This is a genomic window from Myxococcus sp. AB025B, from assembly GCF_006518215.1.
Taxonomy (GTDB): Bacteria; Myxococcota; Myxococcia; order Myxococcales; family Myxococcaceae; genus Myxococcus; species Myxococcus fulvus.
Window position 1 is genome coordinate 1 of sequence record NZ_SRLW01000036.1, and the last position, 46,288, is coordinate 46,288.

Annotated in this window: 39 protein-coding genes; 24 read left to right on the plus strand and 15 right to left on the minus strand. The window is 70.6% G+C overall.

The genetic code is table 11. From position 1 onward, the window contains the following. The first annotated feature begins 183 nt into the window (after positions 1–183). Entirely contained in the window at positions 184–1,443 is a 1,260-nt protein-coding gene (locus FL311_RS08350; RefSeq protein WP_141324407.1) for a threonine/serine exporter family protein, read from the plus strand. Positions 1,444–1,454: 11 nt separating this feature from the next. Here FL311_RS08350 and FL311_RS08355 read toward each other — a convergent pair whose 3' ends face one another. Next, on the minus strand, positions 1,455–1,871 hold the full coding sequence (locus tag FL311_RS08355) for a DoxX family protein (RefSeq protein ID WP_141324408.1): 417 nt from the start codon (positions 1,869–1,871) through the stop codon (positions 1,455–1,457). Between the two features lie 120 nt (positions 1,872–1,991). On the opposite strand from FL311_RS08355, the gene FL311_RS08360 reads away from it, so the two are divergent. Further along, complete coding sequence (locus tag FL311_RS08360; RefSeq protein WP_141324409.1) at positions 1,992–3,155, plus strand: AI-2E family transporter; 1,164 nt, start codon at positions 1,992–1,994, stop codon at positions 3,153–3,155. Positions 3,156–3,262: 107 nt separating this feature from the next. Beyond that, complete coding sequence (locus tag FL311_RS08365) at positions 3,263–5,497, plus strand: discoidin domain-containing protein (protein WP_141324410.1); 2,235 nt, start codon at positions 3,263–3,265, stop codon at positions 5,495–5,497. 42 nt (positions 5,498–5,539) lie between these two features. Here FL311_RS08365 and FL311_RS08370 read toward each other — a convergent pair whose 3' ends face one another. Then, entirely contained in the window at positions 5,540–7,201 is a 1,662-nt protein-coding gene (locus FL311_RS08370; protein ID WP_141324443.1) for a lamin tail domain-containing protein, read from the minus strand. Between the two features lie 219 nt (positions 7,202–7,420). Next, positions 7,421–7,891, minus strand: a complete 471-nt coding sequence (locus FL311_RS08375; protein ID WP_141324411.1) for a YqaA family protein — start codon at positions 7,889–7,891, stop codon at positions 7,421–7,423. Between the two features lie 251 nt (positions 7,892–8,142). Here FL311_RS08375 and FL311_RS08380 point away from each other — a divergent pair, with 251 nt between their 5' ends. After that, positions 8,143–9,294: a hypothetical protein gene (locus FL311_RS08380; RefSeq protein ID WP_141324412.1), complete on the plus strand. Its 1,152-nt coding sequence runs from the start codon at positions 8,143–8,145 to the stop codon at positions 9,292–9,294. Between the two features lie 37 nt (positions 9,295–9,331). After that, on the plus strand, positions 9,332–10,414 hold the full coding sequence (locus FL311_RS08385; RefSeq protein WP_141324413.1) for a serine/threonine-protein kinase: 1,083 nt from the start codon (positions 9,332–9,334) through the stop codon (positions 10,412–10,414). 3 nt (positions 10,415–10,417) lie between these two features. Here FL311_RS08385 and FL311_RS08390 read toward each other — a convergent pair whose 3' ends face one another. Continuing rightward, positions 10,418–11,782, minus strand: a complete 1,365-nt coding sequence (locus FL311_RS08390) for an MFS transporter (RefSeq protein WP_141324414.1) — start codon at positions 11,780–11,782, stop codon at positions 10,418–10,420. A 70-nt stretch (positions 11,783–11,852) separates the two neighbouring features. On the opposite strand from FL311_RS08390, the gene FL311_RS08395 reads away from it, so the two are divergent. From FL311_RS08395 to FL311_RS08415, 5 genes are all read left to right on the plus strand, one after another. Continuing rightward, positions 11,853–12,797 (plus strand): LysR family transcriptional regulator, encoded by a 945-nt coding sequence (locus FL311_RS08395; RefSeq protein WP_141324415.1) that lies wholly within the window; start codon positions 11,853–11,855, stop codon positions 12,795–12,797. Between the two features lie 44 nt (positions 12,798–12,841). Continuing rightward, a complete protein-coding gene (locus tag FL311_RS08400) occupies positions 12,842–13,630 on the plus strand; it encodes an endonuclease/exonuclease/phosphatase family protein (RefSeq protein ID WP_141324416.1) in 789 nt (262 codons plus the stop codon). A 40-nt stretch (positions 13,631–13,670) separates the two neighbouring features. Continuing rightward, positions 13,671–14,411: a TIGR02269 family lipoprotein gene (locus FL311_RS08405; protein ID WP_194869118.1), complete on the plus strand. Its 741-nt coding sequence runs from the start codon at positions 13,671–13,673 to the stop codon at positions 14,409–14,411. Between the two features lie 41 nt (positions 14,412–14,452). After that, entirely contained in the window at positions 14,453–15,157 is a 705-nt protein-coding gene (locus tag FL311_RS08410) for a double-CXXCG motif protein (RefSeq protein WP_228556755.1), read from the plus strand. Between the two features lie 76 nt (positions 15,158–15,233). Beyond that, positions 15,234–15,758 (plus strand): TfoX/Sxy family protein, encoded by a 525-nt coding sequence (locus FL311_RS08415; RefSeq protein WP_141324419.1) that lies wholly within the window; start codon positions 15,234–15,236, stop codon positions 15,756–15,758. Positions 15,759–15,771: 13 nt separating this feature from the next. Here the strand turns inward: FL311_RS08415 and FL311_RS08420 are convergent, their stop codons facing one another. Continuing rightward, positions 15,772–17,418 (minus strand): AMP-binding protein, encoded by a 1,647-nt coding sequence (locus FL311_RS08420; protein ID WP_141324420.1) that lies wholly within the window; start codon positions 17,416–17,418, stop codon positions 15,772–15,774. A 91-nt stretch (positions 17,419–17,509) separates the two neighbouring features. Continuing rightward, positions 17,510–18,418 carry an Fpg/Nei family DNA glycosylase gene (locus FL311_RS08425; RefSeq protein WP_141324421.1) on the minus strand — a complete coding sequence of 303 codons (909 nt, stop codon included), beginning with the start codon at positions 18,416–18,418 and terminating at the stop codon, positions 17,510–17,512. Between the two features lie 163 nt (positions 18,419–18,581). Here FL311_RS08425 and FL311_RS08430 point away from each other — a divergent pair, with 163 nt between their 5' ends. Continuing rightward, positions 18,582–19,427: a serine O-acetyltransferase gene (locus FL311_RS08430; RefSeq protein ID WP_141324422.1), complete on the plus strand. Its 846-nt coding sequence runs from the start codon at positions 18,582–18,584 to the stop codon at positions 19,425–19,427. A gap of 44 nt (positions 19,428–19,471) precedes the next feature. Continuing rightward, positions 19,472–20,395 carry a cysteine synthase A gene (gene cysK / locus FL311_RS08435; protein WP_141324423.1) on the plus strand — a complete coding sequence of 308 codons (924 nt, stop codon included), beginning with the start codon at positions 19,472–19,474 and terminating at the stop codon, positions 20,393–20,395. A 9-nt stretch (positions 20,396–20,404) separates the two neighbouring features. Here the strand turns inward: cysK and FL311_RS08440 are convergent, their stop codons facing one another. Further along, positions 20,405–21,541 (minus strand): aminotransferase class V-fold PLP-dependent enzyme, encoded by a 1,137-nt coding sequence (locus FL311_RS08440; RefSeq protein WP_141324424.1) that lies wholly within the window; start codon positions 21,539–21,541, stop codon positions 20,405–20,407. Between the two features lie 153 nt (positions 21,542–21,694). Here FL311_RS08440 and FL311_RS08445 point away from each other — a divergent pair, with 153 nt between their 5' ends. The 4 genes from FL311_RS08445 to FL311_RS08460 all read left to right on the plus strand — a co-directional run bounded on the left by FL311_RS08445 (position 21,695) and on the right by FL311_RS08460 (position 26,357). Beyond that, on the plus strand, positions 21,695–23,455 hold the full coding sequence (locus FL311_RS08445; protein ID WP_141324425.1) for a c-type cytochrome: 1,761 nt from the start codon (positions 21,695–21,697) through the stop codon (positions 23,453–23,455). Between the two features lie 265 nt (positions 23,456–23,720). Next, positions 23,721–25,007 (plus strand): LamB/YcsF family protein, encoded by a 1,287-nt coding sequence (locus FL311_RS08450; RefSeq protein WP_141324426.1) that lies wholly within the window; start codon positions 23,721–23,723, stop codon positions 25,005–25,007. After that, complete coding sequence (locus tag FL311_RS08455; RefSeq protein ID WP_141324427.1) at positions 25,007–25,879, plus strand: biotin-dependent carboxyltransferase family protein; 873 nt, start codon at positions 25,007–25,009, stop codon at positions 25,877–25,879. The genes FL311_RS08450 and FL311_RS08455 overlap by 1 nt, the downstream gene beginning before the upstream one ends. 1 nt (position 25,880) lies before the next feature. Further along, a complete protein-coding gene (locus tag FL311_RS08460) occupies positions 25,881–26,357 on the plus strand; it encodes a GNAT family N-acetyltransferase (RefSeq protein ID WP_141324428.1) in 477 nt (158 codons plus the stop codon). On the opposite strand, the gene FL311_RS08465 is transcribed toward FL311_RS08460, so the two are convergent. Then, on the minus strand, positions 26,336–27,589 hold the full coding sequence (locus FL311_RS08465; protein ID WP_141324429.1) for a GAF domain-containing sensor histidine kinase: 1,254 nt from the start codon (positions 27,587–27,589) through the stop codon (positions 26,336–26,338). The two genes, FL311_RS08460 and FL311_RS08465, sit on opposite strands and share 22 nt — an antisense overlap. A 498-nt stretch (positions 27,590–28,087) precedes the next feature. Between FL311_RS08465 and FL311_RS08470 the strand changes: the two genes are divergently transcribed. From FL311_RS08470 to FL311_RS08485, 4 genes are read left to right on the plus strand one after another with little or no spacing between them, the layout of a single operon-like run. After that, positions 28,088–28,648, plus strand: a complete 561-nt coding sequence (locus tag FL311_RS08470; protein WP_223748026.1) for an RNA polymerase sigma factor — start codon at positions 28,088–28,090, stop codon at positions 28,646–28,648. Further along, on the plus strand, positions 28,645–29,382 hold the full coding sequence (locus FL311_RS08475) for a hypothetical protein (protein ID WP_228556754.1): 738 nt from the start codon (positions 28,645–28,647) through the stop codon (positions 29,380–29,382). The genes FL311_RS08470 and FL311_RS08475 overlap by 4 nt, the downstream gene beginning before the upstream one ends. Before the next feature lie 34 nt (positions 29,383–29,416). Further along, complete coding sequence (locus FL311_RS08480; protein ID WP_141324431.1) at positions 29,417–29,959, plus strand: hypothetical protein; 543 nt, start codon at positions 29,417–29,419, stop codon at positions 29,957–29,959. Between the two features lie 7 nt (positions 29,960–29,966). Continuing rightward, positions 29,967–32,861: a CHAT domain-containing protein gene (locus FL311_RS08485; RefSeq protein ID WP_141324432.1), complete on the plus strand. Its 2,895-nt coding sequence runs from the start codon at positions 29,967–29,969 to the stop codon at positions 32,859–32,861. Here the strand turns inward: FL311_RS08485 and FL311_RS08490 are convergent. Both FL311_RS08490 and FL311_RS08495 read right to left on the minus strand, forming a co-directional pair. Beyond that, positions 32,852–33,586 (minus strand): amino acid ABC transporter ATP-binding protein, encoded by a 735-nt coding sequence (locus FL311_RS08490; RefSeq protein ID WP_141324433.1) that lies wholly within the window; start codon positions 33,584–33,586, stop codon positions 32,852–32,854. The two genes, FL311_RS08485 and FL311_RS08490, sit on opposite strands and share 10 nt — an antisense overlap. A gap of 8 nt (positions 33,587–33,594) precedes the next feature. After that, positions 33,595–34,992, minus strand: a complete 1,398-nt coding sequence (locus tag FL311_RS08495; RefSeq protein ID WP_194869119.1) for an ABC transporter permease subunit — start codon at positions 34,990–34,992, stop codon at positions 33,595–33,597. 197 nt (positions 34,993–35,189) lie between these two features. Between FL311_RS08495 and FL311_RS08500 the strand changes: the two genes are divergently transcribed. Continuing rightward, on the plus strand, positions 35,190–36,545 hold the full coding sequence (locus FL311_RS08500; protein ID WP_141324435.1) for a hypothetical protein: 1,356 nt from the start codon (positions 35,190–35,192) through the stop codon (positions 36,543–36,545). 4 nt (positions 36,546–36,549) lie between these two features. Here FL311_RS08500 and FL311_RS08505 read toward each other — a convergent pair whose 3' ends face one another. Next, positions 36,550–38,157: a sigma 54-interacting transcriptional regulator gene (locus tag FL311_RS08505; protein WP_141324436.1), complete on the minus strand. Its 1,608-nt coding sequence runs from the start codon at positions 38,155–38,157 to the stop codon at positions 36,550–36,552. A 215-nt stretch (positions 38,158–38,372) separates the two neighbouring features. On the opposite strand from FL311_RS08505, the gene FL311_RS08510 reads away from it, so the two are divergent. The 3 genes from FL311_RS08510 (at position 38,373) to FL311_RS08520 (ending at position 43,006) form a co-directional block, all read left to right on the plus strand. Next, on the plus strand, positions 38,373–40,412 hold the full coding sequence (locus FL311_RS08510; protein WP_141324437.1) for a serine hydrolase: 2,040 nt from the start codon (positions 38,373–38,375) through the stop codon (positions 40,410–40,412). Positions 40,413–40,541: 129 nt separating this feature from the next. Next, positions 40,542–42,299 carry a DUF4157 domain-containing protein gene (locus FL311_RS43985; protein WP_194869120.1) on the plus strand — a complete coding sequence of 586 codons (1,758 nt, stop codon included), beginning with the start codon at positions 40,542–40,544 and terminating at the stop codon, positions 42,297–42,299. Then, on the plus strand, positions 42,296–43,006 hold the full coding sequence (locus tag FL311_RS08520; protein WP_141324438.1) for a HEAT repeat domain-containing protein: 711 nt from the start codon (positions 42,296–42,298) through the stop codon (positions 43,004–43,006). The genes FL311_RS43985 and FL311_RS08520 overlap by 4 nt, the downstream gene beginning before the upstream one ends. A gap of 6 nt (positions 43,007–43,012) precedes the next feature. Here the strand turns inward: FL311_RS08520 and FL311_RS08525 are convergent, their stop codons facing one another. From FL311_RS08525 to FL311_RS08540, 4 genes are read right to left on the minus strand one after another with little or no spacing between them, the layout of a single operon-like run. Then, positions 43,013–43,561 (minus strand): hypothetical protein, encoded by a 549-nt coding sequence (locus FL311_RS08525; RefSeq protein ID WP_141324439.1) that lies wholly within the window; start codon positions 43,559–43,561, stop codon positions 43,013–43,015. After that, positions 43,558–44,538 carry a FecR domain-containing protein gene (locus FL311_RS08530; protein WP_141324440.1) on the minus strand — a complete coding sequence of 327 codons (981 nt, stop codon included), beginning with the start codon at positions 44,536–44,538 and terminating at the stop codon, positions 43,558–43,560. The genes FL311_RS08525 and FL311_RS08530 overlap by 4 nt, the downstream gene beginning before the upstream one ends. Positions 44,539–44,587: 49 nt before the next feature. Next, positions 44,588–45,139 (minus strand): RNA polymerase sigma factor, encoded by a 552-nt coding sequence (locus tag FL311_RS08535; RefSeq protein ID WP_141324441.1) that lies wholly within the window; start codon positions 45,137–45,139, stop codon positions 44,588–44,590. A gap of 50 nt (positions 45,140–45,189) precedes the next feature. Further along, entirely contained in the window at positions 45,190–46,104 is a 915-nt protein-coding gene (locus tag FL311_RS08540) for a hypothetical protein (protein ID WP_141324442.1), read from the minus strand. Positions 46,105–46,288 lie beyond the last annotated feature (184 nt).

Below are 46,288 nucleotides of genomic sequence, written 5' to 3' on the forward strand. Positions count from 1 at the left end.
TCCGCGCCGCCTCCAGCCACCTGGGAGTCCTGCTTTTGCGCGCCATGCTCTCGTCTCCTTCCTGCACCACCCCGACATCCCTTGTCTTCTTTGGAGACCCCATCAGCCGTGCTTCCCGAGCGCGCATGGCGGACAGGCGGACGTCACCGTGCCGCCATTTGACTCCACCCGGGCGGCTCTGCCATTGCGCCGCGTGTGGCCGTCCCTCCTGAAATCGCCGCCTCGCTCCAACACCACCCGGCACCGCCAGGGCCGTCCGTCGCCTTTACCCTGAGACTGGCCGAGGCGCTGCACCGCTACGGCACTCCCTCCCACCGGCTGGAGGGGCTGATGAAGCGCGTGTCCGAGCGCCTGGGCCTGGAGGGCCGCTTCTTCTCCACCCCCACGTCCCTGTTCGCGTCCTTCGGCCCGCCCGAGGCGCTGCGCACCAGCCTCATCCGCGTGGAGCCCGGGGACATGGACCTGGAGCGCCTCACGCAGCTCGACGTCCTGGCCGACGACGTCATCCACTCGCGCCTCACGCCCGCCGAGGGCGCGCTGCGCGTGGAGGACATCCTCGCCCGCCCCCCGCGCTTCGGGCCCGTGCTCCAGATTCTCTGCTGGGCGCTCGCCGGAGGAGCGGGCGCCCGTCTGTTCGGTGGGGGACTGAAGGAGATGGCGGTGGCCACGGTGAGCAGCCTGCTCATCGGAATCCTCGGTGAGGTGACCCAGCGCCAGCCCACCACCGCCCGCGTGCTCGAGCCCGTGGGCGCCATCCTCTCCTCCGCGCTCGCCGTGCTGGCCGCGAGCGTCATCGGCCCGCTGTCCATCCAGGTCGCCACCCTGGCGGGTCTCATCGTCCTGCTGCCCGGCCTGACGCTGACGGTGGCCCTCAACGAGCTGGCCACGCGCCACCTCATCTCCGGCACCTCGCGCCTCACGGGCGCCGCGGTGGTGTTCCTCCAGCTGGGCTTCGGCGTCGCGCTGGGCAGCAAGCTGTCCGTGCTGCTGCCGCCGCCCGTCGCCCCGCCGCCGCCGTCGCTGCCCTCGTGGACCCAGGCCGTGGCGCTGCTGGTGGCGGGCGTCGCCATCGGCGTGCTGTTCCGCGCGCGGCCTCGGGACTGGGGCTGGATTGCGGCCGCGGGCACGTTCGCGTTCTTCGGGGCCCGCCTGGGCTCGGAGTTGCTCGGACCGCAGCTGGGCGCCTTCGTGGGGGCGCTCGCGCTGGGCATCGTGGGCAACGTGCTGGCGCGGCTTCGCAACAAGCCCTCCGTCACCGTCGTCGTGCCCGGGCTGATGCTGCTGGTGCCCGGCAGCGTGGGCTTCCGCAGCCTGTCCTCGCTGCTCGAGCGCGACGTGGTGGCGGGCGTCGACACCGCCTTCAACATGCTGATGGTGGCGGTGGCCCTGGTGGCCGGACTGTTGTCCGCCAACGCGCTGGTGCCCACGCGCAAGGTGATGTGACGCGGGGCCTTTTAGCGCATGCGCGTGACGTAGATGGCCGCGAGCGACAGCAGGAAGTACGGCACCAGCCCGCCCGCGCCCGCGTAGTCCTTGGCCATGCGCTGGCCGAAGAACAGGCACACCAGCGACACGGCGGACAGCAGCGCGCCGAAGAAGGCCAGCGCCGGGCTGCCCGTGGCGATGAGCGAGACCACCCCCGCGCCGCTGAGCGCGCCGGCCGCCAGCTCCAGCAGCGTGATGACGCCGAGCATCAACGGCACCATGCCCTTCAGGGGGCTCTTGGCGAAGTGCCCGGTGAGCCAGCCCAGGTTGCCCTTCCAGTCGATGACCTTGTCCAGTCCGGACTGGAGGAAGAGGATGGCGAGGAAGGCGGCGCACAGCGCCTGGAGCAGCCACGGGGTGAACTGACTCGATTCGAATGCCGGCATGGCGGGGCACTCTAGCCGCCCGGGGCCCGGGCCCAAGTCTTCTTGCTCGTGGAGCAGGCAGCCGGCCTGGGGGGCCGCCTCCCCCTTCCCTCCCGCGCAACCCGCCCTAGCTTCACGGGTATGGCTTCCGAGCAGACCGCCCGGCGTGTGTTCACCGGCCTCATCCTGCTGTCGCTGTTCCTGCTGGCCCTGGTCATCAAGCCCTTCGCCAAGGGCATCTTCCTGGCGGCGGTGCTCGCGGGCGCATTCTACGGGCTGCACGTCCGGCTGACGCGCAAGCTCAGGGGGCGCAAGAACATCTCGGCGGGCCTCATCTGCACGGCCGTCATCCTCGCGCTGCTGTTGCCCCTGGGCGGGCTCACCGCGTTCGTGGTGGCGGAGGTGTCCTCCGGCGCGCAGTTCGTCACCAAGACGGTGCAGCAGGAGGGCGTGGAGGGGCTGGTGCAGAAGCTGCCGGGGCCGGTGCGCAAGGGCGCCGAGAGCCTGATGCAGCGGATGCCCCTGGAGGAGCAGCAGCTGGACCAGACCATCCAGGAGCAGGTGAGCAACCAGGGCGGGACGGCGGCGCGCGCGGTGACGGGGGCGGTGGCGGCCACGGGCTCCATCGCCTTCCAGACCACGATGATGCTCATCGCCCTGTTCTTCTTCCTCACGGACGGGAGGGAGCTGGTGCACTGGATTGAGAGCGTGTCGCCGCTCAGGCGCGGTGAGACCTTGGAGATCATGCGCGAGTTCCGCAGCGTGTCCGGCGCGGTGCTGCTGTCGTCGGTGGTGACGGCAGGCGTGCAGGCCTTCGCGGCGCTGGTGGGGTTCCTCATCGTCCAGGTGCCCGCGCCGCTGTTCTTCGGCGGCGTGGCGTTCTTCATGGCGCTGATTCCCGCGGTGGGCGCGGCCATCGTCGTGCTGGTGGCCGCGGCGCTGATGTTCTTCAGCGGCCACCCGTGGGCGGCGCTGTTCCTGGCCATCTGGGGCACGGTGGTGGTGGGGCTGGTGGACAACATCGTCAAGCCGCTGCTCGCCAAGCGCGGCATGCACCAGCACGGCGCCATCGTCTTCTTCTCGCTGCTCGGCGGCCTGGCCGCGTTCGGCACGGTGGGCCTCCTGCTGGGTCCGCTCATCGTCGCCTTCTTCCTGGCGCTGGTGCGCATCCACGAGCGCGACTACGGCCGCAACCACCCGACGCCCGCGAGCCCGCCGACGCCCGGTCCCCAGGATGGAGGCGCGCACACCGCGCGGACCTCGGAGCGCGAGGGCGCACTGACGTCTCCGGGCGAGAGTCACTGAGACACGGCGCGACGACCAGGTTCGTCGCGTCCCTCCGTAGTCCCTTTGTCAGCCGCGCGGGGCCCTTCGAGGCCCGCGCCCCCCCTTTGCTGACAGAGGAAGTCCCCATGTCTCGTCGTGGCAGTCGCAGTCCCTGGATGCTGTTGGCCACCGTCCTATCCGCGAGCCCGGGCCTCGCGAGTGACACGACCAACGTCGGCTCCTCCGACCGCTATCCGCTCCCCGCCGTACGCGAGAGCCGGTATCGCAACCGCATCGCCACCGAGCTGGGAGGCGGCTGGCAGACCTTCGTCGGAGACCTGCACAGCCACCCCCGGGGACACTCGGAGATGGGGGGCGTGAGCCTCGACTACACGCCACAAATCCGGCGTGACGAGGTCCTGCTCTCCGCCTTCCGCCATGGCTACGACTTCTTCGGGACCAGCAACCACACCACGTTCTGGCCGTCCTACGACGAGGACGACCCCGTCGGGCAGGTGAGCCTGGAGCAGGACGCGAACGGGCAGCCGGAGATGCTGACGCTCGCGGGGGTGGAGAGCCACCTGGGCTCCGACCCCGAGCACCACTTCAACAGCTTCAACCGCCGCATCCGGTTCAACTCGAACAGCCTCTGGAACTGGCACCACGAGATCCTCAACCACTACTCGACCGACCCGCTCCAGAGCACCCACGTCCAGCTCAACCACCCGAACGAGGACGTCTTCTTCGCGCTGCCCACCGAGCCGGACCGCCGCCGCAACGTGCGCGACGCGGTGGAACTGGCTGAGTACAACGACAGATACTTCGAGCTGCTGCGCCGCGGCTTCCGCGTCGCGCCCGCCTCCAACACGGACTCCCACGCCACCACCCGGGCGCAGCTTGGCGAGCCCTTCACCTTCCAGCACCCGAACGGCGCCTGGGTGCTGCCCTACATCGACGAGCCCGGCGTCCCCCGCGAGAAGATTCACGGCCGCGACACCGCCCAGGGCCGCACCGGCATCGTGCTGCCCCCGGGTGAATGGTTCGACTACGGCAACTTCCTGAGGGCGCTGCGCAACCGATGGGTGTACCGCACGGCGCTGCCGCCGGCGTCCGGCTTCTTCATGGTCAACGGGCGGACCATGGGCTCCGAGTTCTCGCTGACCCCGGCCGAGCGGCGGCTCGACTTCACCGTCTGGGGCACCACCAAGGACGGCACCGGCGGCGGCAACAACTGGACGAAGCTCAGGGTCTGGAGTCCCTTCCAGCCCGGCACGCCCATCAAGGAGTTCACCTACACCGACCCGAGCCTCATCGACCTGAAGCAGGTCTTCTCGCTCACCCCCTACGAGTCCATCTACGTCGTCACGCTCAACCAGCAATGGGAGAACGCCGAGGTCACCCTGGCGCCCATCTGGGTGCAGAACCCCGTCGCCAAGCCCACCATCTCCTTCGAGTCCCCGGTCAATCATCGCCAGACGGTGCCCGTGATTCTCGTCAACGGAGGAGGCGACACGGTGGTGCTCCAGCGCGCGCGCACCGGCACGGAGTTCAATGGCTGGCAGACGGTGGGGACCGTCTCCAACTTCTTCATCCCGCTGGACCCCTCCATTCTTCCGACGACGTCACAGTGGCGCGTCGTGGACCCGCATCAGCCGGAGGTCGTCTCCAACGCCATCACGCTGACGGTGAGCAATGGAATCGACGTCAAGCAGCCGAACCTGTCCACCCCGCCTCTCGACGGCGTCAACGTCCGACTCTTCTGGTCCAACCCGACGCCGCTGGCCGTGGACTACTACGCCTCGCGTGACAACGGCGCGACGTGGTCGAAGCTCGCGGAGTCCATCAGCCCCACGACGTCCACGTATTGGGACTTCTACACGGGAGGCTGGGGCGGCTCGAACGTGATTCTCAAGGTGGTGGACCGCGCCGACCCCGGCCACTTCGGCGTCACCCTGCCCTTCTTCGTCTCCCCCGAGCTCCAGCTCAAGATTCCCGCGACGTCCGGCAACGCGACCGTCAACGCCATCGCGGCGTTCACGGTGACGGATTCGGACCTCGGCTCGTGCTGGTGGACGACCAGCGGCGACGAGCAGTCCGTCATCGTCAACCTGGGGCAGGAGCACCTCGTCAAGCGGATGGAGGTGCTGTTCGGAAACGGAAACCCGCGGAGCTGGTACATGGGCACCAGCCACAACGGGAGCACCTGGAGCATGCATGACAGCGGCTCGCTGTCCTACGCGCCGCACCAGACGTTGGTGAAGGACTACACGGACCGCCCCGGCGGCGGCCTGACGGCGCGCTACATCCGATTCTATGTGGCGGGCGACTTCCCCGGCCTCCCGAGCGGGTCGCGAGTCTGCGACATCCGACTGTACCGCTGACCCACCCGCGCCCCCTCTTCACCGAGGGGGCGCGGGCCCGCATCAGAACGCCGCGCCGCTCACGCGCCGTCCCGGCGAGGACGTCAGGCTGGACAGGCTGGTGTGCAGCACGAAGGTGGCGGCCGAGCCCAGATCCGGGCTGCGGTTCGCGGACACACCGTCCGTGCCCGCCATCGCCGAGGACAGCACCGCCGTGTCCACCACGGTGCCGGAGGCGTTCTTCACCGTCACGGTGTCACCGCTGTTCGACAGGCCCAGCGTGCCCGTGGACGCGGCCACCGCGTTGGGCGTGCCCGAGGGGATGCCCGCCGCGCCGCCGAACACCACGATGACGCCGCCCGCCGGCACCGTCGTCCCGCTGGGGAACGTGTGCCGCACGCTCGCCGCGTCCGACACCGTCCACCCCGCGATGCTCAACGACGCCGTGCCCGTGTTCACCAGCTCCACGAACTCGCCGCTCACGTCCGAGCCCGCCTCGTTCACCAGCACCTCGTTGATGAGGAGCGTCCCCGTGCCGCCACCGCCGCCCGTGGAGATGGAGAAGACCGCGTCGCTGGTGTCCGTGATGCTCGCGTTGGACGTGTCCGTCACCCGCACGCGCGCCGTGGTGCTCGCCGTCGTGGGCAGCGTCCACGCGAGGCTCCCCGCAGAGGCCGACGTGCTCGACGACAGCGTGGTCCACGTGCTGCCGTTCAGCGTGTACTCCACCCGCACGCTCGACACACCCGAGGACGTCCAGGAGATGGAGCGGGCGCTGCCCGTCGTCCAGCTCTCACCGCCGTTGGGCGACGTCACCGTCAGGCTGGAGGACGCCGCGTCCCCGGGGATGAGGAAGTCCTTGATGACGCCCATGTGCTGCATGCCGGACGCGCCGCTGTCGCCCGAGAGCGCCGGGGAAATCTCGCCGATGGGCGAGTACACCCGCGTGTCCACCACCAGCCCGTTCGCGAACGAGCTGCCGCCGATGACCACCGCCGTCTGGTACGGCCGCAGGTCGCTGTCCACCAGCACGTGGTCATACGGGCTGTTGCGGCCCGCGTTGGTGTTGGTGTTGCCGTTGCGGTCCGCCGGATACGGGCTGGCGGTGGTGACCACCTGCGACAGGGTGCCGAAGCACGACTCGGAGCGGCTGCCCGTGTTCAGGTCGCCGCCAATCACCAGGTAGTCCCCCGCGGGGATGTTGGCCTGGATGCGGCTGACCAGGCTCTGCGCCTCCGCGTTGCGCGTGCTGGCGTTCGCCGTCAGCAGGTGCACGCTCACCGCCCACAGGTCCCTGGGCCCGGGGATGTCGATGCGCGCCCAGGCGAAGTCGCGGTTGCTGACCTGCGGGTCGTCCCACTCGCCCGAGGCGATGATGGGGTAGCGGCTGATGATGCCGTTGGGAATCTGCGCGCCGGACTCGCGGTAGTACGAGAAGCCCGGCCCGAAGGCGGTGTCCACGAAGCCGCGGAGGTCGGCGGCGGAGTCCGTCTTGTAGTTGAACTCCTGAATCATCACGATGTCCGCGTCCGTGCCCTGGAAGATGCGGATGCCGTGGCCCGGGTCGTAGTCCTGCCCGTTGCCACTGGAGAGGTTCGCCGCCATCAGCCGCAGGCGCACGTTGGCCAGCGCGTCACCGCGCTCACCGAGCGACGTCTCCTCCGAGGGCGCGTCCGACACGGGCGCCTCGCCACCGCAGGCGGCGAGTCCCAGCAAGAGCACCATGAGCCAGTGGCGCCATGACGACAGCGCGCGCGTCGAGACTGCGAGGGTGTTTCGCACGAGGTCCAGTCCTGCTCCCGCCAGGGGGAGCGGTTGAGGGTCGGCAACGAATGCTGAACGGGTGGGCCAGACAGGCTTCGCCTGGAACCACGGCCTCAACTTACCTTCCGGGACTGACGGAAATACTGGCGAAACACGATTGAAACATGACGAGACGTCGCCCTACAGGGCAGCGGCGGTGGACAGGGCGACAAATGCGTAACGCAAACCCTTGCCCAGCGTGACGAAGACGACGAACGGCAGGGGCCTGACGCCCACCATGCCGCCGGCGATGACGAATGCGTCGCCGACGATGGGCATCCACGACATCAAGAGCGCGGGCGCGCCCCAGGTTCGCAGCCGCGCCTCGACGCGCTCCATGCGCGGGCCCTCCTTCTCGCGACGGCGCGCATACCAGCGCCCCAGCGCCCCGCCTCCGCCGCGCGCCACCCACAACCCCAGCAGGTAGAGCGACACCGCGCCCAGCACGTTGCCCACCGTGGCCACGCCCGTGGCGAGCATCGGCGGAGCGCCGCCATAGATGACCGCGGCGAGCAGCGCCTCGGAGGGCACCGGCACCACCGAGCCCGCGAGCATCGCGACGAAGAAGAGGCCCGGGAGCCCCCAGGCGGAGAGGAAGGAGGCGTCTGGCATGGAGTGGTGGGTGCGAAGGACCCCGGCAGTGTGCCACGCGCACACGCGGGCTCGCAGCCTCCTCGTCCAGCCCGCCTGCCCCCACCGGGGGTGAGCCCCGGGCCCGCAGGAGCTGCGTGCCTGCCTCCGGGCGCGCAGGAAATGCACGGCGCGGAGGTGGCTGGCGCCTGGGTCCCCGAGGGAGGACGGGCCTCGGCGCACGCCTTGCTATGGCGAGGGGACATCACCTCACCGTGAAGGAACCCCGTCACATGAGCAGCAGCGACCATCCCGCATCGGGCTTGAGCAACGACCTGAGAATCGTCCCCGTGGAGATTGCTCCCGAGACGTTCTGGGTGGGCAAGCGGGAGCCGGGCAACATCTTCTACGCCAACCCCTATCTGAGACGCTTCCGGGGGACGGACGTGAAGACGCAGCGGGCCTCGGAGTTCAACCTCCTCATCGACCCGGGCTCGAGCAGCGACTTCTCCACCATCCACACCAAGGTGACGTCGCTCATCGGAGGGATGGAGCGGCTGTCGGCCGTGTTCATCAACCACCAGGACCCGGACGTGGGCTCGTCGGCGAGCATCATCTCCGCGCGCTATGCGCCTCGCGCCGGCATCCTCTGCTCGGAGGACACCTGGCGGCTCATCGTCCACCAGAACCTGCCGCGCAACCGCTTCATCGCCACCGAGAAGTTCACGCAAGGGCTGAGCGTCCCCACCGGGCACAAGCTGTTGCCGGTGCCCTCGCCCTTCTGTCACTTCCGGGGCGCGGTGATGCTCTACGACCCGCAGACGCGCGTGCTCTTCACGGGGGATTTGTTCGGCGGGCTCACGGACGCCAACGCGAAGGGGCTGTACGCGGACGAGTCCGACTGGGCGGGCATCCGCGCGTTCCATCAAATCTACATGCCGGTGAACGCGGCGCTGGCGCGCACGGTGGCCACCATCCGCAAGCTCACGCCGGCGGTGGAAATCATCGCGCCGCAGCACGGGCGCGTCATCCGGGGGCCGCTGGTGCAGCAGTTCCTGGAGCGGATGGAGCGGCTGCAGGTGGGCCTGGACATCATGGACGAGGCCCAGGACAAGACGCACATCCAGGCCTGGAACGCGGTGGTGGACCGGGTGCTGGCGCTCGCGCGGGGCTACCTGGGCGAGTCGGTGGACGTGAAGCTGGGGGCCAGTGACGAGCTGTCGGACACGTCGACGTTCGAGGGCAACCGGCTGGTGGTGAACCGCCTGGGCAAGTGGACCGTGGAGCACGTGGTGGACGTGCTGTGCAAGGGTGAGCCGCCTGAGATTGCCGGCCCCATCATGGTGGAGGCCACCAGCGCGGCGGCGGAGTACAACCTGCCCACGCCGCACCTGGACATCGAGGGCGCGGGAGCCCCCTCGCACATCTCGCTGCTGGACCCCTGAGCCGCGGCACGGGCCAACGGACACCGAGGGAGGAGCGGTGGGCTCGACGGAAGATGACGCCGGGGGTGTGGTGTACCTCGGCGGCGTGCAGGAGACGAAGGTGACGGCGGGCACGACGCCGGCTCCCGCGCCCGAGCTGTCGTGGGGTCCCGCGCCGACAACGCCTCCGCCCCCGGTGTCCCTGGGCGAGACGCTGCGCGCTTCGACGCCCGTGTCCCCGCACGGGACGCTGCTCCAGGGAATCCCCACGCCCGCGCCGCTCCCCGCGGCGATGGTGCGAGGGCTGATGCCGGGGCAGGTGGTGGCCCAGCGCTACCGCGTGGAGCGCTGGCTGGGCGCGGGTGGGAGCTCCACGGTGTACGAGGCGCACGACCTGCTCGAGCGGCATCGCGTGGCGCTCAAGGTGCTGGCGACGCCGCACGCGGACGCGGCGACGGTGGCGAGGTTCCGCCAGGAGGTGGAGCACGCCCGGGCGCTGGAGCACGTGAACATCCTGCGCGTCTTCGACGTGGGGATGGATGGGGAGCGGCACTTCCTCACGGTGGAGTTGTTGGACGGGATGGACTTGCGCCAGCGGATGATGGAGCGGCGCCCCACGCTCGCGGAGGCGCTGCGGTGGCTCACGCACGCGGCCGTGGCGCTGGAGCACGCGCATGGCCGGGGCGTGCTGCATCGGGACGTGAAGCCAGCGAACCTGTTCATCACGCGCGGCGGGGTGCTGAAGCTGATGGACTTCGGCCTGGCGAAGAGCGCGCATGTGGCCGGGACGACGGCGCAGGGGACGGTGCTGGGGACGCCCGAGTACATGGCGCCCGAGCAGGTGATGGGCAGTCCCCCCGTGTCGTCCGTGACGGACCTGTATGCGCTGGGCATCGTGGCGTACGAGCTGCTCACGGGGCAGTTGCCGTTCCGACATTCGGACCCGGTGCCGCTGATGTTCCTGCATGTGCAGCAGGCGCCGGTGCCGCTGACGACGCTGCGGCCGAACCTGCCGGGGGCGTTCGAGCGGGTGGTGCTGAAGCTGCTGGAGAAGCGCCCCGAGGACCGCTACGCCAGCGCGACGGAGTTACGCTCGGCGCTCGCGAAGCTGTGGCCGCTCGCGCTCAAGGAGTCGAACTGAGGCTCAGGCCTCGCTCGTGGCTTTGCCGGGAGCGGCCACGGCGAGCCCCAGGGCGACGACACCCGCCAGCGCGCCCGCGATGGCGAACTGCAGGGCGAAGTGGCCTCGTGCCAGCGCCAGCGCGGCCACCGTGAGCGAGCCACCCAGCAGGCGCGTCGCGTAGAGGCTGCTGGTGACGATGCCCCGGTGATGCCAGGGGGCTCGCGACTGCGGGCCAATGAGCGACGTGCTCGCCGCCGGTCCCAGCCCCATGCCCAACACCGCGAGCGAGGCGAGCGCCGCATACGTGCCCCATCCGTACGCGGCCGTCAGCGCGAGCAGCCCGGCGCCCGTCGCCGCCACGGCGAAGCCCACGCCCGCGCTGAGCCGCATACCGCCTCGCACCAGCAGCTTCACGCCGAACGTCGACCCCACGGACCATCCCAGCAACATGGGCAGCAGCGTCAGTCCGGCGACGATGGGCGTCTGTCCGCCCTGCTCCGTCATCCACAGCGGCACCCACGCGGCCATGCTGTAGAGCAGCGCGCCACCGGCGATGCCTCCCGCGACGCCGCTGAGCACCGTGCGGTCCTTCACCAGCTCCATCGGCAGGAGGGGCGCGTGGGACTTGCGCTGCTGGAACACCAGCCCCGCGCCCAGCACCACCGCCCCCAGGAGACACAGCCACCTGAGCTCCGCGTGCCCGGGCTCCAGTGAGAACAGGAGCAGCGCGGCGGAGGTGCCCGCGAGCACGGGCCCCCAGCGGTCCAGCTTCACGTCCGTGCGGCGCGGCGGGTCCCGGTACGAGAGATACAGGAGCAGCGCGGCGAACAGGCCCACGGGGACGTTGACCAGGAACACCCACCGCCACGACGCGTGCATCACCAGCCAGCCGCCGATGAGGGGGCCCACCGCGTTGCCCGCGCCCCACGCGCCGGTGAACAGGCCCTGCACGGCGGCGCGCTCGCGCAGCGTGTAGAGGTCCGCGCTGATGGTGAGCGTGGTGGGCTGGAGCGCGCCGGCGCCGAGCCCTTGCAGCACCCGGAAGGCGATGAGCGCGTGCACGGAGTCGGCGAGCCCGCACAGCGCGGAGCCGACGAGGAACAACCCCATGCCCGCGAAGAAGACGGGCTTGCGGCCGAGCCGGTCCGCCAGCTTGCCGGAGATGAGCACTCCGACGGTGGAGGCGAAGAGGAACGCGGAGAAGACCCACGAGTAGAGGTGCTGGCCGCCCAGCTCGCGGGTGATGGTGGGCATGGCGCTGGTCACCACCGTGCCCTCGAAGGCGCTGACCACCAGGGCCAGCAGCACCGCCCCGGTGGCCGTCCGCCTCGCCACCCCGGGCCGAGCGGAGGGCACCGGCTCTACCGACACACCGCTTCCATCCATTCCGAACGTGTAACCGGGGGCTGGTCATGCGGAAATCGCAACTTCCGCATAGAGTTCTTGCCGAATCCGCATGACCCGAGACCAGCTCCAGGCCTTTCTCCGAGTGGCACAAGAGGGGCGCCTCTCCCCGGCGGCCAAGGGACTGGGACTGTCCCAGTCCGGACTGTCCCGGCAGCTCCAGGCGCTCGAGGCGGAGCTGGGCACCCGGCTGCTCGTCCGCACGCCCGCTGGGGCTGTCCTCACCGACGCGGGTGAACGCTTCCTGCCCCATGCACGGCGCGCTCTGGATGCACTGGCCGCGGGCACGTCCGAGCTGGAGCGATTGTCGGGGACGCCTCGCGGCCCCGTGTCACTGGGAACGTTGCACACGGTGGGGGCGTACCTGCTGCCGGACATCATCCCGACGTTCGCGCGGAGCTTCCCGGAGGTGCGCCCCCGGCTCAGCGAGGGAATGAGCACGGCCCTCGAGGACAACGTGGTCCGAGGCGTCCTGGACCTGGCCATCGTGTCGTTGCCGGTGCGGCACACAGACCTGGTGGCGCAGAAGCTGTGGGAGGAGGTGCTGGTGCTGGCGGTGCCGCGTGGGCATCGCCTCACGAAGGTCACCCGGCCGCTGTCCCTGGCGGACGTGGTGGAGGAGACGTGGGTGGTCATCCCCAGCATGAGCGGGACGCGGGCGCTGGAGGCCGAGTGCGAGGCGCGCGGGGTGACGCCCAGGCTCGCGCTGGAGACGGACAACGCGGAGGCGATGCGGCGCATGGTCGAGCGGGGTTTGGGCGTGGCGCTCATCCCGGAGCTGATGGCGCGGGACCACCAATCGCGCGGCTTCGACGTGGTGCCGCTCGCGAAGAGCGGACTGAAGCGGCAGGTGGCGCTCGTGCATCGGGGCGAGGGCTATCTCACCGCGGCGGCGCGCGAGCTCAAGTCGTTCATCGTGGAGAGCGTGCGAGCGATGCACGAGCCATGGGGGGCGGGCAAGCGCGGGGGAGCGGCCTCGGGCCCGCGGGTGCGGTAGCTTGCGAGCCCACCCGCGCGTCCTTGGGGCGAGAGAGGAGATTCATGCCGCTGAAAGTGATGACGTTCAACGTGTTGCAGGGAGGCGAGGAGCGGTTCGACGACATCGTCACCTTCCTCGCTCGGAACGCACCGGACGTGCTGGTGCTCCAGGAGTGTCTGGGCTGGGACGACGGCGGGAGGCTGCGTCGGGTGGCCGAGGCGCTGGACGTGCCGCAGGACGAGGCGCACCTGGTGCTGGGACAGTCACGGTCGCGGCCCAGCGGGCGGTGCTACCACGTCACGGTGGTGAGCCGCCCTCCCCTGCGCTCGCTGTGCATCCACAATGACCGGCACTTCCTGGGCCACTGCATCGTCGAGTGCGAGCTGGAGGCCAACGGCCCGGTGACGCTGTTCGGCACGCACTTCGACGCGCACCACGAGAAGCTGCGCTACGTGGAGGCGCGGTATCTGCGCTCGTTGTTGGACGCGTCCCGGTTCCGCGAGGGACAATATCTGCTGGTCGGCGACCTCAACTCACTGTCGCGCAGGGACCCGTATCCGGTGGACCTGGAGGACCGGCTGCGGCGGGCGGGCACGGACAAGTATGGACATCCCCCGCGCTTCGACGTCATCGACGACATCGAGGACTACGGCTGGGTGGACACGCTGCCGACGCGGGCCGCGTCGACACGTTGGGTGACGGCGCGGCGCAACCGGGGCGGCGTCACCATCGACTACCGCACGGACTATGTCTTCGCCTCGCCGCGCATGGCGGAGCGACTGGTCTCCGCGGAGGTCATCAACGTGGGCGACACGTCGGACCACAACCCGCTGGTGGCGACCTTCCGCTAACAAACCAAACAGAGAGAACACCATGTCCGGGGGGACATCCATGGCGAAGCGTGAGTGGTGGGTTGTGCTGCTGCTCCTGCTCGCCAGCTGTGCATCGGCACCTGCCGTCCACGCGGGAACTTTCGAGCTGTCGCTCGAGGAGGAATCCGCGGAGGACTGCCGCGAGGCGGCGGAAGACGACGGGGATGAGGGATGCGTCACCATCGCGTGCGAAGACGGCGCGTGTGGGCTCTACCGATGCGAGGACGTCGCATCCGCTACGGTGGCATTCCGCACGGGCGCCCCCGCCACACCGATGGCAGGGGTGGGCAACTCGCCGCAGCGGTACTGGGGAGCTCCGCAGGTGTTGCCCGGCCGCGAGCCCGTGCTCGTCTTCCGGAAGGAGCGCCCCGAGGAGCTACCGAGTCAGAAGGAGCTCCGGAAGGCGAGAAAGGAGTGGGAGCAGGCCACGAAAGAGAAGCACCACATCTTCCCCCGTGCGTTCGCGGACTACTTCGCGTTCCGCCAGATCAACATCCACGAATACGTTCTGGCCATCGACGTGAAGCGGCACAAGGAGATCCACGGTGGTGGGCATGGTGCCCCGTGGAACGCGGACTGGCTCCAGTACATCACGCAGGTGGAGCGAGAGGCCAATCTGGAGGGCGGGCCAAGGCCCGCGGAGGTGAGGCAGCGGCTCTTCGACTTTGGAGGGCTCATGGTCCAGCGCTATCGTCTCGTGGGGATGCCGATGACGTACTGGCAGCAACTCACCGCCAACATGCGGATCGCCGAGGACTGATGCGCTACTTCAGCCTGGCCCCTATCTTCGACCTGGGTGACATGCAACGGCGTTGGAGTCTCAACGCGAAGCGCCGGTGGGCGTTACCAGGGACAGAGTGTCCTCAGTGTCATGCCGGGCCTGCCCTCGGAATCGATTACCCGAGCGTCGACTTGTCCGGCCTGCCCGAAGAACGGCAGTACCGGAAGGCAAGGTTCGTTCCTTGGAACGAGTACGCGCCCCTTCAGGACCGCGTCCTACCGCTCCTCCCAGCAGGCGCAGTTGCCCGTTCGGGAATGGGAATGGGGCCACTGGTAGGAACGGCCCGAGGACGCCCGCCCCCTGTTGCGATGGACATGCCCTGGCGCCTCTTCGCCCAGCCCGAGGGCGTCGAGCGATTGCTCGCCGCTGGGCTGCGCGGCATCACCCCGATTCCGACAGCCGTGACCGCGGCGCGTGATGTCCCCCCGCTGTTCGAGTTCGAGCTCCAATCTGGGGGCAGCTTCAAGCCGGAGTGCGGCGTGGCGCCTCCAGGGGCCCCCTGCACGGTCTGCGGAGTCCAACGTCTGGCAGAAGCGCCGAAGGCTTGGTGGCTCGATCCCGTCGAGAACTCGTCTTCCCTGGACCTCTTCCGCTTTCGTTGGGACCCCGCGATGATCGTCGTGAGCGAGCGCTTCGTCGAGGTGCTCCACGCCCTGGAAGCCACCGGCATCCAGGTCAGGGAAGTTCCCACGACCGAGCCATCCGCGACTGGCGCGCACCCGTAGCGGGAGAAGACCTCCACCCCGTCGTCACGCCACGCCTGTACCGCACGGTTCCAGAAGTTGGTAAACCTCCACGCGCATGGCTCGAATGGACAGCTTCGTGGAGTACACGGTCGAGTTGTTGGAGAAGCTCGGCCCGGTGCAGGCCCGGCGGATGTTCGGCGGCTGGGGGCTGTACTTCGGCGGGCGGATGTTCGGCCTCATCGGGGACGGACAGCTCTACTTGAAGACGGACGAAGTCTCCCGACCGGAGTTCCAGGCCGCGGGCTGCCGTCCCTTCGTTTGGGAAGGCGGGGGCCAGCGCATCGAGATGAGCTACTGGACGCCGCCCGCCGACGCCAGCGATGACGCCTACGCGCTGCTGCCCTGGGCCCGTCGCGGCGTCGACGCGGCGGCCCGGGCCGCGCTGAAGAAGGCGCCGAAGAAGAAGGCCGCCGCGAAGAAGCCTCCAGCGGAGCCCGCGAAGAAGGCCGCCGCTCCACGCAAGGCCACCAAGACCCCGGCGAAGAAGGCTCCTGCCCCAAAGCCCTCGGCGACGAAGAAGCCCGCCGCGAAGAAGACCTCCACCGCGCGCAAGGCGAAGCCTTCGTCACGCCGTCGGTGAGCCCGCGCGCCGCTCAGGCGGTCTTGATGTCCGCCGCCGACTGCAACCCCAGCTCGGCGACGGAGACCTCGCGCATCCGGAACTTCTGCACCTTGCCCGTCACCGTCATCGGGAACGCCTCCACGAGCTTCCAGTAGCGCGGAATCTTGAAGCTCGCGATGCGCCCGGTGCAGTGCTTCGTCAGCTCCTCCGTCGTGAGCGACACGCCCGGCTTCGCCTTCACCCAGGCCATCACCTCCTCGCCGTACTTCACGCTCGGCACGCCGATGACCTGCGCCTCGCTCACGCCCGGATGCGTGTGCAGGAACTCCTCCACCTCGCGCGGCGAGATGTTCTCCCCGCCCCGGATGATGAGGTCCTTGATGCGGCCCACGATGCGCACGTAGCCGTCCGCGTCCATCGTCGCCAGGTCACCCGTGTGCATCCACCCCGCGCGGTCCACCGCCTTCGCCGTGGCCTCCTCGTTCGCCCAGTACCCCAGCATCACGCTGTACCCCCGAGTGCACAGCTCCCCCGCCGTCCCGCGCGGCACCACCTCGCCCGTCTCCGCGTGGACGACCTTCACCTCCAGGTGCGGATGCACGCGCCCCACCGTCGACACGCGCTTGTCCAGCGGGTCATCCAGCGAGCTCTGCGTGGACACCGGCGACGTCTCCGTCATCCCGTAGCAGATGGTCACCTCGCGCATGTTCATCTTCGACTGCACCTGCTTCATCACCTCCACCGGACACGGCGAGCCCGCCATGACGCCGGTGCGCAGCGTGGAGAAGTCGAACTCACCGAAGCGCGGGTGGTCCAGCTCCGCGATGAACATCGTCGGCACGCCGTACAGCGACGTGCACTTCTCCGCCTGCACCGCCTGCATCACCGCCAGCGGCTCGAAGGCCTCCCCCGGAATCACCATCGTGGAGCCGTGCGACGTGCAGGCCAGGTTGCCAATCACCATCCCGAAGCAGTGGTAGAACGGCACGGGGATGCACACCCTGTCAGTGGGGCCGTACTTCAGCGCCTCGCCGATGAAGTACCCGTTGTTGAGCACGTTGTGGTGCGACAGCGTGGCCCCCTTGGGGAAGCCCGTCGTCCCGGACGTGTACTGGATGTTGATGGGGTCATCGAACTGGAGCGACGCCTCGCGCGCCTCCAGCGTGTGCCCGCTCACGTGCTTCGCGTTGGACAGGAGCAGCTCCCAGTCCTCGTCCAGCACCAGCGCCACGCGCAGCTCGGGACAGCGCGGACGCACCTGCTCCAGCATCGACTTGTAGTCCGTCTGCCGGAACCCCTTGGACAGCAGGAGCACGCTGGTGCCCGACTGGTTGAGCGAGTACTCCAGCTCCGCCGTGCGATAGGCCGGATTCAGGTTGACCAGGATGGCGCCGATGCGCGCCGTCGCGTACTGCGTCACCACCCACTCGAAGCGATTGGGAGACCAGAGCCCCACCCGGTCCCCCTTCTCCACGCCCATGGCCAGCAGCCCCTTCGCCACCTGCGTCGTGGTGTCCCACAGCTCACGGTACGTCGCCCGGTAGCCCTGGGAGACGACCACGAGCGCCTCGCCGTCCGGGTACCGCTCCACCGTCCGCCGCAGGTTCTGCCCGATAGTCTCTCCGAGCAGCGGAGTGGAACTGGTGCCATGCACGTACGAGGGAGGCAGTGGGCTCATGCCGGCATCGTCACGCCGTCCATCGCGGTGGGCAAGCCTCACCGTCCCCGCCTGCACACTCCCCATCGTCGCGCAGGAATTGCGCGGCACCTCACCGGGCCGTCGAGCGGGCGGTCCGCTTCTTCACCTCGCGCCGCGCGTCGCGTCGCTTCACCTCGACGGTACGGGCCTTCTTCTTCGCGACCCGAGGTCGAGGCACCGCGTCGACGCCCTGGCACTCCGCGCAGAAGAACAGCCCCCGCGCCGCCAGCTCGCGCCTCCGCACCTTCGCGCCACAGCGCGGACAGGGCTGCCCCTCACGGCCATAGACACAGAAGCGCTCCGCGCGCTTGCGCCCCGCCACACACTCGGGCACCCGCGGCGCGCCCGGCGTGACGATGTGCCCATCCCGAGACGCATCCGACAAGAGCCGCTGGAGCACGTCCCACAGCCTCGCGAAGTCCGCCTCGCTCAACGCGCCCGCCGGCAACAACGGAGGAAGCCTCGCCAGGAACAGCGCCTCCGCCCGGAGGATGTTGCCCACGCCGGACAGCCGCTCCTGGTCCAACAGCGCGAGCGCCAGCGGCATCCGCCCCCGACACAGCTTCTCGCGCGCCCGCTCGGGCGACGACTCCGCGCGCAGCGGGTCCTCTCCGAGCCTCGCGCGGAGCTTCGCCTCGTCCTCCGCCGTCAACAGCTCACAGGCCTGCGGCCCGGACAGGTGCAGCGTCGCGTGGGGCGAGGACAGCCGCAGCCGACAGGCCGGGGACGGCACAGGCGCCTCGCGCCGGAAGTGGCGGATGTTCCCGAACAACCCCAGGTGCACATGCAGCCGCACCTCGCCCTCGAAGCGATAGAAGAGGTGCTTGCCGTGCGCCTCCACCGCCTGGAGCACCCGCCCGGACACCACCCGCGCCCCGTCTCCGAAGCGCCCCTGCGGCGAATCCGCCGTGAAGCGCCGACCCGACAGCCAGCGGCCATGGACCCGCGCCACCCGGTGGATGATGTTCCCTTCTGGCATCCCCCTGGGTAACCCCCGGCCAATCCAGGCGCCAAGGCGCCCCAGCCCCCCGCCCGGGGACCAGCCGGGGCGGCGCCCCTGTCCACTGGCCTCCTCCCCACGTCCGAATCGGGCGTTCCCCTGATGCGCGCTCACCACGCACCGCATTAAAAGGGGGAGGTTCATGGAAGACTCAAACGCCAGGCTGGTCGCCGCGCTGCTGGAGGCCCGACAGCGCCACTGCTTCCCTCCGGATGTGCGGCGGGCGGCTCCCGAGTTCGTCGGACAGGTGCTCGGACTGCTGTTCCCCCACTTCGCCGAGCGCCTGGAGTGTACCGCCGCCGCCGTGCGCCGGGACGTCACCACCGTGGAGGCCAGCCTCCACCGCCTGCGCGAGACGCTCGCCCCGCTCTACCCCGACATCAACGCCAGCATCCCCACGCGCTTCATGGAGCGGCTGCCGGAGCTCTACGACTGGCTGCGACAGGACTCGCAGGCCATCTTCGAGGCCGACCCCGCCGCGCGCTCCGTGGACGAGGTCATCCTCACGTACCCGGGCTTCCTCGCCATCGCCATCTTCCGCGTGGCCAACGCGCTGCACACGCTCGGCTTCCCGCTGCTGCCGCGCCTGCTCACCGAGCACGCGCACCAGCGCACCGGCGTGGACATCCACCCGGGCGCCACCATCGGCCGCAGGTTCGTCATCGACCACGGCACCGGCGTGGTCATCGGCGAGACGACGCTCATCGGCAACAACGTCACCGTCTACCAGGGCGTCACGCTGGGCGCGCTCATGGTGGAGAAGGCCCTGGCCGACAAGAAGCGCCACCCCACGCTCGAGGACGACGTGGTGGTGTACGCCAACGCCACCATCCTCGGCGGGGAGACGGTGGTGGGGCGCGGCAGCATCGTCGCGGGCAACGCCTGGCTCACCCAGAGCATCCCCCAGAACTCGGTCGTCACCCGCCGCAGTGAGATTCGCCCCCGAGGGGCCGACGGCGCCATGGACGCCATCGAGTTCCACATCTGAACGCTCCCGAAGCACCCACCGCGCAGCCCCCGACGAGGCCCGACATGAAGGCGAACAACATCCTGGAGACCATCGGCAACACGCCGCACGTGCGTATCAACCGGCTGTTTCCGTCTCGCGTCACGGTCCACATGAAGCTCGAGCGCGCCAACCCCGGCGGCAGCATCAAGGACCGCATCGCGCTCTCCATGATTGAGGACGCGGAGAAGCGCGGCATCCTCAAGAAGAACAGCATCATCATCGAGCCCACCAGCGGCAACACCGGCATCGGCCTGGCCATGGTGGCCGCGGTGAAGGGCTACAAGCTGGTGCTCGTGATGCCGGACTCGATGAGCATCGAGCGCCGCCGCCTCATGTCCGCCTACGGCGCCACGTTCGAGCTCACCCCGCGCGCCCAGGGCATGAAGGGCGCCATCGCCCGCGCCAAGGAGCTGGTGGAGCAGGTGCCTGACGCGTGGATGCCCCAGCAGTTCGAGAACGAGGCCAACATCGAGGTGCACAAGCGCACCACCGCGCAGGAAATCCTGAAGGACTTCCCGGACGGGCTCGACTACCTGATTACCGGCGTGGGCACGGGCGGACACATCACCGGCTGCGCCGAGGTGCTCAAGCAGCACTGGCCCAAGCTGAAGGTGTTCGCGGTGGAACCCACCAAGTCGCCCGTCATCAGCGGCGGCCAGCCCGGCCCCCACCCCATCCAGGGCATCGGCGCGGGCTTCATCCCGGCGAACCTGCACACCAACGTCCTCGACGGCACCATCCAGGTGAACGAGGAGGACGCCGCCGAGTTCGCCCGCCGCTCCGCGCGCGAGGAGGGCATCTTCGTGGGCATCTCCTCCGGCGCCGCGCTGGCCGCCGTGAGTCAGAAGCTGGGCGAGATGCCCGACGGCAGCCGCGTGCTGTGCTTCTGCTACGACACCGGCGAGCGCTACCTCTCCATCGAGACGCTCTTCCCCGCGCAGCAGTAGGCGCGGAAGTCAGCCGCCGAAGCCCCTCACCAGCTCCACCAGCCGGTCCATCTCCGACGGCAGGTTGTAGAAGTGGGGGGACAGGCGGATGCGGCCCCGGCGCACGGAGTGGGAGACGTGGTGCTCGGACAGGTACGCGCTGAGCGCCCGAACGTTGGCCCCGGGCGGCAGGAAGGTGAGGATGCCCGCGCGAAGCCCGGGCGTGGGCCCCACCTCGCAGCCCAGCTCGACGAGGCCCTTCTCCAGGCGCGCGAGCAGCTCCTGGATGCGCGCCTCGATGTTCTCCACGCCCACCTCCTGGAGCAGCTCCAGCGCGGCGCCCAGCGCGTAGAGGCCAGGGTAGGCGGCGCTGCCCTCCTCGAACTTGCCCGCGTCCGGACGCAGCTCGAAGTGGGTGCGGTTGAAGTTCCAGGCGTCCGTGGTGCTGCGCCAGCCCACGAGCACGGGGCGCACGCGCGGCAGCACCTCCTTCGCCACGTACAGCACGCCGATGCCGGAGATGCCGAGCATCCACTTGTGGCTGTCCGCGCTGAGGAAGTGGATGCGACACTTCTTCACGTCCACGGGCACACAGCCGACGCTCTGGATGGCGTCCACGCAGAACAGGACGCCGGCCTTCTCACACAGCGCGCCCACCGCCTCCAGGTTCGTGCGCACGCCGGTGGCGAACTGCACGGAGGACACCGCCACCAGCTTCGTGCGAGGGGTCAGCGCCCGGGCCACCGCCTCCACCGTGACGCCGCCGGACGGTGCCTCGATTTCGCGCACCACCACGCCCCGGTCCGCCAGGTGCTGCCAGGGATAGACGTTGGAGGGGTACTCCAGCGACGTGGCCACGGCCACCTCGTCCCCGGGCTTCCAGTCGAGCCCCTCCGCGACGAGCCCCAGGCCATGGCTGGTGTTGCGCACGAAGGCCAGCTCGCCCGGCTCCGCGTTCAGCAGGCGGGCCGCCAGGGCGCGGATGCGCTCGCAGTGGGCCTCCCAGCCCCGCTCGTGCTGGATGCCATGGTGGACCAGGTCCTCCATCCACCCGCGCACGGCCTCGGCGGCGCGCAGGCTGGTGGGGGCCACTCCCGCGTGGTTGAAATAGAGCTGCTCCCGCAGCACGGGGAACAGGGCACGGTAGGACTCGAGAGGGCGCGTCATCCGCGCGAGTCTAGCCAGGAGCCCGGCCAGCCGGGCGGGTGACGTTGACACTCCAAGGAGCTGCCCGTTCACCCGAGAGCAGGAGCCCCCCTCCCGGGACGGTGGGTGGATGGGATAAACATCGGGCCCCGGTTCCAGGAGAGAGGGCAGCACATGCGACGCGAGGTCCGCGGTGTCGTGAGGAGCATGGTGTTGGCGAGCGTGTGGCTGGCCGGATGTGCCGGCACCGTCAAGGCGCCCTATCCCAAGCTCCAGGCGGACACCTCGCCCGCGGCCATCGCGCGCGGCGCCGCCATCTTCCACGCGAGCTGCGAGTCGTGTCACCGCGGCGGTGACAACGAGACGGCCTCCGGCGCGCCCCTGCACGAGCTGCCGTCGTACATGGGGAAGTTCCACGCCTCCAACCTGACGTCCCATCCCACGGCGGGCATCGGCTCCGCGACGGACGAGGAGCTGGCGCGCGTCATCCGGTACGCGGTGAGCCGGGATGGACGGCTGATGGTGATGCCCAGCTACGGGATGGGGGACAAGGACCTGGCGGCGGTGCTCGGGTTCCTGCGCTCGGGGCATCCGCTCTTCACGCCGGACCCGACGCCCGCGCCCCGCTCCGAGTTCAGCTTCATCGGCGGGCTGGGCTTCCGCATCATCACCGGCAACGAGCCCATTCCCCGTCCGCCGCTGGGAATCCCCGTGCCGGAGAAGGCGGCCACGCTGGAGTACGGCCGCTACATGGCGCATGACGTCTATGATTGCGCGTCCTGTCATACGCCGGGCTTCAGCCCGCGCAAGACCGAGGGCGACGAGGTCTTCTCCGGCGGCATGTCCTTCAAGGACCCCGAGGGACAGGACGTCGAGTCGAGCAACATCACCTTCCACGGGACGGGGCTCGCGCACTGGACGCTGGAGGACTTCACCCGCGCGGTGAAGGACGGCATCGCGCCGGATGGGTCCGCGCTGCGCTCGCCCATGCCCCGCTTCCGTGGAATGGACGCGGTGGAGGCGCAGGCGCTCTATGACTATCTGCGCTCGGTGCCGCCCAAGAAGAACCACGTGGATGGCGCCCGCCCGCGCCTCACCGCCAACTCCGTGCGACCCACGTGGGTGACGAAGCTCGATGGTGCGGAGAGGGAGGACGGCTCCGAGTCGACGACCGTGGCGGAGGCTGCGTCTGCCACCACGACCGGGACGGGCGCGGCGTCTCCTGCGTCGACCGCTGGCGCCGTCGCGGGCACCACGCCTCGCTCCCCGCAGCCCCACGACAGCGAGGCCACCGCCCCTCACGCCTCGGCCGATCACAACGCGGCGAACGCACCTGCTCACGGCTCGGCCACCACCGTGGCCTCGAAGACCGCTGGGGGCACAATGCCGCAGGGCTCGGCCACCACCGTGGCAGGCTCAGCGACTCACGGCTCGGCCACCACCGTGGCCTCGAAGACCGCTGGGGGCACGACGCCTCATGGCTCGGCCACCACCGTGGCAGGCTCAGCGACTCACGGCTCGGCCGCCACGGCAGCCTCGAACACCGCTGGAGGCGCGACGCCTCATGGCTCGGCCACGACGGTGACCTCGAACACCGCTGCGGGTACGACGTCTCCCGCCACCATTCCGGTGGCGTCGAGCCCCGCGCCCCGCAAGCCCCGGCCCGCGGCTCCGAAGGTGGACGCGCCCAAGCTCTTCACGCAGCTGGGCTGCGCGGGCTGCCATGCCCCCGGCGCCCGCTACCACGAGCAGCTCGCCCGCGCGTCCCGCCGCTCGGACACCGAGCTGGTGCGCTGGGTGCGCAACCCGGAGCAGTTCCAGCCCGGCACCCCCATGCCCACGTACGCGGACCTGCTCGACGAGCGCACGGCGCTGGCCCTGGTCCGCTGGGTGAAGTCCGGTGGCCCCGCGACGCTGGCCCCTGTCGCCCACTGAGCCCACCGCGACGCACGGCGAAGCCACCTCGCGCCCCGCGTGCCAGCCGCGCGGCATAATTCGCGCGAAATGACCCGAGAAAGCCACCCCCCACGTATCTGGGTTGGAAGTTCCTCGGGGTGTCTTTCGACAACACCGGGGCACGCGCCACCCCGGTGCCATCCGGCCCCTGCCCCGGGGTGGCGTGTGTAATCTTCCCAAGTCCTCGCTTCCGCTTCTCGGACAGAGGGCTGCGTCCGGGACGCGGCTCGCATAGCGTGGACGCATGACGGAGTGCCTCCTCAACATCGACCTGGGTGAGCTGCCCGACGAGGATGAGCGGCTCTACGCGCTCGCCCACGTGGCCAACATCGCCTGCGGTGCCCACGCGGGCGACGATGCGTCCATGCGCCGCGCGCTCGCCCTGTGCGCACGGCATGGCACCCGCGCCTGCGCGCACCCGTCCTACGAGGACCGGGAAGGCTTCGGCCGCCGCGCGCTCGACGTGACACCCGAGGTGCTCCGTCAACAAGTGGCCCACCAGTGCGCCCGCCTCGCCCGCCTCGCCCGCGAGGAGCGCCTCCCCGTCGGCTACGCCAAGCCCCACGGCGCGCTCTACCACGCGGCCAATGCCTCACCCGCGCTCGCCCGCGCCGTGGTGGAGGGCATCGTCGAGGCGCTGGGCACCGGCGTCACCCTCATCGGCCCGCCCACGGGCGCGCTCGCGGACGCGGCGACCGACGCCGGCCTGTGCCACGCGCGCGAGGGCTTCGCCGACCGAGGCACCCTCCCGGACGGCTCCCTGATTCCGCGCGGCCAGCCCGGCGCCGTGCTCACCGACCTGGCCAAGGTCCGCGAGAACACCGTGCGGCTGGTGACGGGCGGCGGCGTGGACACCGTCTGTGTCCACGGCGACACGCCCGGCGCGGTGGAGCTGGCCCGCGAGGTGCGCACGACGCTGGAGGCCCTCGCCCTGCCCCTGGAGCCCCTCGGCGACGGCGCGCTGCGCCTCGTGCTCCCCGCCGGAATCGAGCGGCGCGCCGCGCGCGACGTGCTGCACGCGCTCGAAGGCGTGGTGGACGCCGTCGTCACCGAGGAGCACGCGTGCGTGTACTTCGACCCCGACAGGCCGCCCGCGGAGCCTCGACTGGCCCTCGCCCGGCTGCTGCGGGAGCCCGTGGCCACGCAAGCCGCCACGCTCGTCACGCTGCGCGTGCGCTACGACGGCCCTGACTTGCAGAAGGTCTCCGAGCGGACGGGCCTCTGCGTCGACGACGTGGCCCGGCTGCACACCGCGCGCGAGTACACGGTGCGCTGCGTGGGCTTCCTGCCCGGCTTCGCGTACCTGGGCGAGCTGGACCCGAGAATCGTCGTGCCCCGGCTGCCCACGCCGCGCACGCGCGTGCCGGCGCTCGCGGTGGGCATCGCCGGAGGCCGCACGGGCGTGTACCCGTTCGCGTCCCCCGGCGGCTGGAACCTGATTGGCACGGCGCTGGACTTCACGGCCTTCCACCCGGACCGGGGCGCGGTACTGCAGCTCGGTGACAGGGTGCGCTTCGAGCGGGTGGACTGATGGCGGGCTGGTTGGACATCACGGCGATGCGGGCCCCCGCCACCGTGCAGGACGGCGGCAGGCCCGGACAGATGCACCATGGCGTCCCTCCCGGCGGAGCGGTGGTGCCGGAGCTCTTGGCGCGCGCCAACCGCGCGGTGGGCAACCGCTGGGACGCCGCCGCGCTGGAGTGCCTGGGCGCGCTGGAGCTGCGCGCGCGTGGCGCGCCCCTGCGCGTCTCGGTGGATGGCCATGAGCCCCACGCGCTCGATGAAGGCGAGGTCCTCCGCGTCCCCGCCTCCGAGCGCGCCAGCGTCAGCTACGTCGCGGTGGCCGGCGGCGTGGACGTGCCGGTGGTGCTCGGAGGCCGGGGCACGCTGTTGGTGGCGCGGCTGGGAGGACACGAGGGGCGGATGCTGCGCCCGGGAGATTCGCTGCCTGTCGCGGACGCGCTCTCGCTCGCGATGCCCGTGGAGGGACCGTGGGAGGCGGCGGGCCCCATCCGCCTGACGCTGGGCCCCGACACGCGCCACTTCGATTCGCTGATGGCGGCCTCGCTGCTGGGCGGCACCTTCACGGTGTCCAGCGCGAGCGACCGCGTGGGCATGCGGCTGCAGGGGCCCGCGCTCGCGCACGGCGACGAGGGCGCGAGGACCTCACGCCCCATGGTGCGCGGCGCCATCCAGGTGACGCTGTCGGGCGAGCCCATCATCCTCGGGCCGGACCACCCCACCACGGGCGGCTATCCCGTCATCGCCACCGTCATCCGCGCGGACTGGGGACGGCTGGGCGCCCGACGCGCGGGCATGTCCGTCGAGTTCCAGGCGGTGAGCCCGCACGAGGCCCGCGAGGCCTGGCGCGAGCACGCGCGGCGCTTCCACGCGGAGAGCTGACATGGAGCTGCGCACCGAACGGCTCGTCCTCCGGGACTTCCAGCGCGAGGACACCCCCAGCGTCCTCGCGTATCAATCCAAGCCCGCCTACCTGGAGCACTACGGCCACCCGCCGCCCACCGCGGACGACGTGCGCGCCTTCGTGGAGCGGCTGTGCCAATGGGCCCACGAGGTCCCTCGCGCGAAGTACCAGCTCGCCATCACCCTGGAGGGCCGCGTCATCGGCACCTGCGGGCTGCGCAAGGCGTCCGCCGGGGACACCGTCGCGGAGTACGGCTGCGAGCTGGACCCGGCGTTCTGGGGCCACGGCTACGCGCACGAGGCCTCACGGGCGCTCATCACCTTCGGCTTCACCACGCTCGGCCTGCGGCGACTCTTCGCGCTCACCCGGCCCCAGAACCGCGCCGCCATCCGGCTGGCGCAGGCCCTGGGCTTCCACGGCGTGAGCGACGAGCGCTACGAGCGCGGCCCGGACTGACCCGGCGCGCCCGTGGGGAGCGAGAAGGTGAACGTCGTCCCCAGGCCCAGCTGACTGCGCACGCTGACCGTGCCGCCGTGGGCCTCCACGATGCCCCGGGTGATGGAGAGCCCCAGGCCCACGCCGCTGCCCGGCGCGCGCGTCGTGGGGCGCTGGAACCGGTCGAACAGGACGGGCAGCAGCTCCGGGGAGATGCCCGAGCCCGTGTCCTCCACGCTCACCTCGACGACGTTCTCACGCACCTGCGCCATCACCGTGATTCGTCCGCCCGCGGGCGTGAAGCGCACGGCGTTGCCCACCAGGTTGGAGAACACCTGGTGGATGCGGTCCGGGTCACACCACACGTCGACGTCGTGGGTGTGGTGGCGCAGCTCCAGGCCGATGCCCCGCTCCTGCGCCAGGGGCCCCAGCTCCGAGGCCTGCTCCAACAGCCGCGACAGCGCCATCGACTCCTGGCTCACGCGGAAGCCGCCGCCCTCGATGGCCGCGAAGTCCAGCAGGTCATGGATGAGCCGCTCCATGCGCAGCGCGGAGCGGTTGAGCGTGTCCAGGTGATGGCGCGCGCGCCCGTTGAGCGGGGCCAGGAGCGGCGCGAGCAATGACGTCGTCATCGTGATGACGCCCAGCGGGTTGCGCAAGTCGTGGGACACCATCGCCAGGAGCTCACCGCGCAGGCGCGTCTCCGACTCCGCCGCCTTGCGCGCGCGCCGCTCCGCGTCGTACAGCCGCCCGTTGTCCACCGCGACGGCGGCGGAGTCCGCCAGCGCCTGGAGCAGCGCCACCTCGCGCGCGCCCGGCATGCGCCGCTCCGCCCAGTACGCGCCGATGGCGCCCACCGGGTCCGCGCGGCGCACGGGCACCATGACCAGGCTCTTCACGAAGGTGGAGCGGTAGACGTCGTGCGGGATGCGCTCGTCCGCGTAGACGTCCTCGATGACCGCCGCCTCGCCATGGAGGATGGCCCAGCCGGAGATGCACGCGTGGAGGGGGAAGCGCCGCCCCTTCCACAAGGGCGCGATGGCCTCCTCGTCCGCGTAGTGGACCAGGTCCCCTTCGCGCAGCACGAACGTGACGCCGTCCGCGCCGCTGAGCTGTCGGGCCGCGCGGCGCACCAGCGCCATCACGTCCTCCAGCTCCCTCAGATGGGACAGCTCCTGCACCACTTCCAACAACACCAGCGCGTCATCGAATGTCAGCGCCTCGAGTGGCAAACGTTCCTGAAACCTTCTCAAGGACGACCTCCCTGGGAGCAAGACTCAGCCAACACCTCCGAAAGGAAGGACGTTCACTCGCTCGCCGCGCCCGCCAGGGAAGCGGCCTGGCGACCTGCCTCCATCCGTCCTGTCTCCACACCCTTCCACACCCCTCGTTCCCGCAGGAACGGAAAAAGTTGCAGCCGCGCGCGACCCTGGAAGGTTCCGCTGCGCCCGTTCAGAAAAGCGAGCACGCGGGTGAGGGGAAAAAAGCAGGGGGTTCGTTCAGGGGACAGGTGCGCCTCCCGGCCCGTCATGACGACGACCGGGCGCCCCCTCCGAGAGGCTCCCCGTGTCATCGCATCAGGACGTCGCCCTTCGCCTCCGCCGCTCGGACAGCCCCCATCCCCGCGGTGACGCCCGCACGCGCTGCCGCCGGCACCCCGTGGCGCGGCGCCGCGAGCACCGCCGTGCGCGAGTCTCCGTCACGCTTGCCGCGGGAGGAGCCTTTCGATGACCATGAGCTTTCCCCGGAGGATGGTCCACGTGGAGCCACGACCGAGACCGACCCAGGCCGCGGGCGCCCTGCTCGATGACGAGTTGGAGAAGCTCCGAAGGGATTTGACCCACGCCGTCGCGCGGGTATGCCCTCCCCGCCTGGCCGAGCGGCGCGACGACCTGGTGCAGACGGCGATGATGCGTGTCATGGAGTTGCAGCGGCGCGAGCCCGAGCGCTCCAAGCTGGCCCCCGCGTACCTGTACCGCGTCGCGTACACCGCGCTGGTGGACGAGCTGCGCGGGGTGCAGCGGCGCAAGGAGGTGGCGCTGGAGGAGGTGGAGTCGCTGCCCGAGTCGCCGGTGGCCTCGGGTGACCCGGAGCGCTCCGCGGGCTCCTCGCAGATTGCGCGCGCCGTGCGCGACTGCCTCAAGCGACTGGTCCAGGACCGACGGCTGGCGGTGACGCTGTACCTGCAGGGCCACACCGTCCCGGAGGCCGCGGAGCTGTTGGGTTGGGATGGGAAGCGTACCGAGAACCTCGTCTACCGCGGACTGGGCGGCCTGCGCGCCTGCCTCTCCGCGAAGGGATTCGAGCCGTGAGCGAGCACCGACGCGACGACACCGTGGTTCCCGAGGAGGCCACCGTCGAGCGCCTGCGCGCCGTGGTGCGCGGCGAGGACGCCCCCGAGGACGCAAGCTCGCCGGTGGACCCGGACCTCATCTGGCGCGCGGTGAGTGGAGAGCTGCCGGCCGAGGAGCGCCGGGCCGTGGTGGAGCGCGTGGCGGCCGACCCCGCCTGGGCCGCGGCGTGGCGGCTGGCGCACGAGCTGAACCGCGCCTCCCGCCGGTCCTCCTCCGACGAGCGCGACGACGGCCAGGGCGCCCGGGCCCGCAGGAGCCGTGGCAGGGTGCGCGACGAGCGGCGGTTCCGCTTCGCGTGGAGCCGGCCCATGTGGGGCGCGGTGGCCACCGCGGCGCTGGTGCTGGTGGTGGTGGCCGTCAGGCTCCCGGAGGACGCCGACGCGCCGAACCTGCGGGGCCGGGACACCGCGGGGCTGGTCTCGCGCGTGCCCGAGGACGCGCCGCTGCGAAGGAATGACTGTGTCCTGCGTTGGAGCGGTGGGGTCGAGGGGACGCGCTGGTCGGTGCGGCTGTCCACCGAGGACCTGGGCTGGGTGCACCGCGCGGACTCGCTGGAGCAGAGCGAGTACCGCGTGCCGGAGTCGGTGCTCGCGCCGCTGAAGTCGGGCACGAAGTTGCTGTGGCAGGTGGAGGCGCGGCTGCCGGAGGGTCAGGTGCTCAGGAGCGCCACCTTCGTCAACCGCGTGGAGTGAAATCATGGTGGGGAATCACGCAGGGGGACGCCTCATGAAGACGAAGCATGCGATGACGATGCGAGGATGGGTTCGCGGGGGACTGCTGACGCTGGCGCTGGGCCTCTCCACGCAGGCCTGGGGACAGGCGACGACGTATACGAGCGGGAGGACCCCCTCCATCGCCGGCGAGAGCGGCGACACGGTGGTGTTCTCCGTGGTGGAGAACGCGGTGCGCACCGGGGCGACCCAGTCCGTGGTGCTCCAGGTCGTCGACGCGAGCACGGGCGCGGTGCTCGCGCAGACGCAGGGGACGGTGGGGCCGGACGCGCCGATGCGGCTGTTCTATCGGCCCTCGGTGAGTGGCCCCGTGTATGGACGCGCCTTCGCGCCCACCACCGGGCCGCAGCTCTCCGTGCCCGTCCTCACCGTGGAGCGCTGGAACCCACGCTCCCCGACGGGGTGGAGCTACCCGCAGACCTGCCACTGGGAGCTGGTCCCCATCATGCCGGAGCCGGACCGCCCCGACGGCCCCACCACGGTTCGCGTCTGCGTTCCCGATGACCCGCCCCCCACCCAGGTCCGCGCGGCCCCGTAGGGATGAGATGAGACCGACGCGACGGCTCCGGCGCGGCACCGAGCACCTCCTCACCCTCGTGGTGGGGATGCTGCTCGTCGTGTGTCCGGCCGTCGCGTCCGCCGCGGAGGACGCGCGGGCCCCCGCGCCCACCCTCGTCGACTGCCAGGAGCGCTTCGCGGCCCGTCCCGATGAGCAGGCGGCGGTGATGTGCTTCTACGAATGCGCGCAGGTCCCCCAGGCGCGGGACACCGTCCGCCGGGCGTTGATCTCACTGGGGGAGAAGCACCCGTCGAACGGGTGGCTCGCCCTGGTGCTCGGCCACGTGGAGTTCCTGTCGGACCGCAAGGCCGCCGAGGCGGCCTATCTGCGCGCGGCGGACCTCTTCCACGAGCGACAGGACGCGGAGGGCGAGGTGCTGGCGTCCATCAACCTGCGCTCCATCCTGCTCAAGCAGCGGCGCACGGAGGAGGCCCTGTCCTGGACGCACCGCGTGGGAGAGGTGGCGCGCGCCTCGGGCAAGCCCGACCTGCTCGCCCGCGCGCTCATCGTCGAGGCCAGCCACCTGCACGACGTGGAGCATGACCTGGGCCGCGCCGTCCGCGTGCTCAAGCGCGCCGAGCCGCTCACCTTCCCCGACGGCGCTCCAGGCTTGCAGAAGCAGTACCTGACGCTGCTCCACTCCATCAGCGAGCGGCTGGGGTGGCTGGAGGAGGCCACCGAGGCCTCGGTGCGGCTGGCGGAGGTGGCGCGCGGCTCACGCGACCTCTTCTCGGAGGCGCGCGCGCGGCACTCCCTCGCCAACCTCATGACGCGCCGGCACCTGCGCGACAGGGCGCCCGAGACGCGGGCCCAGGCCCTGCGCATGGCCCGGGAGGCGCTGGTCGCCGCGCGCAACGCGGGTGTCCAGCAGCTGGAGGCGAAGGCGCTGCGGCTCATCGCCGACCTGCTCGGCGACAGCCCGGAGGAGCAGCGCGAGGCGGAGGCGCTGCTGCGGCAGTGCATGCGCATCGCGGAGGAGCTGGCCTCGGACGAGCGGAAGATTTCGTGCCTGTGGACTCGCGCGGAGCGCAGGGCCCACGACGACCCGGTCGGCGCCATCCAGGACTCGGAGGAGTCCATCCAGCTGGCGCTCGGCGTCCCGGACCCGCTGATTCTCGCCCTGGCCCTGCGGGGGCGCGCGCAGGTGGCGTACCTGACGCAGGCGCTCCCCATGGCGCTGGAGCACGCCGAGCGCGCCCTCGACGCGGTGGAGTCCCTGCGGGCCTCGCAGAGCGACGCCCTCATCCAGGCGGAGCTGTTCGCCAGCTGGGCGAGCGACTACCACCGGCTCGCGGGGTGGACGCTGGAGGCGGGCGGCGCCACGGGGAAGAGCGTGCTGATCAACCCGCGCGAGGCCCTGAGCCGGGCCTTCGCCCTGAGCGAGCGCATGCGGGCCCGCAGCCTGCTGGACGCGCTCGTGGCCTCACACGCGCTCGCGGCCCTGGAGGAGACCCCGAAGCACAAGGCCCAGCGCGACGAGGTGCGCGGGCGGCTGACGGCGGTGCAGCGCAAGCTGCTGGAGCCGACGCGCACCGCGGAGCAGCGGGAGGCGGCGCTGCGCGAGCTCCAGGAGCTGGAGCGCATCGAGCGGGATTTGCGTCCCGCGCCGCGACAGGGCGCCCGGGAGTTCGCTTCACTGGAGAGCATCGAGCAGGGGCTCGGCGAGGACGAGGCCCTGCTGGCGTTCCTGGTGGGCGACGACACGGACACGCGCGGCGGCTTCGCGGGCGGCGCGTGGGTGCTGGCGGTGACGAGGGGCGGGACGCGCGCGCACCGCATCCCGGAGCGGGCGCTCCTGACGCCGGCCATCGCGCTGTTCTCGGGACTGCTGGAGCGGCGCGACGGCTCCGAGGCGGGCGCGGCGGCGGCCCTGTACGCCCAGCTGCTCGGCCCCGCGCTCGCAGAGCTGCCCGCCGGGGTGCGTCGCCTGATGGTGGTGCCGGACGGTCCGCTGCATGACCTGCCCTTCGCCACGCTGAGACCCAGCGCGGACGGGCCGCCGCTCGTCTCGCGCTACGAGCTGTCCCTGGTGCCCTCCGCGAGCCTGTGGCGTCACTGGCGCCAGGCCGCCGTGCGCCCCGAGGGAGGCGAAGCCCTGGTGCTCGCGGACCCGGACCGCAGCGTGCGCGTGTCGGACGCGCGCGTGGTCGCCAGGGAGCGCATGACGGTGTTCGCCGAGGCCGCGCGCGTCGGAGCGCTGCCCGAGGCCCGGCGCGAGGGCCGCGCGGTGGTGGAGGCCCTGCAAGGCACGCAGGTGACCCCGGACCTGCGCACGGGCACCGCGGCCTCCGAGCGCGCGCTCAAGCGCGCGCACCTGGAACGGGTGAGGGTGCTGCACGTGGCGGCGCACGCCGTCGTCGACGCCGAGGCCCCCGAGCGCTCGGCGCTGGTGCTCGCCCCGGGCAGCGAGCAGGAGGACGGAATCCTCCAGCCGCGCGAAATCGCGGAGCTGGGCCTCCAGGGCGCGCTGGTGGTGCTGTCGGCATGTCGCAGCGCCTCTGGCGCGGTGCTGCCGGGCGAAGGCGTGCTCAGCCTGTCACGCGCCTTCTTCGAGGCGGGCTCGCGCGCGGTGGTGGCCAGCCTGTGGCCCCTGCGCGACGACGAGGCCGCGGACCTGGTGGCGCGCTTCTACCAATACCTGGCCCAGGGCCTGAGCAGCTCCGCGGCCCTGAGGCGCGCGCAGCTCGACGCCATCGACGACGGCCTGCCCGCCGCGGCCTGGGCGGGGCTGGTGGTGCTGGGGGACGCGTCGCTCACGGTGACGCCGCCGCGCGAGGGCCCCCTGCCCTCCCTCCTCCTGCTGGGCGCCGGCGCGCTCGCCGGGGTGCTCCTGCTGGGCCTCGTCGGGTGGCGGTGGCGCTCCCGCCTGGCTCACCGCTGAAGCAGGCGCGCGAGGAACTCACGGGTGCGCGGGTGCTGGGGCTCGCGCAGCACCTGCTGGGGGCTGCCCTCCTCCACCACCTTGCCCGCGTCCATGAACAGCACGCGGTGCGCGACATCCGCCGCGAAGCCCATCTCGTGCGTCACCACGCACATCGTCATGCCCTCGCGCGCGAGCGTGCGCATGACCTCCAGCACCTCGCCCACCAGCTCCGGGTCCAGCGCGCTCGTCGGCTCGTCGAAGAGCATCAGCTCCGGCTTCATCGCCAGCGCCCGCGCGATTGCCACCCGCTGCTGCTGTCCCCCGGAGAGCTGCGCCGGGTAGGCCTGCGCGCGCGCGTCCAGGTGCACCATCGCCAGCATGCGGCGGCCGAGCGCCTCGGCGTCCGCGTCCGACAGCCCCAGCACCCGGCGCGGCGCGAGCGTCACGTTGTCCAGCGCGCTCAGGTGGGGAAACAGGTGGAAGCGCTGGAACACCATGCCCACCCGGCGGTGCAGCGCCTGGAGCGAGCGCGGGTCATCGCGCACGGGCGTTCCGCCCACCACGACCTCCCCCTCCGACGGCACCTCCAGTCCGCACAGGCAGCGCAGGAGCGTGGACTTGCCGCAGCCGGAGGGCCCGACGAAGACGACCACCTCTCCGGGCCGCACCGTGAGGTCCACGCCCTTGAGGACCTCCAGCGCGCCGAAGCGCTTGTGCAGCTTGCGAACCTCGACGAGCGCCATGGCCTTCCTCACGCCTGACGGTGGAGGCGCTTCTCCAGCGCCGAGGCCAGCCGCGTCAGCGGCAGCGTGGCCATGAGATAGAACAGCGCCACCAGCGGCCAGACGGCGAGCGGCGCGGCCAGCTGGCTCGCCAGCTCCTGCCCCGCCCGCGTCAGCTCCGCCATGCCGATGATGGACACCAGCGAGGAGTCCTTGAGCAGGGCGATGCCCTCGTTCGTCAGCGGAGGCAGCACGTTGCGCACCGCCTGCGGCAGGATGACGTGGCGCATGACCTGCGCGCGGCTCAGGCCCAGCGCCCGCGCCGCCTCCTCCTGCCCCGGGTCCACCGAGGCGATGCCCGCCCGGAAGATTTCGGCGACGTACGCCGCGCTGTTGAGCGTCAGCGCCAGCACCGCCGCCAGCAATGGCGCCAGGTCCACGCCGAGCAGCTGCGGCAGCGCGTAGTAGATGAAGATGATTTGCACCAGCAGCGGCGTTCCACGAAGCCCCTCGACGTAGGCCGCGCACAGCCACGACAGCGGCTTGAAGCGCACACGCCGCCCCAGCGCCACCGCCAGCCCCAGGGGCAGCCCGGACACGAGCGCCAGCAGGGTGAGCCCCAGCGTCAGCCCCAGCCCCTGGGCCAGCCGCCACGCCACCTTGCCCCAGGGCACCTCCGCTCGCGCCCCCTGGGCCTTCCGCGCCGCCTCGCCGAAGTAGCGCTCCTCCAGCGCGGCAAACTTCCCGTTGTCGCGCAGCCGCAGGAGCGCGCCGTCCACCGCCTCGCGCAGCGCGGTGTCATCCGGTCGCAGCGCGATGCCGTAGTGCTCCTCGGTGAGCAGCCCGCCCGCGGCGCGGAGGCCCTCGAAGCCGTGGGCGAGGAAGTAGCGCAGCGTCGGCCCATCCCCCACCACGCCCGCGAGGTTGCCGTTGCGCAGGTCTTGGAGCGCCAGGTCGATGCTCGGGTACTGCCGCACCTGGATGTCCGGGTACTTCTCCAGCACCAGCGCGGCGCTCGTGTTGATTTGGATGCCCGCCGTCTTGCCTCGCAGCGTCTCGATGCCGGTGACGGACGTGTCGCCCTGGCGCACCACCACCAGCTGGCCCGCCGTGTAGTACGGCGTGGAGAAGCCCAGCCGCTGCTGGCGCTCGGGCGTGATGGTCACCGCCGAAATCACCAGGTCGAACTTGCCGGCCATCAGCGCGGGGAACACGCCGTCGAAGGACGTGTTCGTCCACGCCACCTTCGCGCCGAGCTCCTCGGCGATGAGCGCGCCCAGCTCGATGTCGAAGCCCACCAGCTCGCCATCCTTCACGGACTCGAACGGCGGGTAGGTCGCATCCGTGCCGATGCGCAGCGTCTTCCCCGCCCAGTTGCTCCGGTCGGCGGGAGCGTCCTGGCGGCCGCAGCCGAGCCCCACGAGCACCAGCAATCCCCAGGCGAGGCAGGACAGGACGCGCCCACGAAGAGGGGCCCAGGGGGAACAGAGGCGGTGGCGCGGCATGGGACGAACCGCTCACATGCACAACCTTCCCTGTCGTTTCAAGGACTTCCGCAGGGGCCGGGCCAGCCCTGACAGCCGCGCAACTTCCGCCCTCCTCGGAGCGATACTTCCTCCACATCATGAAGACCCCCATCTCCGGTCCCCGGGTCCAGCCCCGTCCGCTCGAGACCCCCGCAGCGCCCCCGCCTCGCAACGAGGTGAAGCCGCAGGCTCCAGTGGTGCGCGGTGACTCCCGCGACGTGTCCCGCTTCGACGTGGGCACGACCCAGAAGCCGGTGGTGGCGCTGACCCCGCCCGTCGCGCCCCAGGGCACGCAGGTGACCCCGGGCAGCTACCCCAGCGTGGCCGACGTGAAGGCCATCTCCTCCATCCAGGACCCGGTGGCGCGCAACTACGCCATCACCCAGGGCTACTCGGACCTGTCCAACGCGCTGGGGCAGATGCTGGGCAAGGAGAACGCCAACTGGTCCACCTTCGCGACCTGGGCCTCGAAGCAGGCGGGCGTGAGCATCCGCAACGAGGACATGCCCAGGTTCCTCACGGACGCGCTGCAGAAGGCCGGGGACTTGGCCGGTCCGCTGAAGAAGGTGGACGACGTGCTGCGCAAGGTGGGCCTGCCCGCGCTGCCGCTGGGTGACATCGCCGCGGCGGGCAAGGAGGCGCTCGACAACGTCAGCGGCTCCATCGCCGAGGGCAACCAGTTCGTCTTCAACGAGGTGGGCCAGGAGTTCGCCCGCTTCATCGAGACCTTCCAGGGCGACACGTCGTACGACGCGGCGAAGGCACGGAAGTACCTGGACGGCTTCGCGAAGGACAAGCCGGTGCTGAAGGAGGCCTTCGCGCACTACACGGAGGCCATGTTCGAGAAGGACCCGAACAAGAAGGCGGAGCTGATGCTGCTGGCCAACGACAAGATTGGCCTGCACGAGCAGACGCAGCTGCAGGGCTTCGTGCAGAAGGCGCTCAACTCGCCGGTGCACGACACCTTCCGCAACGTGCTCAAGCAGAGCATCGAGTCGGGCATCAACGGGCTGCCCTTCCCGGCGCGGCTCGCGGGTCAGGCCGCGCTGAAGACGGGCCTGGTGGACGCGGCGCTCGGCCCCGTGGTGGACGCGACGGCGACCGTGTTCCGCAGGCTGGCCACCGAGCACATGATGAAGCTGGCGGTGCCGGGTGGCGCGCTGAAGCTGGGCAATGATTTGCCGCCGCCCGCGGGCATGGAGTCGACGCTCTTCCCGCCGCACCTGCGCTCCATCGAGAACCCGGAGCTGCGCGCGCTGCTGGGCAAGCTGGACTCCAGCCCGGACAGCCTCAAGGGCACCGCGGCCAAGGACTGGAGCAAACTGGACCAGCGGATGGACTACATCATCGACCTGTTCCGCACGCGCCAGTCGGACCCGCACCTGTTCGACGCGCCGTTCGGCAAGACGGGCACCACGTACCCGCTGCCGGCCACGCAGCCGCGCGCGAACTGAGCCGTCAGGCCTCGTCCACCACGAACTGCTCCTGCCGGGCGATGCCGAGCTTCTTCATCCGGCTCTGGAGCGTGGAGGGCTTGAGGCCGAGCAGCGCCGCGGCGCCACCGGCGCCATAGACGCGGCCCCGGGTGAGGGAGAGCACGTGCAGGATGTGCTCGCGCTGCACCGCCGCCAGCGTCAGCACGGAGCCGGGCTTCATCGTCGCGTCGACCCCGCCGGGGACGGCGGAGGCCTCGAGCTGCGGCGCGGTGCTGGTGGCGCCCGCGTGCGAGGTGATGTCGAAGGACGAGGGCCCCAGCTCCGTGCCGGTCGCGAGGATGGTGGCGCGCTCCAGGGCGTTGGCCAATTCGCGCAGGTTGCCGGGCCACTCGTAGGACGCGAGCCGGGCGAGCCCCGCGGGGGACACGCGCATGCCGCGACGTCCGGTGCGCCGGGCCTGCTCCTCGAGGAGGAACGCGCACAATTGCGGCAGGTCCTCGCGCCGCTCACGCAAGGGCGGCAGGCGCAGGGGGAAGACGCTCAGGCGGTAGTAGAGGTCCTCGCGGAAGCGCTTCTCGGCGATGGCGCGCTGCAGGTCCACGTGGGTGGCGGCGAGGATGCGCACGTCCGCGCGCACGGTCTTGTCGCTGCCCACGGGCTCGAAGGCCTTCTCCTGGAGGGCGCGCAGGAGCTTGGCCTGGAGCTCGACGGGCAGCTCGCCCACCTCGTCGAGCAGGAGCGTGCCGCCGTGGGCCATCTGGAAGCGGCCCGCGCGGTCCTTGGTGGCGCCGGTGAAGGCGCCCTTCACGTGGCCGAAGAGCTCGCTCTCGAGCAGCCCCGCGGGGATGGCGGCGCAGTTGAGGGTGACGAAGGGCTCGTCCGCGCGGGAGCTCCAGCGGTGGATGGCGCGCGCGAGGCGCTCCTTGCCGGTGCCCGTCTCGCCGGTGATGAGGACAGGGGTGTCCGTCTCTGCCACCTGCCGGGCGCGGCGGGCGAGGTCGCGCATGACGGTGCTGAGCGAGGTCTCCAGGATGCCCTCGGACTCGCCGCCGAGCTGGGCCTCGAGCAGCTTGGCGTGCTCGTGGTCCTGGCGGTGGAGGCGCTCGAAGGTGGCGCGCTGCTCGGCGGCCTGGAGGGCGGTGGCGAGCATCTGGCCGTAGACCTCGACCAGGTCCACGACGGGCTGGGGGTAGGTCTCGCACTCGGCGCGGTCGAGGGTGAGGACGCCGTAGGAGCGCTCGCCCGCACAGAGGGGGACGACCATGCAGGCGTGGCCCGGGGGCAGGTCGAGGACGCCGTCGAACGGGTCTCCGTCGCCGTGGGAGTGGTCCTCCTCGGTGAAGGCGCGGGCGCGGCGGGTCTCCAGGGCCTGGCGCAGGGAGGGGAACTCCGAGAGCGGCAGGGCGTGGTGGCGCACCTTGGCGTTGGCGAGCGGGCCGCGCGCGGCCACGGAGACGAGCTTGCCGTCCCGCAGGAGGAACAGGGTCGCCAGGTCGAAGCGCACCACGCGCGTCAGCCAGTCGAGCCCGCGACGCAGCAGCTCCTCCACCGAGTCCTCGGTGGTCGCCAGCTCCACCAGGTCCCGCGCGTCCTTCACGCCCTCGACTCGGCCCGACAGTTCATCCGCCATGAGGCGATGGATAATAGCGTTCCACCGAAATTGCAGTGCCCGAGGCACCGAGATTTCGTGGCGCGGGGCGCGGAATGTAGGCCCATCTGCCGAAACGCTCGCAAATCCAACACTCGGCGCGAGGGAGGCGACTTCGACCTTCCGCACCTGAGGTGAAACGGGCGCGGGCTTCGTTCCTGGCTGGCAGCCACACCGTCAAGCAGGAGTCCACGCACATGAAAGCCTTTGGAATGAAGCCGCTGCTGACAGCCCTGTCAGTGCTGATGGCATCCCTGGTGGGATGCGGGGTCGCCGAGCAGGAGGCGCCCGCCACCGCGGAGTCCTCGCCGGAGTCCACGACCCAGCAGGCCCTGGTCGGTCCCTATGACCCCTGGGTCGCGCGCCACAACCTCACCGCCGCGCAATACCAGACGGAGTTCAACACGTGGACGGGGCAAGGCTATCGCCTCTCCTATGTCAGCGGTTACGAGGACGGGGGCAGTGCCCGCTACGCCGCCATCTTCGAGGACACGAGCGGGCCCGCCTGGCGGGCCTCACACGGGCTGACCTCCGCGCAGTACCAGACGGCCGTCGTCAACCAGAACGCGCAGGGCTACCGCCCGGTGATGGTCAACGGCTACAGCGTCGGAGGCGTCGCCTACTTCGCGGTCATCTTCCACGCGGCCAATGGCGTCCCGTGGGTGGCCCGCCATGACATGACCGCGGCCCAGTACCAGACGGAGTTCAACACCTGGACGGGCCAGGGCTACCGGCCCGTGCACGTCAGTGGCTACACGTCCGGTGGCGCGGAGCGCTACGCGGCCATCTGGGAGCAGTCGGCCGGGCCGGCCTGGCGAGCCCACCATGGGATGACCGCGGCCCAGTACCAGTCCACCTTCAATACCAATGCGTCCCAGGGCTACCAGCTCGCGAAGGTCAGCAGCTACAACGTGGGCGGCACGGACCGGTACGCGGCCATCTTCCACGCGTCCTCGGGGATTCCGATGGCCGCGCGCCACGGGCTCACCTCGGCCGCGTATCAGCAGGCCGCGACGGACCTCAAGAACCAGGGGTATCGCCCCATCCTGGTGGCGGCGCACAACAACGGGAGCGCGCCCGAGTTCTCGCTGCTCTGGCAGAACCTGACGTTCAGCGCCGCGGACCTGCAGCACATCGACACCACCGTCCAGCAGGCGATGAACGCCACGAACACCGTCGGCCTGTCGCTGGCCATCACCCGCCGCGGGCGCCTGGTGTTCGCCAAGGGCTATGGCCTGGCCGACCGGAGCAACAACACCCCGGTCCACAGCTCCCACCGCTTCCGCGTCGCCAGCGTCTCCAAGCCGATGACGGCCATCGGCATCATGCGGCTCATCGAGAGCGGCCAGATTCAGCTGACGGACCGCGTCTTCGGCCGGGGCGCACTGCTCGGTGAGCTCTACGGCGCGCAGGGCACCTACGCCGACAGCCGCGTCCTGAACATCACGGTCCAGCACCTGCTGGAGCACACCGCGGGCGCCTGGGACAACGACGGCGGCGACGGCACCGGCGACCCGATGTTCATGAACACGGGCATGAACCACGCGCAGCTCATCCAGTGGGTCCTGCAGAACGTGCCGCTCGAGTTCGCGCCGGGGACGCGGTACCAGTACTCGAACTTCGGCTACAGCGTCCTGGGTCGCATCATCGAGCGCGTCACGGGGATGACCTATGACGCCTACATGCAGAGCCGCGTGTTCACGCCCAGCGGCGCCACCAGCTTCGCGGTGGGCGGCGACACCCTGGCCGCGCGGCTGTCCAACGAGGTCGCCTACTACCAGCTTGGCGCGGGGGCGGCCAACCCGTACGGCATGCCGGTGCGGCGCATGGACGCGCACGGCGGCTGGGTCGTCACGCCCATCGACCTGCTGCGCGTCTCCGTGCGCGCGGATGGGTTCTCCACCGTGCCGGACCTGCTGAGCGCGGGCTCGACCACCACGATGACCACGCGCACGACGGCGCTGGACACCGCGGGCAACGCCGTCAACTACGCCAAGGGCTGGTCGGTGAACAGCATCCCCAACTGGTGGCACGGCGGCTACATCCCGGGCACCCTGGCCTTGTTGGTGCGGACCGATGACCGCTACGGCCCCAGCCGCACCGAGGAGTTCACCTGGTCGGTCATGACCAACTCCGACAACAGCACCAGCTCGGGCGTGCCCGACATCAACCTCGACAGCCTCATGTGGAGCGTGGTGAACGGCGTCAACGCCTGGCCCGCACACGACCTGTTCTAATCCGGCACGTGGGACCGGCGGGACGCTCCAGCGCCTCCGCCGGTCCCTTGCCCTCTCGGCGAATCTCGCTCAACCTTTCGGCCTGACGGCGTTGTTCCATCGGAGGCACCCGAGCTCGGGAGGCACGCGATGCGAATGCACACCAGGAAGGCCCAGGACCCGGTCCGGTCCAGTGCCCCCCGGCCCATGGCGAGGGTCGGCAAGGGCCTCGTGGGGAATGACGCCGAGCACGTGGCCAGCGCTCCCCTGGGGTCATGGAGCATCGGCGACATCCCGCTCTTCCCACCCACCGCGCCCCAAACGAAGCTCTCCATCGGAGAGGCGCAGGGCCCGCTGGAGCGCGAGGCGGACCGCGTCGCCGACCAGGTGCTGCGCATGCCCGAGCGTGTCGGTCCTGTCGGCACCTCCCCGCTGCAGCTCAGCCGCAAATGCACCTCCTGCGAGGAGGAGGACACAATCCAGACGATGGCCGCCGGGTCCCGGCCCTCGAGCTGGTCACGTGACACGGTGAGCGACGTGCTGCGCTCGCCAGGCCAGCCGCTCGATGCGCAGACCCGGGCCTTCTTCGAGCCGCGCTTCGGGCACGACTTCTCCTCCGTGCGCCTGCACACGGACACCCGGGCCGCGCAGTCCGCCCGGAGCCTGAATGCCCATGCCTATACCGTCGGCCACGACGTGGTCTTCGGCCGGGGGCAGTTCGCGCCGGGAACCCATGAAGGACGGCGCCTGCTGGCCCATGAGCTGACGCATGTGGTGCAGCAGTCCGGCGCGAAGGGGCTCCGCTCCGACAGGCAGGCCCCCAGCCAGGACACGCCTCGGGTCTCCGCCAGGGGCGCCTCCAACACGCTCATGAAGAAGGGCTTCGAGAGCACGGTGCAGGTGTGTCACCGGGTCCTCGAATCGAGGAAGTTCGAGGTCACGAACGGCGGCCTGCGCGTCGTGCTGCTCCCTCAGGCCGTGGACCGGGGCGTCCCCAACTGCCGGGACTTCGATTACCACGTCACGTTGACCCGCTCGGTGGACTGGGGGTTCGACCAGGAGATTGGCACCTGCGAGGCCACCACCGGGGGCCCCAGGACCTTCACCTTCGGCAACCTCTCGTCCGGAACGTATTACCTGACGGTCTGGCGCAACTTCGACCATCCCCACTGCTGCCTCGAAGGGGACCTGATGGTCTTCGACGAAGCAGTCTCCGAGGACTCTTCCGGCTGCACACGCCACAAGTCGCTGTCGGCCATGGACATCGTGCATGGCGCATTGGACCTCGCGGGGTTCATTCCAGTCCTGGGAGCCATTCCCGATGGGGTGAACGCGGGCATCTATGCGTTGGAGGGCGATTGGGCCAACGCGGGGCTCTCGGCGGTGGCCATGGTCCCCGCCTGGGGAGATGGCGTGAAGCTCGGGGCCATCGCGGGCAAGGGGGCCATCAAGGTCTCCGAGAAGGCGGCCTTCCGGCTCGGCGAGGAAGGCATCGCCAAGGGCCTGAAGGAGGTCAAGGCCGCGAGCCAGGCGGAGAAGGCCGCCGTGGAGGCCTCGCAAGGCGCGGCCAAGACGGAGAAGGCCGTCGGCAAGGAGGCCGCCGCCCAGGCCGAGAAGAAGGAGGTCAAGGAGGCCGCCCAGGCGGAACAGGCGGGCAAGGACTCCAAGAAGAAGAAGGACAAGGGCTCGGGAGGGAAATGGACCTGCTACGGCCACAGCGCCGTCTTGCAGATCCCCAGCGCACTGCCTGAGAACAAGTGTCCCTACGATGGCACCTACGTCGACGGCCCTCCCGTGAGCGCCGCCAGCGAGGATGCAGCGTGCCTCGCCGCCAAGCATGCCTTCAATGCGATGATGCCGCGTGGCTGCCGCCCCAAGCACCTTGCTTGCAGGTGTTCGAAGCGATGAAACCCGACCGCGAACTCGCGAAGAAGTTGGACGCCATCGTCCAGGGAACCCTCGTCGATGGACGGGCCCAGACCGAAGCGCTCGTGGCCTCCGTCGTCAGCGCGGGAGGCACGTCGGAGCAGCAGCTCGTCAGGATGCTGGGGGACCCGAGCCTCGACCCCGAGCTTCGCGCGGACATCTGTTGGTTGATTCCGCGGCTGGAGCTCGATGGGGCGCAGACACTGCTCGAACCGCTCATGTCCGAGTCCTCGGACAAGCTCCGGGAGGAGGCGGCGGTGGGACTGGGGCTCGTCGCGCACGACACCTCCATCGAAGTCCTGCTCAAGGCGATGGAGCAGGATGCCTCCCCCTCCGTCCGGCGGGCCGCGCTTCACGCGTTGGGCATCTTCAGTCCACCGCGGGCCGCGCCCCACGTGATGAAGCTCCTGCTGGACCCGAGCGAAGATGAAGAGCTGAGGGCGGACGCCGCGGAGGCCCTGGCCCACTTCCGACATGAGGGCATCGTGGAGGTCCTCATCGACCAGCTCCGGGACGCGTCCGCGAAGGTGCGCTACTCGGCGGCCTACTCGCTGGGACAGCAGGGTGATGCAAAGGCCATCGAGCCGCTGCGCGAGGTCTCGCTGAGAGACCACGCCGCCACGCCGTGGGGCAGTGTTTCCTCCAGCGCACGGAACGCCCTCGATGAGCTGGCGGGCCGCGACGCCTGAGGTACGTCAGGGGGTGCTCAAGGCCTCCTGGACGACCAGGGCATCCAGCTCGATGACATCGCCCACGGCACCTTCGTCGCCCGTCACGTCCACCGACATCCGCTCCGTTCCCTCCGGAGCCGTCAGCTCGAGCGCGGTCCGCACCCATTGCCCGGAGAGCACCGGGCTGGTGAGCGTCTGCGCCTGCAACTCCTCGCCGTCCGAGTCACGCCAGCTGACCTTCATTGACGCGACCACCGAGCGCCCCGTGGTCCCTCGTGCCCAGAAGGAAGCGCGGTGCGCCCCTGGCCTCGCTGCGAACCCCGGCCAGTTGTCCAGGTGGACGCCCCAGCCATATGGCTCGGTCACCTCCACGCGCAGGACCGCTTCACCGTCTCTCGCATCAGTGGCCGCCCTCGAAGCGGTGACGCCGTACCACGCGGTCCACACTCCGAGCCCCGTCTCCAGCGAAGCCGTCTCCGCATCGAGCAGGTTGGAGGTCGGGGCATGGTCGATGACGACCTTTCCGCAAGCCATCAGCGCGACTGCCAGACACAGCAGGCTCCAGCGACTCATCGCTCCCGCCCCTCGCAGGACAGCGTCCCACGCGCACGCTGGACGGCCTCCGCGTAGCGTCCGCGCCGGAACTGCTCTTCGTGCCGGGCCCAGTGAGCACAGGCCCGCTGCGCGTCCTTCTGCTGGTACGTCAACAACGAGCCCAGCTCGAAGCTGAGGCGCTCGCGCGTCGCCACCGGCTGCTGGCGCATCGACTCCTCGAGGTACCGCGCAGCTTGCTCGAACTCGTGGCGACCGCGAAGGACCTCCAGCTCTCGCAAGACCTCGTCCACGCTCGGAGCACGAACCAACGTCGAGGGAGCGCGAGAGGGAACGACCTTCGGCGTCGGCGGCGTCGCCAGCGCGGGAGGCGGTCTCGACTCGGGAAGCGCTGGCTCGGGGGATACAGGCACGGGAAGCGCTGGCTCGTCGGATTTGACCACGGGCCACGCCAACCTCTGCCCCACCTGCACGGGCACCACTTCGCCACCGAGCTGGCGAAAGACAATGGCTCCCTCGTGCAGCGTGACGGTGCCTTCCCTCCCCTGCTCCTCCACCGTGAAGCGCGTGCCCATGACCTCGATGGCGCCGCCCGACACGAGCACGACCGCGGGGAGCGCATCGGTCGGCCGATGATTCACCGAGAACTCCGCGCGCCCCCGGACCAGCCGAACACCCGTGGGCTCCCGACGAACGACGAGCGCCCCCTGGTTCCGGAGGGTGATTCCTCGGGACGCGTCCAGCAGCGTGGCCTCGCCCCCTTGAATCACCACCCCCTCGGAGTCCTCCCGAACCAACAGGTCGGCGCTCGCCTGCGCGACCTCGAGCCCGCCCACGGAGCGCGGCGCAGGAGCCCGCATGAAGAACACCACGAGGGCCACCGCGACCGTCGACACAACGAGCCCCCAGGACACCGGACGCCTGTGCCACGCGGTGGGCCTGGGCTCGCGTGCGTCCCGCAGCCGCGCGCCCACCCGGGCACGGACAGCAGGCGGCATCCCTTGCTCGCGGCGAAGGGCATCTTCACGCCGCAGCTCTGCGCGGAGGTCACGGGGCGCCATCGTCCACCTTCCATCCCCAGGCCGACAGGCGGCCCTGGGCGCGGCTGATCAACTTCGACACGTAGCCCTCTGACAGCGAGAGGAGCTGGGCAATCTCGCGCTGGCTCAAGTCGTCCAGGAGCTTCAAGGTCATCACCACCCGCTCCTGCCCCGGCAGGCGGTCCAACGTCGCCGTGGCGCTGCTCACCGCTTCCCTGCGCTCGAGGGCCGCATCCGGCGTGGACTCCGGCGGTGTGGAGGACTCCGGAAACAAGAAGCTGGCGATGCGCTGTCGGAACGTCTTCTCGCGACGCAGGGCCGAGAACGCCACGTTCTGCGTGACGCGAAAGAGCCAGCCCCGCACATCCTCCTCGCGCAGCCAGGTCTGGTGCTCCCAGGCCTTCAGGAACACGTCATGCGTGACGTCTTCGGCCCACCCCGTACGGCCCGCCGCGAACCGCATCGCCCACACGTAGACGTCCTCGACGTGCGCCTCGTAGAGCGCGTCGAAGGACACGGGCCGGGCAGGCAGGGCCTTGAAGTGGACAGCACGCGACATCCATCACCTGCGAACCTACGAATGAGGCGGAAGGAACTTTCCTCCGGAAGCTACAGCCCCCACGAGAGCTGCACGCCGGTTTCGAGCCTCGCCCCTCCTCGTGACCACAGTGTCTCGCCCTCGCGCACATGCGTCACGGGCCGCAGCAGCCCCAGGGCCACGCGCACCTCCGCGGCGAGACGCTCGGTGAACCGCCAGCCGAGCTTCAGCCGGGCCCAGCCCGCGGGAGAGACCTGGGTACCGCGCGGCTCCGACACCCAGGTGTCCTCGAGCCGGAAGGCATGGGCGACGAGGCCCGCGCCCACCGCCGGCTCCAGTCGCAGGCGCTCCGACACGGCGTGGCGATAGCTGAAGAACGCACCACCCTGCACCTCGACCACGTTCAGCGCCGGCTCGCGGGACACACCGAGCCCCGTCTCCACATCCAGTCCCAGCTCCCCCAGCCCCCACCTGGCCGAGAGCAGGAGGTGTGGAGCCACTCCGGGTCCGCCCCAGAGCGTCCCCAGTCCCAAGCCCAGGTCCACCCCGGATGCGTGCACCGGCGGGGCAGCGGCCACCTCCACGGGAGGCTGGAGCACCGGCTCGGGCGGGGACGGCTCAGGCTCCGGCTCGGGCTGCACCGCGCGTGTCATCTCGGCGAGCTTCTGCGCGACCTCCAGATGGAGCTCCGCGATGGAGCCCCGGCCCACGCGCACACGTTGTTCCACGCGTTGCCGCGGTCCGACGGCCTCCAGCAACAGTCCATCGGGAGTCCGGCTCGCGCGCAGCCGAAGCTGGGCCGGGCCGCGTGGGGAGACGACCGCGAAGCCCTCCTGAATCAGCCGCAGGGCCACCTTCCGCTCCAGCTCCACGCCGTCCCACCGCCGATAGTCCTGCTCGGGGAGCGCGCGAAGGTCGAAGGAAACCGACACCACCGGGGACTGGGTCAGGACGACGAGGGAGAGCGCGCAGAGCAAGGCGGTCATGCGGTGTCGGCGAGAGTACCGTCGGCCGTGTCCCTTCGGGCAGGAAAGTATTTTCGGCCTCGGGAGTAGCCAGGGACATGACGCTCCTTCGCTCCGTGAGCATCCTTCTTCTTTGCGCTGGCGTGGCCGCCTGTGAGGGCTCCGCGAAGAACAACCACCATGTCGGCGGAGGTGGAGGTGGAGG

What these genes read in the sequence shown, in the direction of transcription:
- FL311_RS08430 (WP_141324422.1), top strand. Translation starts at nt 18,582, where the DNA reads ATGGAAGACTCAAACGCCAGGCTGGTCGCCGCGCTGCTGGAGGCCCGA.
- FL311_RS08520 (WP_141324438.1), top strand. Translation starts at nt 42,296, where the DNA reads ATGAAACCCGACCGCGAACTCGCGAAGAAGTTGGACGCCATCGTCCAG.
- FL311_RS43985 (WP_194869120.1), top strand. Translation starts at nt 40,542, where the DNA reads ATGCGAATGCACACCAGGAAGGCCCAGGACCCGGTCCGGTCCAGTGCC.
- FL311_RS08530 (WP_141324440.1), bottom strand. Translation starts at nt 44,538, where the DNA reads ATGCCGCCTGCTGTCCGTGCCCGGGTGGGCGCGCGGCTGCGGGACGCA.
- FL311_RS08415 (WP_141324419.1), top strand. Translation starts at nt 15,234, where the DNA reads ATGGCTCGAATGGACAGCTTCGTGGAGTACACGGTCGAGTTGTTGGAG.
- cysK (WP_141324423.1), top strand. Translation starts at nt 19,472, where the DNA reads ATGAAGGCGAACAACATCCTGGAGACCATCGGCAACACGCCGCACGTG.
- FL311_RS08365 (WP_141324410.1), top strand. Translation starts at nt 3,263, where the DNA reads ATGTCTCGTCGTGGCAGTCGCAGTCCCTGGATGCTGTTGGCCACCGTC.
- FL311_RS08440 (WP_141324424.1), bottom strand. Translation starts at nt 21,541, where the DNA reads ATGACGCGCCCTCTCGAGTCCTACCGTGCCCTGTTCCCCGTGCTGCGG.
- FL311_RS08420 (WP_141324420.1), bottom strand. Translation starts at nt 17,418, where the DNA reads ATGAGCCCACTGCCTCCCTCGTACGTGCATGGCACCAGTTCCACTCCG.
- FL311_RS08480 (WP_141324431.1), top strand. Translation starts at nt 29,417, where the DNA reads ATGAAGACGAAGCATGCGATGACGATGCGAGGATGGGTTCGCGGGGGA.
- FL311_RS08370 (WP_141324443.1), bottom strand. Translation starts at nt 7,201, where the DNA reads ATGGTGCTCTTGCTGGGACTCGCCGCCTGCGGTGGCGAGGCGCCCGTG.
- FL311_RS08485 (WP_141324432.1), top strand. Translation starts at nt 29,967, where the DNA reads ATGAGACCGACGCGACGGCTCCGGCGCGGCACCGAGCACCTCCTCACC.
- FL311_RS08525 (WP_141324439.1), bottom strand. Translation starts at nt 43,561, where the DNA reads ATGAGTCGCTGGAGCCTGCTGTGTCTGGCAGTCGCGCTGATGGCTTGC.
- FL311_RS08460 (WP_141324428.1), top strand. Translation starts at nt 25,881, where the DNA reads ATGGAGCTGCGCACCGAACGGCTCGTCCTCCGGGACTTCCAGCGCGAG.
- FL311_RS08425 (WP_141324421.1), bottom strand. Translation starts at nt 18,418, where the DNA reads ATGCCAGAAGGGAACATCATCCACCGGGTGGCGCGGGTCCATGGCCGC.
- FL311_RS08355 (WP_141324408.1), bottom strand. Translation starts at nt 1,871, where the DNA reads ATGCCGGCATTCGAATCGAGTCAGTTCACCCCGTGGCTGCTCCAGGCG.
- FL311_RS08455 (WP_141324427.1), top strand. Translation starts at nt 25,007, where the DNA reads ATGGCGGGCTGGTTGGACATCACGGCGATGCGGGCCCCCGCCACCGTG.
- FL311_RS08505 (WP_141324436.1), bottom strand. Translation starts at nt 38,157, where the DNA reads ATGGCGGATGAACTGTCGGGCCGAGTCGAGGGCGTGAAGGACGCGCGG.
- FL311_RS08410 (WP_228556755.1), top strand. Translation starts at nt 14,453, where the DNA reads ATGCAACGGCGTTGGAGTCTCAACGCGAAGCGCCGGTGGGCGTTACCA.
- FL311_RS08390 (WP_141324414.1), bottom strand. Translation starts at nt 11,782, where the DNA reads ATGGATGGAAGCGGTGTGTCGGTAGAGCCGGTGCCCTCCGCTCGGCCC.
- FL311_RS08445 (WP_141324425.1), top strand. Translation starts at nt 21,695, where the DNA reads ATGCGACGCGAGGTCCGCGGTGTCGTGAGGAGCATGGTGTTGGCGAGC.
- FL311_RS08450 (WP_141324426.1), top strand. Translation starts at nt 23,721, where the DNA reads ATGACGGAGTGCCTCCTCAACATCGACCTGGGTGAGCTGCCCGACGAG.
- FL311_RS08490 (WP_141324433.1), bottom strand. Translation starts at nt 33,586, where the DNA reads ATGGCGCTCGTCGAGGTTCGCAAGCTGCACAAGCGCTTCGGCGCGCTG.
- FL311_RS08500 (WP_141324435.1), top strand. Translation starts at nt 35,190, where the DNA reads ATGAAGACCCCCATCTCCGGTCCCCGGGTCCAGCCCCGTCCGCTCGAG.
- FL311_RS08510 (WP_141324437.1), top strand. Translation starts at nt 38,373, where the DNA reads ATGAAAGCCTTTGGAATGAAGCCGCTGCTGACAGCCCTGTCAGTGCTG.
- FL311_RS08540 (WP_141324442.1), bottom strand. Translation starts at nt 46,104, where the DNA reads ATGACCGCCTTGCTCTGCGCGCTCTCCCTCGTCGTCCTGACCCAGTCC.
- FL311_RS08360 (WP_141324409.1), top strand. Translation starts at nt 1,992, where the DNA reads ATGGCTTCCGAGCAGACCGCCCGGCGTGTGTTCACCGGCCTCATCCTG.
- FL311_RS08405 (WP_194869118.1), top strand. Translation starts at nt 13,671, where the DNA reads ATGGCGAAGCGTGAGTGGTGGGTTGTGCTGCTGCTCCTGCTCGCCAGC.
- FL311_RS08470 (WP_223748026.1), top strand. Translation starts at nt 28,088, where the DNA reads ATGGTCCACGTGGAGCCACGACCGAGACCGACCCAGGCCGCGGGCGCC.
- FL311_RS08400 (WP_141324416.1), top strand. Translation starts at nt 12,842, where the DNA reads ATGCCGCTGAAAGTGATGACGTTCAACGTGTTGCAGGGAGGCGAGGAG.
- FL311_RS08535 (WP_141324441.1), bottom strand. Translation starts at nt 45,139, where the DNA reads ATGTCGCGTGCTGTCCACTTCAAGGCCCTGCCTGCCCGGCCCGTGTCC.
- FL311_RS08375 (WP_141324411.1), bottom strand. Translation starts at nt 7,891, where the DNA reads ATGCCAGACGCCTCCTTCCTCTCCGCCTGGGGGCTCCCGGGCCTCTTC.
- FL311_RS08380 (WP_141324412.1), top strand. Translation starts at nt 8,143, where the DNA reads ATGAGCAGCAGCGACCATCCCGCATCGGGCTTGAGCAACGACCTGAGA.
- FL311_RS08395 (WP_141324415.1), top strand. Translation starts at nt 11,853, where the DNA reads ATGACCCGAGACCAGCTCCAGGCCTTTCTCCGAGTGGCACAAGAGGGG.